The following is a 57671-nucleotide window of genomic DNA, read 5'->3' on the forward strand; positions in this document are numbered from 1 at the left end:
ACACCGCACAGCCAGTGAGTCAACAGGACCAGCACGAAAAAGTTAAGATTTTGTGAAAAAGATTATTTTTAGAACAAAAAGCAACTCAAGCGCGGCTAATCCGCTGACTTTGGTCTCTGAACCAAGGGCCTAAAGCCCATCGCAACCGGAAGAAGACCCTATCAAAACACAAAAACCGCCTCGCGGCGGTTTTACGGATAACGTGACAAATGCCTTACTTTACTTAAGCAGTCCAACCTCTTTGAAGTACTTTACCGCTCCAGGATGCAAAGGCTGCCCACCTAACACTCTGACCATGTCTTCTTTTCTCAACTGAGCAAAAGCAGGGTGAAGTTTTCGAAATGTATCGAAGCTATCAAATACAGACTTAACTAAGTTATAGACGACTTCGTCTGACGTATCCGTTGACGCAACTAACATGCTTTTAACCCCAAAGCTTTTTGTCAGTCGATCATTACCTCGGTAATAACCAGCCGGAATCTCTGCGTGTTGATAATAACTATGGTCGGCGATCAGTTTATCAATCACAGGACCACTCACATCGACCAATACGCTATCACAGGATGTGGTTGCTTCTTTAATCGCCCCACTTGGATGGCCAATGATATAGACCATCGCATCGATCTCACCCTCGCATAACGCATTTGCCTGTTCTGATGCTTTCAATTCTGCGGCTAAAGCAAAATCACTTTTACTCCAGCCCTTTGCTTTCATCAGTGTTTCCATCGTGCCTCGCTGGCCCGACCCCTGAACACCGAGATTCACTTTCTTGCCCTTGAGGTCATCAAATTTGCGTATACCATTGCCAGCACGTGCTAACACGGTAAAAGGCTCAGAGTGAATCGAAAAAACAACTCTCAGCTTATGATTAGGGCCTGCTTTAGCAAATTTACCCGTGCCATTATAGGCGTGATGAAACCAATCTGACTGAGTTATACCGAAGGCAATGTCTTTATCGGCGATTAACTCTAAGTTAGCAACAGAGCCTGCGGTGCTTTCTGTTGCACAACGAATACCGTGGTCAGCCCGTGTTTTATTAACTAAACGGCATATAGCTCCACCGGTGGGATAGTAAACGCCGGTTACTCCGCCCGTACCGACAGTAATTACTTCTTTCACAGGTTCTGCTGCAATGGCACCCATTGATGCCACACTAACCCCAAATGCGATAACCCATGAGGTTATTGTGTTGCGAAAAGCCATATTCCACTCCTTTGAATTATTATCAGAACCCGGAATTTACGCCGATTATAACAGTTTAATCGATCTATAATATTACAGTGACCATCGATTGAATAGCCCGGCCGAGCGCCTGCATACGTACTTACCTGTTAAACCGGTGTCCTGTTCTATAGGGGAATAGATCAATAATTGCCCCCTTGCTAACTTCAGTTTGTATATTGGTCCACCAAATAGGATCTAGCAAATCACCGTGTAGTTCATTAAAGACCTTGCGGATGCGTCGATCACAGGCGGTGAGCAGACTAAACTCCTCGGGGAAAACATCATTGGTAGATACGGAATACCAAGGTTCCGCCGCCATCTCTTGCTCAGGATAAAGAGCTTCAGGAATATCTCGAAAGTGGCACTCGGTCAGATACATAATTTCATCATAATCGTAAAATACTACCCGACCATGCCGTGTCACACCAAAGTTCTTGAACAGCATATCTCCAGCAAAAATATTCGCTGCAGCGAGTTCTTTTATACACTGCCCAAACTCATGGATGGCTAAATACACGGCTTGCTCGTTATTCTGACGCAACATTTCATCAAGGTAGATATTCAACGGAATCATGCGCCGCTCGGTCCATAGGTGCTTAATCACAACCTCATCGCCAACAATATCCACCGTAGAGGCGGCAACACTTAATAACTCATCGAGTAGCCTCTTTGAAAAACGCTTTCTCGGAAGCGAAAAGTTAACAAATTCTTGGGTATCGGCCATCCGTCCCGCTCGGTCGTGACGTTTGACCAGTTGATACTTCCCAATCACTCCATCTCGAGTTATCTTTTTGGAGGTCGAGAATCGATCCTTAATAATTTTAAACACCACTGGATAGGACGGTAATGTAAACACCGTCATCACCATACCTTTGGTACCCGGTGCTATCTCAAATTGGTCCGTTGAAGCAGCTAAGTGCTGCACATAATCACGATAAAACTCTGCTTTTCCCTGTTTATAAAAACCAATGGCATTATAAAGCTCAGCAATGGATTTCATCGGGATCAGTGAATGCAAGAAACGGATAAACGCGGCGGGCACCGCAACATCGACCAGAAAATAGGCCCGCGTAAAGCTGAACACGATCGACACGTCATTTTCGTCCACTAGCACGGTATCGATATAGACCCCATCACTCTCGTTATTCAATACGGGCAAGATAAAGGGTACAGAGCGAGTGGCAAAATTCACTCGCCCGACGATATAAGCACCTTTATTACGGAAGAAAACGGTTCTGATAACATCTACAACAATGCCATCATCCACCATTTCTTCAGGAAACTGCGTGCGAATATAGCGCAGCAGGTTACTGATATCTCTACGTTTATTCTCCCATGGAACCGCAAAGCGATAATCCTCCAGCAACTGATTAAGAAAGGCCACCAGCCCATCGGTCAATGTATAGCGCCGATAGATCTGATCAGCCCCATCGTCATGACATAAGCTTGGGGAATGAAGAAACATGTACTGATCACTAATCTGTCGATGTTTCAGTAGGCGACAATAGATGGAGTTATAAAATGTCTCCCCTAACTCAGCATCCTCTTGATAGTTCATGTTTTTATGATAGTGGGCTTTACTCGCGAGCCACAGCGCAGTGTCTAGACTATCCTCCACCTCAGCCACAATACGATCACTAACCTGATCGACCATCGTGCTATAAAGATCGATCCGCTGCGCCGATAAATGCTGAATAGCTTGCCAATCGGCCGCCTCAAAACAACGCTTCGCCTGACGGGTAATCGCCTGAAATTGCTGTCTGTAGTGGTTAAAGCCATCTCGAATCAGATGGGCTACCCATTCGGCTTCACGTTGGTTCATTAAGCTTCAATTGTCATTATGTTCTTTTATAGTATCTAGCAGTGATTGTTCTGAGTTGCCATGAATTGGCAAAAAGCTAGCTGAAATAGTTGTCTAATCCAACTATCTGCATAATATTAGAACTATACCCTTTGAGAGATATGCCTATGTATCACCTTCCTCAGCTGAATAAAAATACCAATATTAGTGCGATCGCGGTAATGACCAGCGGTGGGGATTCACCCGGCATGAATCCCGCGATTCGCAGTGTGACTCGAGCCGCACTGAATCAAGGTGTTCGTGTGTTTGGTATTAACAAAGGTTATAGCGGCCTCATTATCGGTGATATCACCGAACTAAAAAGCCGTGATGTCACCAATATCGTACAGCGGGGCGGTACAATTCTGAAAAGTGATCGATGCGAAGCCTTTAAAGACCCAATGGTACGTAACCAAGCCGCAGAGATTCTTAAAGAACGCGGTATTGGTGGGTTAATCATTATTGGTGGGGACGGGTCTCTCACAGGGGCACACCTATTTACCCACGAAACGGGCATCCCAGTGGTTGGTTTACCAGGCACTATTGATAATGATATCTATGGTACTGACGACACGATCGGCTTCGATACCGCCCTCAATACCGCCCTCGAAGCGATCGACAAAATTCGTGACACAGCAGTATCCCATGAACGTATCTTTTTGGTCGAAGTGATGGGACGCAACTCCGGTCATATTGCCTCTCAGGTTGGCGTCGCCTGTGGTGCGGAAATGATTATCGTACCGGAGGTTGATTTTAAACTTGCGACCCTGAGCTTCACCCTCGCGAACCAACGGGCTGAAGGTCGTGGCAGTAGCGGTATTATTGTTGTCGCAGAAGGCCCAAGACCCGGCTTGACTTATCGATTAGCGCGACAACTGGAAATTGATGGTCAAACGGCGGGGGTATGTATTCTCGGCCATATACAACGGGGCGGCCGTCCCACAGGCCATGACCGAGTACTGGCTTCTTGCCTTGGGGCCTCAGCGGTAACTTATCTGCTCGCGGGCTTCAGCGATATTATGGTGGGTATTACGAAAAGTAAGATAACAGCAATTCCCCTACTCGATATTATGGAGAAGAAGAAACCCCTCAACCCCGAACTGGTGGAACTCGCTCAACTGTTACATAAATAACCGATAAAATGTGGAAGCTTATAACAGTAGAAAACAGCTTAGGCTGGTTTCTACTCGAATGCAGCATTGATCTGCGTGGTAAATGTATGAATCAGTGAAGGAAGCAGTTGTTCGGCCGCAATACCAGACAAGCTCTGCACATCACTATTCAAATCTGCTAAGGATTCTCCCCGCAGCGGATTATCCACCACGATCGAACTCAGTAGCTGCCAATCGCAAGGGGATAGATGTAACCCGCTCACTAAAGCAACCCCTTTACGCTTTCGTATCTGAGCCAATCCCACCAACTTGCGCCCATCAAGACTGACAACTTCACCATGTGACAGCGAAGCATAACAGGCCCACTTTAAGTCCTTTTCCTGACTGACCGTTTTTGATTGTTCAATCATCGCCTGATCGACCCCTTTACATGGCACACCGCAGGCCGTCAGGGTATCGATCCAAATCGCTTCTAACCAAGAAAAGATCTCAATAATATTCTGTTTTGCCAGTGAATGTTCAGGCGGGATAAAAACCGTCACACTTAACATCCAGGGACCGGCCAGCACCGCGCCTCCACCGGAACGTCGTCGAACGAGCGGTAAGCCGGCATTTTCAGCCCGACTCAATTGACCAGTATCAGGGCGTTGAGAGCAACCCAGAATGACCGCCGCCTGATCATATTGCCACAGTAACACCTGCGGTTCTTCAACCCCCGCTTCAAGCACTTCACTGATACGCTGCTGTTCATCAGGCATCGAACCGATGACCATTGACTGAAAATTGTTGTCCATAATGTCCCCCTAGCATCAGAGGCAGGAAGATTAACCTATCTATACCCTTGGGAAAACCATTATCATGCGACTGTCAAAAACGGAACTTCAGTGATGCAAAAAGACTTTATCGATATTTATCAACAGGCCCTTTCCCGAAACGGTTATCAACAGGACCCGCAGCAACGCTTGCTGGCCGAAGCGCTTAATCAGTTCTATCAAGCGTTACAGTCCGGTGCGTCTCACAAACAACCAACACAAGGGATCTATATCTGGGGGCCCGTCGGACGAGGCAAAACTTTTCTAATGGACCTGCTGTTTGCCCATATCGCTGAAGCCACCAGCCTGCGCTACCACTTTCACCGCTTTATGGCTCAGATCCACCAGCAACTGCGCGAGCTGCAGGGTAAATCAGACCCGCTGGAATTGATCGCTAAAAAGCTGGCACGCCAATACCGGCTTATCTGTTTCGATGAGTTTTTCCTTAATGATATTGCCGATGCCATGATTCTAGGCAAACTGATTAAAGGGTTGCTCAAGCACGGCGTCATTCTGATCACCACTTCTAACAGACCGCCAGAGAACCTCTGTAAAGACCCACTGTTTGAAGACCGAGTGAAACCAATTATTGCGATGATTAATCAGCAGATGCAGATCTTTAATCTTGCAGGTGACACCGATCATCGACTGCGCTCTCTGACGCCCGCCCCCTGTATTTTCTATCCAGGCGATCAGCATCAATCTTCTGACATGGACCAGCAGTTAACTCAACTCTATACCCATATCAGCCAAGCAGCCCCCTGCTCCGATGAGGTAGCCGTTTTACAGCGCCCCATACCGGTTAGAGGGATGAGTGCAGATTGTATCTGGTTTGATTTTGAACATATCTGTATGGGCGCGCGCAGCCAGATGGATTACATCGATCTGGCCAACCGCTTTAAGCATATTTTTGTCAGTCAGATCCCGCGCTTGGGTAGCCATAGCCGAGAACAGATTAAAGCCCGCGGCACAGAAGATGGCATTGAGGCGGTTAAAGCCGGAGAGCGGCAGGTTTTACTGGGCAGTATGGATGATCCCGCGCGCCGCTTTATTAGTCTGGTTGATGAACTTTATGATCGTAACATTAATCTATTTCTCAGCCTTGAGGTCCCATTAGAGGAACTCTACGGCGAGGGTAGTTTGATCTTTGAATTTGCCCGGACATACAGCCGCCTAACAGAGATGCAGTCGCTGGAATATCAGCAATCAACCTCGATGACTTAAGCCCATTAATACGGCTTTGATAGGAACAACTTTCATGACCACACTATTACGTTTTTTCTTTCAGGGTTTACTGATTCTGCTGCCGTTTGTGCTCACGATCTATCTGGTCTTTTTAATCTTTACTGCACTGGATGAAACGCTATTTTCCGCAGCAGGCTCACTGCTTAGCTACTTTATACCAGGGCTACAAACCGGTGCCACCGAAACGCTACTGGGTATCCTGCTCACCGTTGCCATTATTATTCTCACCGGCATTGCAGGCTCACTCTACCTCACTCGCTTTTTGATGAATATCATCGGCGCACTGATGGAGCGAATCCCCGTCGTAAAGCTGCTCTACAACTCCCTAAAAGATCTGTTCCAAGCGCTGCTGGGGGATCAAAAAAGCTTTGATAAACCCGTGATGGTCTATTTAAACCAAGAAAAAACCATCAAGGTCATGGGGTTTATCACCTGTGAAGATATGAGTAGCTTTGGCTTGGATCAAGATGTTTCAGTCTACTTACCGGACTCATACAATTTTTCTGGCAACCTAATTATTGTTCCCCGGGATCTAGTCGTGCCATTGGATGTCAGCGCCGGTAAAGTTACCACCTTTATTGTCAGTGGCGGCGTATCGACCACCGACAAAACCTCTTAACCGCGATGATCACTGACAAAGGGGTTAGTTTTACGCTCATGGCCTAGGGTCGACATCGGCCCATGGCCTGGAATAAAGGCCACTGAATCGCCTAGCGGAAAAAGCTTACCTTTAATCGAGTTGATCAATGTTCCGTGATCCCCTTGAGGGAAGTCCGTGCGCCCGATCGAGCCTTGAAACAACACATCGCCCACCTGCGCTAACTGACTTTCTGGGCTATAAAACACGACATGACCAGGGGTATGACCCGGGCAATGTAATACCTCAAGCGTTTCATTACCAACCGTGACTTTATCACCATCCTCAAGCCAGCGATCCGGCGTAAAAATTTCCACCTGGGGAAAACCAAACATCTGACTTTGCTGAGGTAAGCCATCAATCCAAAACTGATCTCCTTTATGCGGTCCCTCGATAGGCACACCGGTACGCTTTACCAACTCAGCGGTACCGCCGGCATGATCAATATGAGCATGGGTCAGAAGTATTTTTTCCAACACCAAACCGAGCTCTTCTAGCTTAGCCATCACCTTATCGATATCGCCACCGGGATCGACCACCGCCGCTTTTTTACTCTCATCACACCACAACAGGGTGCAGTTCTGCTGGAATTGAGTCACCGGAATAATACTGTATTTCATAGAGATGCCGTGATGGTTGAAAAGTGTTCCCGCAGTATACCTATTTCTGAACTATCCTTCGATGTACGAGGCGGACAAACAAGATCCGCCGGCAATAGCATTCAGAACCGATGGTTGACTCTGAAGGAGGTTAGTTCGATGTCTGTATCTCCAACCCTACAAACATTTCTTAATCAAGGCGATATCCCCTACCGCCTTATTCGACACCCTTATACAGAAACATCACTCAGTTGTGCACTTGCCGCCCATGTACCCGCACGACAAATGGCGAAAGGAGTGGTGCTGAGCGATGACGAAGGTTTTATGATGGCCGTCGTCCCCTCTGACCGGCGGGTCGATCTAGATGCGATCAATCAAAAGATGGGCCGAATCTTTTCACCCGCCGCGCAACGGGATGTGAAGATTCTGTTTCGCGATTGTAATAAAGGTGCGGTTCCTGCACTGGGGCAAGCCTACAATGTGCCGGTGATCTGGGACGATCACTTAGCAAATGAACCTGATTGTTATATGGAAGCAGGGGATCATCAAGATCTGCTCTGCTTCTCACAAACGACATTCAAACGAGTCATGTCAGAAAAACCCCACGGCATGATCAGCCACTAACGAAAATAATTAAAACCATCGGGATGGCTCCATCCCGATAAAATACCCGTTATATATTTACCCTGCTCGGCCAGCTATGCGATAGTGACAACCCATTCCTATAAGTGCCGCTGGAGAGAGCAATGAAAAAGTTGAAGCATGAAGCTGAACTGGTTAAAGAAGCGATTCGTATTGGTGGTGTCTACATGGTGAAACGTGGTGCTGGGCAATTTGAAGCTACCGATAGCGCCAGCAATAAAATCACCGCCATTTACCGACTATTGGTGCTGGATAAATTGATTCAACCATTAGCTAAAGGCGATGAGAGCGAGCCGAATATGAAACACAAACTCGCCCTGTGGATAAGTCGCCAACTCCCTAAAGGCCATCCATTGCTGGAGGAGTGATATGCCGAGCATCTATCTAGCGGGACCGGATGTGTTCTGGCCCAATGCCATCGAACTGGGTGCAGCCAAAAAACAGTGTTGTCAACAATATGGCTTTGAAGGACTCTTTCCGCTGGATAACACTCTCGACCTATCTTCGTTATCCCCTTATCAAGCTGGGCTGGCAATCTATCACGCCAATATAGCGTTAATGGACCGCTGTGACCTGATCATCGCCAATATGACACCGTTCAGAGGCCCAAGTATGGATGTCGGTACAGCGTTTGAAATGGGGTATATCACCGCCCTCAACAAGCCCGTCTGGGGTTATTCACTGGATGGGCGACTGTATAGTGACAGAGTCGATGGCATAGAAACCGATGCCGATGGCTTGAGTATTGAAGCGTTCGACATGGCCGATAACCTGATGATGATTGGCGCATTGGAACAACGGGGCGGGTTCATCACCGAGCCAAACAGCCAAACCATCGATAACCACCTCGCCGTATTTGAAAAACTACTGCGACAGATACACAAAAGCCGCTAATATCAGCGGCTTTTTCTGTTCTAATCAATCACAGCGTTAAACAGGTACTTCATTACACCTTGTGATAAATCTCTGCACCGGTCTCTTTAAACTCCTGAGATTTTTCCTGCATCCCTTTATCGGCTGCGGCCTGTATCGATGCGATTTGGCTTGCATCCAGATCACGGACTTCCTGAGAGATTTTCATCGAACAGAACTTAGGCCCACACATCGAGCAAAAATGCGCCACCTTGGCGGATTCCTTTGGCAAGGTTTCATCGTGATAGGCCCGAGCCGTATCGGGGTCTAGACCAATATTAAACTGATCTTCCCAGCGGAACTCGAAGCGTGCTTTGGACATCGCATTATCACGAATCTGAGCACCCGGATGTCCCTTAGCCAGATCGGCAGCATGAGCGGCGATCTTATAGGTGATGATACCGGTTTTAACATCATCTTTATTCGGCAACCCTAGGTGCTCTTTCGGTGTGACATAGCAAAGCATGGCACAGCCATACCAACCGATCATCGCCGCACCGATGCCTGAAGTAATATGATCATAGCCAGGAGCAATATCAGTAGTCAGAGGTCCCAAGGTATAGAATGGCGCTTCATGACACTCGGTCAACTGCTTATCCATGTTCTCTTTGATCATATGCATCGGCACATGTCCCGGACCTTCAATCATCACCTGCACATCGTGCTTCCAAGCAATTTTGGTCAGCTCACCAAGGGTTTCAAGCTCTGAGAATTGAGCTTCGTCGTTGGCATCATAGACCGAACCTGGACGCAGACCATCCCCAAGAGAGAAGGAGACATCGTAGGTTTTACAGATCTGACAGATATCTTCGAAATGCGTGTAAAGGAAGTTCTCTTCGTGGTGCGCCAAACACCATTTAGCCATGATAGAGCCACCGCGGGAGACGATACCGGTCATCCGCTTCGCCGTCATCGGTACATAGCGCAGCAAGACACCAGCATGAATGGTAAAGTAATCCACCCCCTGCTCTGCCTGCTCAATCAGCGTATCGCGGAACACTTCCCAGTTAAGGTCTTCAGCCACGCCACTGACTTTCTCCAGTGCTTGATAAATCGGTACGGTACCAATAGGTACAGGGGAGTTACGCAGAATCCATTCCCGGGTTTCATGGATATTTTTACCGGTAGACAGATCCATAATGGTATCCGAGCCCCAACGGATACCCCAAGTCATCTTCTCGACCTCCTCTTCAATAGAAGAACTCAGTGCCGAATTACCGATGTTGCCATTAATTTTCACCAAGAAATTACGGCCAATAATCATCGGCTCAACTTCGGGGTGGTTAATGTTAGCAGGAATAATTGCCCGACCTTCGGCCACTTCTTGGCGAACAAACTCAGGGGTTATCTCATCAGGAAGCTTCGCCCCGAAGCTATGCCCAGGATGTTGCTGCGCGACAACATTACCTTCAGCACGGGATTTCGCCAACTTCATATTCTCACGGATGGCGATGAACTCCATCTCCGGCGTGATAATCCCTTGGCGGGCATAATGCAACTGAGTCACGTTTTCACCCGGTTTAGCTTTTAACGGCTTACGGGTCAATTCAAAACGTAAGTTATCCAAACGCAGATCTTGCTCACGGGCACGGCCGTACTCCGAGCTTAGGCCCTCCAAACGTACAGTATTATTACGTTCAGCAATCCAGTCAGCACGCAACGGCGCCAAGCCTTTACGCACATCGATGTTAGCCTCAGGGTCGGTATAAGGGCCCGAGGTATCATAGACATACAGCGGGTCGTTCTTTTCACCGCCCATATCAGTCGGTGTATCATCCAAGGCAATTTCACGCATAGGTACTCGCACATCAGGGCGAGAACCCTCAACGTACACCTTACGGGAGTTGGGAAACGGCTGAACAGAGGCTTCATCAACCTGAGCGCTGCGACTGAGAACGGTTTGATTATCTGACATCGTATTACCTGTGTTTTGATTTTCTTGTTATAAAATTCCAGCTAAAAACAGCTGGTTACCCTTATGAGTAGTAATGCTGCAGCCGATTCTGCAGACTTAAATTTATGCTGATAGCCACGCTGTACACCCTGACCGCCAACGAATAGCCGCTGCGCACTCAAAACCTCGTCTTTTAACCCGGGGGTCTGAGTCGTTCGTGGGTAGCACAATAGTTTGGCAGCTAAGCCGAGAGTTAAAGCGATCAATAGCATTGTTGAAACGAGCCACATCACCTTTTTTAATGAGCAAGGCCGACTTATTAACGAAAGTGTTAGGTTTATATAGAATCAGGCCCGTAGCGACACGGTCACCCCGGTCTGCGATGACTGGCTTGGCGATAGGATTGAACACAACAGAAAAAATCACCTGCACGGTCAGGTCTGGTTTGACGAAGTTATGCACTAAGGCAAACAAAGCGTTGAGGCTTGCTCGAATAGAGACACTTGCACCCTTGAGGGCAGTAATCGTATGTATGAGAGAAATGTTTGTTTCAGACATCTGTACAGACCTAGCTTATGAGCTAAACCGTGTACAAAAAAAGACAGCATGGCGGTTTATCTCGATTTCCTACGCCGGTATTAACCGGATCAGGTTCGCGGGTTATTGGTCTATTTAAGTCCAACTCTCAGCCCAAAGGGCACCCCGACAAGATGCTGAATAGTTTATGTGCAAGTTTTATAGATGTCCATCTTTCAACAAAAAAATGACAGGTGAGCCTTTTCAGACCACCTGAACTCAATACTTATTCCCCACTCACAACAAAAATAAGACTTTTTCCTATATCCCCATATCTATGCTTCGATCATTATATGCTTCAGGAAGTAACAATGTTCTGGATAGAACACAGGAAGGCCACGATACGCGGAACAGGAAGCATGGATTGCTGGCATGATGCCTTGGATTAACCGCACGGAAAACGGATGCCATATAAAGAGAGTGCTTAAGGGGAATTAAGCGCTCTTTTTTTATCTTCACAATTAGCGCTAAGTAAAATATCCATCACCATAGAAATAGGATTTTTTCCTATGGTGCTTAAAGCCGCTAAATAGGATACTGATTTTGACGGATCGATGGCCTTCACGGATGAAGGAAGGATGACCAAAGGATTGTCGCTTAGCAAACACTGATGAAAGGGATATAAGGATATCACGGCGGGAAGCCGGATAAGTTTCATCACAAACGGATTTAATAATAGTGATGCTAGGCATGTAAAAGAGAGCACTTAAGTGAAACTGAGTGCTCTCTTTTTTATATCTGCAATTTAACTTGCAAGCGTTAAGCTAAACAAACGATAACTAACTCAACGCTTGAGGTTCCAACTGATCGAACAAACGCTCTTGCCAAAGCGCTTGCGCTAATTCAGTGGGAGTTTGAGCGCGGCCGTCATGTATCCAACCAGCTAACGCTGCCGCCACATCCGGATAAACCACCGGTTCCGGCGATGGCTGTTGTACCCAGCGATAAAACTGCTCCGCCTGTAGTTCAGAAAATACCTCGGCGAGACCTAAATGCTGTAACACTGCGGCATTGGAGACCTGCTCAGGTTGCCCTGACAAAGGTTTCGTTAGTAGCTTTTTACCCGCCTGTAACACCTCACTGGATAAACCAAAACCACTATTGGCAATAACCCCTTCACAACAGGCTTGAGCTTGGCGAAACGCCTCACGAGATAGCGGCCGCCAAAGAATATGGCCGTCATCTTCAGGCTGATCGATATCGCAATAAACATGAAATTCAAATTCACTAAAGGGTAATAACCACTGGCGAATCTGCTGACGCTCTTCAAATGGCAAATAGACCAGAATCATGCCCGCCTGCTGACTAGTCGGGTAAGGCTGAGGTTCTATTAACGGCGGTAAAATCGGCCCATTAAAGTGATGCCAATGCAATCCTATCCCTTGCTGTACCGGGGCAAAAAATCGGATCATTGGCAGCATAATACGCCCAACGCCCGGCCCCGGGAGCGGATAACGAAAGGCGTATTGATGAGCGATACCAATACAGGGTTTCTTTTGTAGCTTCGCTGCCCAAGCGGTAATAGGCTCAAAATCACTGATAATCAGATCATACCCCTGCAGATCCAGCGCCCGAATATCACGAACCAACTGTATAAAGTTATTCTGTCTAAGGCTGCGCCAACGATCAATCCGCCCATCTTTAACGCTAAAGGTTAAACCACGACGCACCTGATAATCACCGAAAGGTTCCATATTAAAGAGTTTCTCAGGAGGCCGACCGCTAAACAGGAAATCAACCTCGATCCCCTCTTTTAACAAAGCCGGCGCCATCACTCTAGCCCGGGTAATATGACCATTCCCCGTCGCCTGAACACCATAAAGAATTTTCATAACGGGTTTCCCCTGCAAAGACGAGATTCTAGAAGAGGTCTATCAGATTTAGACCAAGCGCAGCAGAAATCAGCCCGAGTGCCGCACCGGCGAGAATATCGGTCGGGTAATGCACGCCGAGAAAGACCCGTGCCAACGCAATAAGCCCAGCTAAGGTATAGGCCAGCACCATAAAGGCGGGATAATAAACCGCCAATAGCGTAGCAAATACGAACGCTGCCGCGGCATGGCCTGAAGGCAAGCTGAACTTATCTGAAGGGATTATTTGAGGAGTAACATCCGCAAAACGATCACAGGGTCGGTCACGTTTGATGAGTTGTTTTAAGCAGAGATAAATCGGCAGTTCAATCGCAAAGACAAACAAGCCCGCTAGTAGAAACTCACTGCCATGCAATGGCTCTAACCATGCGAGCAGTAAGCCAATAATGAGATAGAGGCTACCATCCCCTAACTTGGAGATGAGTCGACTCAAGGTGGGCATCACCGGTAATCGGCAGGTACCAAAGCAGAGGTAATAGAGGGAAACATCGAAAGCGGCTAAACGTTGTTGAAATGCACTCATGGTTCTGAACCCAATGTTTGCTGTTTGACAACATTTTCGCTCAGAGACTGTTACAAAGTGGTGAACAAGGATTTACGCTTCGGTGACAGGCTCTTTCTCTACGGCACTAATCGCTGTCACCGATGCTGAAATTTTCCGCAATAACGCCGGTGTAATTAAATCGGGCTTTAACGGACGGCTAAATAGATAGCCCTGTGCATGCTGACATCTCAACCCGAACAAGATTTGATATTCTTCATCGGTTTCCACGCCTTCCACGATAACATCCATATTTAAAGCGTTCCCCATCTGCAACGAAGCCTTAACAATTTGCAGGCTGGAGTAATCATGGGTGATGCCGCGAATAAATCCTTGGTCGAGCTTAAGCTTGGTTACCGGTAATTCTTTTAAATAGAGTAACGATGAAAAGCCCGTACCAAAATCATCGATCGAAAAACACACGCCCCGCTGGGTCAGTTTGCTCATCGTCTCTTTCGCCTGCACACGATCCCCAAGAAACACAGATTCGGTGATCTCTAACTCAAGTTTCTCAGCGGGGAAGCCACTTTGTTCCAGCGCATTTAACACTTTGCTCGCAAAATCCGATTCAACAAACTGCTTCACGGATACATTCACCGCCAAGCGATCGAAGCTCAATCCCTGTTTAAGCCATTCACAGCCCTGCTTACAGGCTAACTGCAGTACCCGGTCGCCTAGGGTTACAATTAACCCTTCCTGTTCGGCGAGGGCAATAAACTTATCCGGTGGAATATTGCCAAACACCGGGTGACTCCAACGGGCAAGCGCTTCAAAACCCATCACTTCACCGCTACGCAGAGCGATCTGCGGCTGATACTCAAGATAAAATAGATCTGAAGACAAGGCGCCCGCCAAGGACACCACTAACTGCTGATTTTCGTGCAGTTGATCACTCATGTCGGAAGTGTAAAAAAAGTAGCTGCCGGCATTCTTCTTTTTCGCTTCATGTAGTGCAAGATCTGCCTGTTCAAGCAGTCGCAGGGGGTCATGAAGTTCCCCTTCTTGTATCGAAATACCCGCCGTTGCGGTCAAAGAAAAGCTCTGATCACCAGAAACAATAGGCAAGCTAATCTCGGCGATTAAACGATCGGCAAACTGGCTCAAAGAGGTCCGGTTAGCAGAGTGTCGAAGCAATACGGTAAACTCATCGCCGCCATTACGAGATAGCACCGAACCGCCACTTAAGCGCGCCTGGAGCCGCTCACTCATGTGCCTGAGAACATAGTCTCCCATTTTCTGGCCGTGAAACTCATTGATCAGGCTAAAGTTATCTAAGCCGATTAAAATAACACAGGTGGTTTGCTCTTCTGAGCAAGGTAAACGGATATATTCTGCCAGCGTTTCCGCCATAAATTGCCGGTTGTAAGCGCCGGTTAACTCATCATGGTAGGCAAGAAAACTCACCTCTTTCTGAATCTCTTTACGATAGGAAACTTCTCGTTTCAGAGAACGGTTCCATAGAATAACAATCAACAGCAGCACACTGGTTAAACCAAAACCAACCACGACCAACCATTGCGTCAGTGTTTTAATATCGACCCGCTGAGTATCTTCTGGGGTTAACCAACGGTTGGCGATCTCCTGTCGTTGCTCTGGGGTAATAGAGGCCATCGCTTTATCGACTAAGATGCCCATCATCGGCTTATCGTTACGTGTACCAAAGGTCAGGTGATAATCAAACCCCACATTACCTACGATACTAATATTATCGATGCCATCTTTTACCGAATAGAAATAACCTGCAGCAGCAGAGCCGCCCACAGCCTCAACTTGACCGGCCCCCAATAGGTTGAAAGCAGCCCGCAGGGTTGGTGTTGCAACAAGATCAATCTCAGGATAGTTACTGCGGATATAATTTGCTAACGCTGTTCCTTCAGGCACGGCAAAGCGCTTGCCGGCAAAGTCAGACATTTCTGCCTGACTAAAGCGGCCTTTCTGGATGTATATTTTATTCGATAGATGTGAATAGACGCGGGTGAAATTTAGGTAATGATGACGATCTTCTGTCTCACTGACAGCCACCGCAATATCAACCGTGCGGGCTTTCGCCGCCACCATTAAGGCACCGTAACTTTCAAACACCTGATGTTGAAAACCGGCCCCTAAAGCATCTTCAATCAAGTTAAGATAGTCCATCGACAGGCCTTGAAGCCTACCATCCTCACCACGTTTAGATAGATAGGGAGGCATCACCACCACTCCGACCTTCATCGAGGCGCGGTGCATCTCAAGCCATTGAGATTCTTGCTCTGTTAGATCAATTTGAGCGGTCGCCGTAAGCGACACTATCATTAGAAAAACTGACACCAGTAAAGGTGCCAGTTTAGCACGTAGAGTAGCCGTCATATTAATTCTTGTAATTACTCTTATCCTAAAGAATATTAACGACTAGGGTTGCAACCAGTCTGCAATAATATCGGCTAATTTAAGCGGCGCAGTCAGCGGCATCATATGACCCTCGCCCGGCACACTCACTAGCTCTATGGGCTGCTCGGCTTCAAAGATAACCCGGCGCGCATAGCCAATAGACAATACTTCATCTTGGTCGCCTTGCACAATCGCTATCTCAAACGGATAACGTTTTTTCATAATGCCGGCTTTACGACTAAACACACTGGCCAACGTTTTAAAGGGATAATCGAGCACTAGCATCGGATCTTGGTTAATTAACCGACCAGCGGGATGCCCTGCTAATAGCTCATGATAATCCACCAGCCAAGAGAGGGGCAAACGAACCGAAGGAAACAGCATAGCGCTGCCCCAAGTCCACTGCCAACCGATAAAATGAAACAGATCCGGAGGAACTTCCGTGGTTAATAAAGTGCCACAAACCACCTTCGTGATACGCTCATCATGCTCTGCCGCAGCCACGGCTAACAGCGCACCCACAGAGTAACCATACATGTAGAATGGACCAGCATAACGCTGCTCCAAAGCATCAATGACTTCAGAGACACTCGTTTGCACACTTTCAACGGTGTAAGCCCCACGCTCCCCCCCGGAATAACCATGCCCGGGTGGGTCAATCGCAACGACATTAAAGCCTCGATCAGAAAGGTGACTCAGCATCGCCGCATAAAGCTCACCATAGGTGCCGATACCCGGTAGAAACAGTAGCACCGGAGAATCCGCATGATGTTCATAGACTTCACAATGAATCGGCAATTCACCGACATGGAAGGTTTTACGTTTGACGAGAAAGGGTTCACTCCCCAAAGCCTTCTGCAAATCTTCCCGCGTTGAGTTAATTTCACCACCTTTAGGGGTAGGTTTCAAAAGAGGTTCTATCGTTTCCATCAATGTTGACACTCCGGACAGTAAACAGTGGATCGCTGACCGAGACGTATCTCTTTCAACGTTGACTTGCAGTGATGGCATAACTCACCACCACGACCGTACACGTTCAGTTGTTGCTTAAAATATCCGGGCTTGCCATCACCACCGACAAAATCTTTCAATGTTGTACCTCCCTGTTCTATTGCTCGGGCCAACACCGACTTAATCTCATCAACGAATCGACTCAGTCTGGCGGCAGAAATATTCCCTGCGGCCCGTTTAGGATGAATGCCTGCACTAAAGAGTGCTTCGTTAGCGTAAATATTACCCACGCCTACGACAACCTGACTATTCATAATGAACTGTTTGATCGCCTGCTTTCGCCCAGCGCAACGCTGTTGCAGATAACTGGCTGAAAAATCACTACTCAGAGGCTCTGGCCCCAACTTTTCCAGCAGCGAATGTGATTCACCTAACGGTTGCCACAATACTGAGCCAAATCGACGCGGATCTGTCAGTCGCAATGCCATACCACTATCGAGAACCAGATCGACATGATCATGATAAGCCGCTGGCTGCTCGGCACTGACCATATAGAGACTACCAGACATCCCCAGATGAATCATTACTGCACCCCGGGGAAGATGAATTAAAAGGTATTTCCCCCGCCGAGTCACCGAACTCACCTGACCGTTAACGACCCACTCTGCCAGCTGTTCCGGTATTGGCCAGCGCAACTTCGGCTGGCGTATGGTAACAGCGGTAATCGTGCGTCCCTCTATGTGAGGTTCAATACCGCGACGGGTGGTTTCAACTTCAGGTAATTCAGGCATATTCTCTAAACTTTAGGTTAATCAGCGCTATGCTAAGGATCGCAGGCACAAAAAAACCCGGACTAGGCCGGGTTTTTTGTCTAGCCAAGATTATTATTACTTAATCTTCGCTTCTTTGTACATAACATGCTGACGTACAACAGGATCGAATTTCTTCATTTCCAGCTTGTCAGGGGTAGTACGTTTGTTCTTAGTAGTGGTGTAGAAGTGACCAGTACCAGCAGATGAAACCATCTTAATTTTATCGCGCATAATCGTGCTCCTTAAACTTTAATGCCGTTCTTACGAACATCAGCCAGCACAACATCGATACCTTTCTTATCGATGATACGCATACCTTTAGAAGAAACGCGCAGACGTACAAATTTCTGCTCGCTTTCTACCCAGAAACGGTGCCAGTGCAGGTTCGGCAAAAAGCGACGACGTGTGCGGTTCAATGCGTGGGAAACGTTGTTTCCTGCTACAGGGCGTTTACCTGTAACCATGCAAACTCGAGACATGACAAATACCTTACTTATAGTTTATGTAACTTCTATCAGATACTTATTGGATCAGAAGCGATACGTCCCAGATAAATAGGGCCGCTTCATTATCCTCAGGCGGAGCGTCCAAACCAAAGACTCAAATCCCGTACCGGTGGATAGAAGAGCGCGCATTGTACAGAAAACAAACGCCACTGGCTATACAGGCTGAGTATTTTTTATTCTGCCTCAAATCATCCCTCTTTCAGCGAGGGAAACCGTCACGCCTGCGCCCACCACCATATGATCCAACAGGCGAATATCAACCAAATTTAACGCCTCTTTAATGCGTAAGGTGATGTTCTGATCCGCCAGACTCGGCTCGGCCACACCGGAAGGGTGGTTGTGCGCCAAAATAATAGCCGCCGCATTATGCTGTAGCGCCAGCTTCACCACTTCCCGGGGATGCACCGTCGCGCTATCGATCGTCCCCTGAAACAACTCCTCATAGCAGATCACTCGATGTTGGCTGTCTAGCAATAAGCAGGCAAACACCTCTCGGCTTCGATCACTTAACTGCAGTTGTAGATAATCCCGAACTAAGTCCGGTGATGTCAACGCAGAATCTCGCTGCAACTGTTCGGCATGGCAGCGTCGGCTAATCTCCAGCACGGCCTGCAGCTGAACATACTTTGCAGGCCCCAACCCAAGTTCGGCGCAAAAGGTCGCTTGATCCGCATTTATTAACGCCCGTAAACCACCAAAACGGCTCAACAGCCGGCGAGCAAGATCCACCGCACTACAGCCTTTGACGCCGGTGCGCAAAAAAATAGCCAGTAGCTCGCCATCCGATAAACTTGCCGCGCCCTGATGTAATAGCTTCTCCCGGGGACGCTCCGCTTCGGGCCAGTCAGTAATCGCCATATTCACATCCTTGTGTCATTTAATCTCATTTTGATCTAACTCATCTGAGTGTAGACCAGCCCTCCGTGTGCCGCCGTGGGAATGTAACTCAACCGGAGATAGTGGTATCTTATGCTCCCTCAATGACCCTATATATGCAGATATAAAGTTATCCGGTATGCAAAGACTCACGAACAGACAGATTGTTTTAGGTATCACGGGTGGTATTGCCGCTTATAAAAGCGCAGAACTGACTCGCCTATTAAAAGGCGCAGGGGCTGATGTTCAAGTGGTCATGACCCCTGCCGCGATCGAATTTATTACGCCACTGACATTACAGGCACTCTCTGGCAACCCGGTACACTTGCATCTACTTGATCCCGAAGCCGAAGCCGGCATGGGTCATATTGAACTGGCTAAATGGGCCGATATGATCCTTATCGCTCCCGCCAGTGCTGATTTTATGGCACGACTCAATAGCGGCCATGGCAATGACCTCCTGAGCACTCTCTGCTTAGCAACCGAAGCCCCTGTCGTACTTGCACCCGCAATGAATCAAGCGATGTGGCGTGACCCACAGACCCAAGCAAACGCCACCAGCTTAGCAGCAAAAGGGGTTCGTCTGCTTGGCCCCGGCGTCGGTGAACAAGCTTGTGGTGATACCGGTCCCGGCCGCATGTTGGAACCACTTGATATCGCCAGCCAAGCGGCCGCACTGTTTGATCGCGGCTTACTGACAGGCAAGCGGGTTGTTATCACCGCCGGTCCCACCCGTGAAGCATTAGATCCGGTGCGCTATATCAGTAATCACAGCTCTGGCAAGATGGGTTACGCCCTCGCTGAAGCCGCCATTGATGCCGGCGCACAGGTGACGCTCATTAGCGGCCCCGTCAACCTGCCAGCACCACCCCGGTGCCAACGGGTTATGGTTGAAAGTGCGGAACAGATGCTGGCCGCCTCACTGGAAAACATCGATCAATGTGATATTTTTATCGCCTCAGCTGCCGTCGCCGATTACCGTCCCTCTGCTGTTGCCGAGCATAAGCTGAAAAAAGGCAAAGAGGAGATCATGGAACTCCACCTGATCAAAAATCCCGATATCGTCGCCACCGTAGCCGCGTTGGCAAACAAACCATTCACCGTCGGCTTTGCCGCCGAAACCCGGGATGTGGTTCATTACGCCCAGGATAAATTAACCCGGAAGAAGCTCGATCTTATTATTGCTAATGACGTCTCCCGCAGCGATATCGGTTTTAACAGCGATGATAATGCCGTCACAGTGGTCAGCCATGATCAGGTGCAGCAAGTGCCGCTATGCAGTAAACGCCAGCTAGCCGGTAAGTTAATCGATATTATTGCCGCCCAACAGCCACGCTGAATCAGGAAACCGTTAACCGTTGAAGTCACAGCAACTCAATCCGGCAATCTTTCGCGCCTATGATATTCGCGGTGTCTACCCCGACAGTCTTAATGCCGCTAGCGCACTGCTGATCGGCCAGGCGATCGGCAGTGAGGCCCTTGAACGAAAGCAGAAAGCGATCTGTGTGGGCTATGATGGTCGATTATCCAGCCCCGACCTCAGTCAGGCGTTAATCCGAGGCTTATTACGCAGCGGCATTGATGTTATCGAGCTAGGTATGATACCGACCCCTGCGCTATATTTTGCGACTCACGCACTGCATACGGGCTCAGGCGTTATGGTCACCGGCAGTCACAACCCTGCCGACTATAACGGTTTCAAAATCATGCTCGGTGGTCATACGCTCTCGGGGGACGAGATCCGCGGGCTTTACCAGCGTTGTATGGCCGATGAGTTAGCTCAAGGTAGCGGCTCCTTAAAACAGCAGACAATCGATACACGCTACCTTACACGGCTGTTAGAGGGCCGCCAGCGACATAGACCGCTGAATGTCGTCGTCGATTGCGGCAATGGTGTACCAGGCCCCTTTATTGTTGCACTCCTGCAACAGTTTGATTGCCAAGTTACACCCCTTTACTGCGATGTTGATGGTCACTTTCCTAACCATCACCCCGATCCAGAAAAACCTGAAAACCTGATCGACCTAATCACTAAAGTCCGTGAACTCAAAGCAGATATTGGTTTAGCCTTAGATGGCGATGGTGATCGCCTCGCCGTCATCAGCAATCAGGGGGAGATCATCACCCCGGATCAGCTTATCTGTTTGTTTATTCAAGACCTGCTGCAGCGTCGCCCCGGCGTTGAAATCGTCTATGACGTAAAGTGCTCGCTCAATTTAGGTTTATTGATCGATAAACTCGGCGGTATCGGCGATATGTGGCGTTGTGGCCATTCGATGATCAAGAACCGAATGCGCCAGACCGGCGCACTCTTTGGCGGCGAATTCAGCGGCCACCTGTTTTTCGCCGAGCAATGGTATGGCTTTGACGACGGCCTTTATGCTGCTATCCGTCTGCTGGAACTGCTCAGCAACAACGAACGCTCGGCAGCTCAACTGTTTAGTCAGTTTGCGCCACTGCCTTGCACCCCGATGATTAACATTGCTGTCAGTGATGAAGACAAATTTCAGTTGATCGATGAGATAAAAAAATCAGACTTTTCACCCGCCACCGTTCATGACATCGATGGCCTACGGGTGGAATACAACGATGGTTGGTTTGGTATTCGCCCCTCGAATACCACCCCTATGTTAACCTTAAGAATCGAAGCATTAACCGCCGCGGCACTCCAGCGAATCAGTCTTCAGGTGGAACAAACACTGAAACAGGTGATGCCAGACTTGCAAATACCTGAGTTAGCGGTTACAAACTACACAAACCCTACAAATAGAGACGATATAGATGCCACTGTCACGTAAAGAAGCGATCAATACCGCTAACGTGCTAAGCGAAGCACTCCCTTATATTCAGCAATTTTCGGGCAAGACCGTGGTGATCAAATACGGCGGCAACGCTATGATTGATGAAAAGCTGAAAGACAGCTTCGCCCGCGATATCGTGATGATGAAACTGATCGGCATTCACCCCATAGTGGTACATGGCGGCGGCCCTCAGATTGGTGAGTTACTGGACAAACTGTCGATTGAATCCCACTTTGTAAACGGCATGCGCGTCACCGATGCGAAAACCATGGATGTGGTGGAAATGGTGCTAGGTGGTATGGTCAACAAAGATATCGTCGGCCTCATTAATCGCAACGGCGGCAAAGCCATCGGCTTAACCGGTAAAGACGGCATGCTATTAGGGGCACGTAAATTGAAGGTGAAACACAAATCACCGGAGATGTCGGCACCTGAAATTATCGATATAGGCCATGTTGGCGAAGTCGATCATGTGAATACCAAAGTGCTCGACATGCTCAGCAACTCAGACTTTATCCCCGTCATTGCCCCGATTGGGGTTGGCAGCGACGGCGCGTCTTATAATATCAACGCCGACCTCGTGGCTGGTAAAGTCGCCGAAGTCTTGCAAGCAGAAAAACTCATCCTACTCACCAACATCAACGGTCTCTTAGATAAAGAAGGCAATGTTTTGACCGGCCTGACGACTCAAGAAGTCGATGAGCTGATTGAAGATGGCACGATCTACGGCGGCATGTTGCCAAAGATCGATTGCGCCCTCAGTGCGGTAAAATGCGGCGTCAACAGCGCTCATATTATCGATGGTCGTGTTGAGCACGCCTGCATTCTCGAGCTCTTTACCGATGAAGGTGTCGGTACACTGATCACCAACCAGACCCGCAAGGTACAAGAATAATGGCGGCAGAGGCAAAAGAGAAACCATCCCGGCGAGAGCAAATTTTGCAATCGCTGGCGATGATGTTGGAAAGCGATCCAGGAGCCCGGATTACCACCGCGGCACTGGCCAAGCATGTAGGCGTATCGGAAGCGGCACTGTACCGCCACTTCCCCAGTAAGGCGCGAATGTTTGAAGGGCTCATCACCTTTATTGAAGACACTATGTTCAGCCGAATCACGATTATTACCGGTTCGGATGCCAACGCACTCAAACAGTGTGAGCAGATCTTAACTCTGCTACTCGCCTTCGTTGAAAAAAATCCCGGTATGGCCCGTATTTTAACAGGGGATGCACTGTCCGGCGAAACCGATCGTTTACGCCAGCGTATCAATCAGTTTTTTGAGCGTATGGAAACCCAGCTAAAGCAGATAATGCGGACTGCTGAGCAGACTGAAGGATTGCGAACCGAGCTGCCAACCGGGGCAACCGCTAACCTTATGTTAGCCTGCGCCGAAGGACGTATTCGTCAATTTGTCCGCACTGAATTTAAAGCGAGACCCACACTCAACTGGGCCGATCAGTGGGGCATTTTAGCCGCGGCGGCGAGTCGATAAGCTGACTAAGGCTCCTATTCAATCGCTCTACCACTAAAAGGTGCTATTCAGTAGGCCTTTGAGATTGACGCAACATGCTTATCGAACAACTCAGCTTGGTCTTTATCTCCCTGCTAGCCAATGGTCTTTCGGCCATGGCTGGCGGTGGTGCGGGTTTACTGCAACTCCCAGTATTACTGTTTCTCGGGCTAAGCTTCAGCAGCGCCTTAGCAACCCATAAAATCGCCAGTGTCGCATTAGGTATCGGTGCCACCTTACGCCACCTACGCGAGAAATCCCTCGATCGCAGCTTCTGCCTGTTTATACTGGCTTGCGGTCTCCCCGGCGTCATACTCGGTGGCATTCTCGTCTTACAACTGCCGGAATCCTTAACGATCCTTAGTCTCGGCTTACTCACTTCAGGCTTGGGCCTGTATTCTATCTTTAAAGCCCAGTTGGGCATGACCCTTGAACCCCGCAACCGTGACTTTTATGGCATGCTGATTGGTGGTCTAGTCTTGGGATTAATCGGTATTCTTAATGGTTCACTCACCTCAGGCACCGGTTTATTCGTAACTCTCTGGCTAGTGCGCTGGTTTGGGTTGGACTACAAATCTGCGGTTGCCTACGTATTGGTGCTCGTGGGTTTATTTTGGAACGGCTCCGGCGCGATCACGGTCGCCTTACAACAACCCCCTCACTGGGAATGGTTACCGGCATTAATTACCGGGGCGGTTATCGGCGCCTATACCGGTACTCATCTAGCCCTGAGCCGTGGCAATGGCTGGGTTAAGCGTGCCTTTGAAACACTGACCATCGTAGTGGGTATTAAACTGATCTATGATGGCCTGATGATGCTCTAACTCCCGATTAAAACCGAATACAGAAACCTCTGCACAAGGCGATAGCTTGTTTGCTAAGACCACGGGCCATCGCAGCCAGGGACAACTCCGACAACAGCACTAATAAACCACGCCTGTAGGAGACCCTTCTCGGGGCAATAATGAATGGGGAAAAACAGATCGGATATTAAGAAGAATATCGTGCGATTGGCTTTTTAAACCTCACATTCACCCTAAGGCCGCGTTAAGACGGGCGTCTCTTTCGCGGAAGTTTGATCACGCAACGCTAGATGAGGCAGACAATGATCTTGCTGGTCACACGCAGGCGTTAATGTCTCGGCGAGTCGCTGAGCATCCACCAACCGTCGCGCCTCAGCTTGTTGTAATAAAAAACCACTCGGTGCGACCAACTGAACGCCCTGCTCACCCATTGCCGGTAACGCCTGCTGTAGATAACGAATGGTTACCGGGTAGGGATGGCAGATCAACACAGCAAAGCCTTGTTCCTGCGCTAGCTTGATACCATAGCGAAACTGCTTATCGACAAATGCAGTGGTCTGCTCATGATCGAGAAACACATCCCGCATCAGCCAAGGAATGCCACGGGAATAGGCCGACTTCCAAGCAACGGTTTGACTCGTGGTACGACTATCGAGAAAAAACAGCCCCTGCTCTGCCAGCACGCCCATCACCCAATCCATTTTCTGGCGACGCTGGGTTAACAAGCTACCCATATGGTTATTCACACCGGTCACATGAGGCACTGCGGCAATATCACTGCGCAGCACTTGTTCTAATTGCGTTTGATTGAGGCTGTCGGTCAGCGCGCCAGGCCCCAGTCGTAAATGAGCAGCATTGGCCATCGGAGCATGCAGCATCACCTCTTTTCCTTGACGGAAAGCCATCTCGGCGAGTGTGACACTATGGGGAGTATGGGGTAAAACAGAGTAAGCAATGGGACCGGGCAAGTTAATCGCTGCGATCCCTTTTTCCAAACTATTACCGATATCATCGATAATGATGATTAAGCGCGCCGATGCTGTGTCAGCCAAAACCGGCTGAGACAACATCGGTAGACTAAGCAGACTGGCGGCAAAGAAGAGGTTAAACCACCGCGGCCGCCAAAAAGCATTCACTGGATTGTAGATGCCGGCTGAACCTTGGTAGATTTAGCACCCGACCGCACCACCGCGAGCCCTTTCAATAGATTAAGCGCCTCATACAATTGGAAGTCATTCTCCACAATGGAAACCAAGGGTTCAGACGGATCATCGGCCTCGGCTTTAGCATTTTCAAGGTGGCCACTTAGATCCCGTTCTTTAATAAAATTACCGGACTCTTTAAGGTTCACATCTGCTTCAGCCACGTAGATATCTGGCACAATCCCCTGCGCCTGAATTGAACGTCCGAGTGGAGTGAAATAACGGGCCGTTGTGAGTTTTAGGGCACGGTCTTTAGTCAGCGGCAAAACGGTTTGCACCGACCCCTTGCCAAAGCTATCAACCCCCATAATAACGGCGCGGGACTGATCTTGTAGTGCACCGGCCACGATTTCAGAGGCAGAAGCAGAGCCCTGGTTAATGAGGACAACAATCGGCACACCATTATCGACAAGCGTCTTCTGTGTTGCGTTATAACGCAGTTCAGAATTAGCCACCCGGCCTTCGGTATAGACAATCAGCCCTTGATCCATAAATGCATCACAGACTTCCACCGCGGCCCGCAGAACACCCCCGGGATTGTTTCTCAAATCGAGAACTACACCACTTAATTCACTTTGGCTTTGCAGCTTCTCTATCGCCAACTGTAAATCTTTACCGGTGTTAACTTGGAACTGTGTAATGCGCAGATAACCGATACCACCATCCAGCAAGCGCTGTTTCACACTGGCCACTCGGATAATATCTCTTACGACCACAATCTCGAGAGGCTTATCTTCGCCCTCACGCACTACGGTCAGAACCAGTTCAGAACCGGGTTTGCCACGCATCAGCTTTACTGCATCCGCCAGCCCCATACCCTGTACCGGCTGGTCACCCAGCTTGATAATCAGATCACCGGCTTTAACACCTGCTCGCTGAGCTGGGGTATCATCAATCGGCGCAATGACACGGATAAACCCATCTTCTACGCCGACTTCGATGCCTAAACCGCCAAACTCACCGCTGGTATGACTCTGCAGATCGGTAAAAGCATCAGCGCCAAGATAGGCCGAATGGGGATCGAGCCCCGCCAACATACCACGCACCGCATCTTCTAATAACTTAGCGTCATCAACCGGCTCGACATAAGAGTTTTTAATGCGTTCGAAAACTTCGGTAAATAACCGAATCTCTTCCAGCGGGATACTCTTAGCCGCCTCACTTTGAGGCGTAACATCCGCGGCAAACAGAGGTGTCGCGACCCCGCTCAGCAGGCAGGTCAGCAGCAGAGGTTTAGTCAGGCTGGATAGCTGTTGCTTCAGCGTCATGGTTCATCCTTTTTTAGACATCTGTAAAATATAAAAGCAGCATAACCGCTACCACTACCTTCTCGCCAGCCATTTAAGCGGATCCGTTGAATTTCCCTTATAGCGAACCGCAAAATAGAGTCCGGATTCATCACTACCACCACTACTACCGACAGTAGCCAGCTGGTCTCCGGCGGAAACCCACTCGCCCACATCGCTTAACAGCGATTCATTGTGGCCATAAAGGCTCAAATAACCGGCACCGTGATCGACAATAATTAACAACCCATAGCCCCGTAACCAGTCAGAAAAGACCACCCGACCATGATGCACTGCCGTCACCGGCTGGCCCGTTTTCTGTGCCATCAACACGCCTTCATAGCGAATCCCGTCACGGGTGCTACCAAAACGACGACTGATCTTTCCCTTTGTCGGCCAAGGTAAGCGACCTTTTAGGTCACGAAACGCTTTTTCATCACTACCAATGGCGATTTTTTCAATCGACTGACGAATCTGTGTCAGCAGCTTTTCAAGCCGCTGCTGATCTGCCTGCATCGATTTTAGCTTTTGGCTATCGGTATTCAGTTGTTTTTGTAGTTGGCTCAAGGCCACTTGACGCTCTTTACGCACCGACGCTAGATCATCGGAACGCGCTTTCAGCAGATCGCGTCGGTCAAAAATACTTTGCTGCGCGGAACGAATCGCCTGCTCCGCCTGCTCTAATCGAACTAAACCCGCCCGAAACGCTTCGAGACGCTGACTCAGGGTTTTATTGATCCGATCATAATAACGCAACATACGTGAGACCTGTTCAGGATCCCGCTGGGTCAACAGCAACTGCAAACGCGGCTGATGGCCAGTTTTATATTGCTGACGCAGCTGTTTTTCCAGCCCCACGGCTTGCTTTCGCAAGGATATCAGCAGTGGCTTTTTCTCCTGCTCCAACTGTCGCAACTGCGCTTCGGCATCTTTCAATTGCTGATTTAGGCGTCGCAGCTCCCGCGTTAGCTCACCGATACTCTGATCCGTACGACGCAGTTCTCGCTGCACAGAAGCGTGCTCCCCCTTCAGTGAGCCGAGATTTTTACTCAGTTTAGCGATCGTCTTTTTCAACGACACTATTTCGGCTTCAGTGGCTTTTTCCTGGGCAGCAAAAAGCGGCGACGTTAGCAAGAGCAACACCGCGGTTAAGGCTAGAATCAATCGTTTTTTCAGCATATACGAAAAGGCCGTTCAAAGAACGGCCCGCATCCTTAGCCAATATCAGCTAGGGAATGGCCGGTCATCTCTGACGGCTGCTCTAACCCCATCAGCGCCAACAAGGTGGGTGCTAAATCACACAGCGCACCATCTTTGAGGCGCAACTCTGCTTTACGGGGACCATCATAAACCAACGCTACAGGCCACAAAGTATGCGCCGTATGTGCCTGACCGGTTGTTGGATTGACCATCAACTCAACATTGCCGTGATCCGCCGTAATCAGCGTTTCACCGGCGACTTTCTGCATCGCCTCAAGCACTCGGCTGATACACTGATCAATAACCTCAACCGCTTTAACCGCGGCCGCAAAATTACCGGTGTGCCCTACCATATCCGGATTCGCAAAATTACACACGATCAGATCAAACTTGCCACTCTCGATCGCAGCCACCAATTTGTCGGTCACTTCCGGTGCGCTCATCTCTGGCTTCAAATCGTAGGTTGCCACATCCGGTGATGGCACCAAAATACGCTCTTCCCCCTCATAAGGCTGCTCTTCACCGCCATTAAAGAAGAAGGTGACATGGGCATATTTTTCCGTTTCAGCAATGCGCAACTGCGTTTTATGCTGTTTAGCCAGAAAATCACCCAAGCTATTAAATAGCTTAACCGGTGGATAGGCGCAATTTGCCTGAATATCAGCCGCATATTCCGTCATCATCACATAATCCGATAATGCCGGTGTCGCTGCCCGGGCAAAACCATCAAACGCGGTGTCTACAAAGGCCCGGGTAATCTCACGTGAACGGTCTGGACGGAAGTTAGCACAGATCACCGCATCATTATCTCTGATCAACCCTACTGGTTGGCCATCCGTACCAATAATCGTGGTCGCCTGTACAAACTCATCATTCTCGTCACGCTCATAAGCGTGCTGTAACGCATCCATTGCCGACGTTTCATAACAAGGGGCCAAACCGGTGGTCATCGCATCATAGGCTAACTGTACCCGCTCCCAACGATTATCCCGATCCATTGCAAAGTAACGGCCAACCACGGTCGCTATTGCCCCCGTGCCCAAAGCCGCAAATTTCGCTTCTGCCGCCTTAATAGAGTCACTCGCACTGCGAGGCGGCATATCCCGACCATCCAAAATTGCATGCAGATAAACCTTTTGCGCGCCCCGCTTAACCGCCATTTCTAGCAGCGCAAATATTTGTGCTTCGTGACTGTGTACACCACCGGGGGATAACAGCCCCGTCACATGCACTGCACCGTTTGCCGTTACCGCTTTATCAATGGCAGCGGTGAGCACTTCGTTGTGATAAAAGGTGCCCTCTTCGATCGCCTTATTGATACGGGTGAAGTTTTGATAAACAACTCGTCCAGCACCGATATTCATATGCCCAACTTCAGAGTTGCCCATCTGGCCATCCGGCAGACCCACGGCGAGACCCGAGGTGGCGATACGGCTATGGGGCGCTTCTGCCATCAAGCGATCCCAAGTCGGGGTACGGGCCGCCGTAATCGCACTGGATTCGGTTGCTTCTACGCCGAAGCCATCAAGAATAATTAACGCTTTTGGGGATCGAAAATCAGTCATAGAGGTTCTTTTCACTCAGAGTTGTTTTAGAGTTTTAAGCTGTTATTCACAGCTGAGCCAGTGGCCGGCTATTTTACTGACAAAACACGCCAATGGCGAATTCTCCCGGAAAACCGACAGAAGATTAAAAAAATTGCCGGTCATATCCCATATCCTCCTCATTGATCATTTTTCATCGCTATTTCCCCCTCATAGCTGTTACCTGTTGCGCTTTGGCAAGGTATACTTACCCGCTTTAAAAACTATCATGACGATCGACTTAGATTTCACCCTCTGCATTAAGAGACCGAATTTAAGTATCTTCAAACTGGCCGGATACAGAGAATGGAACAACTGCTCGAATTCATCACCAATAATTTTATGCTGGTAGCAGCGTGGGCACTGACCCTCGCCATGCTGCTGTGGACTGAACAGAACAAAGCGGGCAAATCTGTAGGCACCCATGAAGCAACCCGGCTGATCAATAAAGATAACGCCGTGATTCTGGATATCAGACCGAAGAAAGAATTTACCACCGGCCACATCACCGATGCCGTCCACATTCCGGTGACGGAACTCGACAAACGCATCACCGAGCTGAACAAGCATAAAGAAAAACCGATTATCGTTGTTTGCAATATCGGCCAAACAGCCGGAGCGGTTAGCAAAAAACTAAAAACAGCGGGCTTTGAAAATGTTGTACGTCTATCGGGCGGGATGACAGAATGGAAAGCACAAAGTCTACCGGTGATTAAATAGTCATGTCGCAAATAACGCTATATAGCAACAGCTGGTGCCCTTTTTGCCGCAGAGCAAAAATGCTGCTGGATCAAAAAAACGCCCACTACAACGAAATTAATGTTGAAGCGGTTGCGGGTGCTCGTCAAGAGATGATTCAACGCAGTGGCCGGACATCGGTACCGCAAATTTTTATTAACGATCAACATGTCGGCGGATGTGACGACCTGTTTGCACTGGAACAGCAGGGCAAACTGGATACGTTACTGGCTGACTAACTCAATTATCAGGATATAAGACCATGGCAGAGAACGATCAGAGCGCACAAGAACAACAAAACCCTCAGTTTGCTATTCAGCGGGTTTACCTGAAAGATGCGTCTTTTGAAGCACCAAACTCACCAAAAGTATTCACTCAACAGTGGCAGCCAGAAATTAACCTGGATATGAATTCAGCGACTGCAACCTTGGATGAAGGTGTTTTTGAAGTTGTTCTGACCCTGACAGTTACCGCTAAAAATGACAATGACACAGCCTTCCTCGTTGAAGTACAGCAAGCTGGCATTTTCACTATCACCGGTCTGGCCGAAGCTGAACTGCACCACACGCTAGGCGCTTTTTGCCCAAGCATTCTGTTCCCTTATGCCCGCGAAGCCATTGACAACATGGTCAACAAAGGTAGCTTCCCGGCACTGATGCTGTCACCCGTTAACTTTGATGCGCTGTATGCGCAACAGATGCAACAGCAAGCGCAAGCAGCTGCCGCCACTGAAGAAGCGCCACAGCACTAAGCAAAACAACGCTCAACACGAGCCGAGCGCTAAAAAAACCGGATGCTTATCCGGTTTTTTTTCGACTGAAATGTAGCCTTCAGTGGTCAGGCACCACCATCGAAACCCAACTGACGCCAAGCCTCGTAAACCACCACAGCCACGGTATTAGACAGATTCAAACTGCGGCTATCAGCCTTCATTGGCAAACGCAGTCGCTGCTCGCTAGGTAAACTATCTAATACATCCGCTGGTAGACCACGGGTTTCCGGACCAAAGAGCAAGATATCACCGGCACTAAAACTGGCCCCGGTATAGTGATCACTTCCCTTCGTTGTCAGCGCCCAAATAGTGCCACCCGACAGTTCATCCAGACAACTCTGCAAATCAGGATAGCGTCCAACCTGAGCGAATTCATGATAATCCAGCCCCGCACGGCGTAACTTCTTATCATCAAAATCAAATCCCAGTGGTTCAATCAGGTGTAACTTAAACCCGGTATTCGCACACAGACGGATAATATTACCGGTATTGGGTGGTATTTCCGGCTGGTAAAGCACAACGTGAAGCATAAAAAATCCCTGACACTCAATGAGGCAGGGATTATAGCTGAAACTGACTAAAGATTACTCCTCTAGCGTTTCCGGCACATCATCCATACCCAGCTCTTTGATCTTGCGGGTTAGCGTGTTACGCCCCCAGCCCAACAATAACGAGGCATCCCGGCGGCGACCCGCAGTTTGCTTCAGCGCGGCCTCAATCATAATTTTCTCAAACGCAGGCACCGCTGTATCCAGAATCGATGTCGATCCCTGCTGCAACTGTTTTTCAGCCCAGTTACGTAACGCTTTCTCCCAGTTTGAAGTGACGACCTGCTCATCACCGGTCTGTTCCAACAGCTCTGGCGGCAAATCACCGACCAACACTTCTCGGCCCGAAGCCATCACCGTCAGCCAGCGACAGGTATTTTCGAGCTGGCGCACATTACCCGGCCAAGGAAGGTTACTTAAAAACACCTCGGTATCCGGATGCAACAACTTCGATTCAACACTTAGCTCTTCGGCTGAACTTTGCAAGAAGTGACGTGTAAGGCGAGGAATATCTTCGCGCCGCTCCGCCAGCTTAGGGATATGAATACGGATAACATTAAGGCGGTGAAATAAATCTTCACGGAAACGTCCTTCCTGCACCAACCGCTCAAGGTCTTGGTGGGTCGCCGCAATAATACGCACATCGACCTTCACCGAAGTATGTCCACCTACCCGATAGAACTCACCTTCTGCCAGCACTCGCAATAAGCGCGTTTGAGTGTCCGCCGGCATATCACCAATCTCATCAAGAAACAGCGTGCCACCATCGGCTTGCTCAAACCGCCCCGGTCGAGCCGCAGCCGCACCGGTAAAGGCGCCTTTCTCATGGCCAAACAGTTCGGATTCGATTAGATCTTTGGGGATAGCCGCCATATTCAACGGAATAAATGGTTTTGGCGAGCGCGGACTATGCTGATGCAACGCATTAGCAACTAACTCTTTACCGGTACCGGATTCACCATTGATCAATACGGTGATATTCGATTGAGACAAGCGCCCTATCGCCCGAAAAACCTCCTGCATCGCCGGTGCTTCACCAATGATTTCAGTCTGCGCTTCGGGCTCTTCACCTCGCTGTTGCTGCTGTTCACGGGCGTGCTCCACGGCGCGCATCACCAATGCTGAGGCTTCATCGATATCGAACGGCTTAGGTAGATACTCGAACGCACCCCCTTTATAAGAAGCCACCGCACTATCCAGATCCGAATGGGCCGTCATAATAATAATCGGCAGTTCAGGATGCTCCGCATTGACCCGCTCAAGCAGATCCAAGCCGTTGATGCCTGGCATACGGATGTCACTGACAACAACATCAGGCGACTCACGGGAAAGCTGTTGCAACATGCTGTCGCCACTTTCGAACAGCGTCACCCTAACTCCTTCGCTGGAGAGAGCCTTATCCATCACCCAACGAATTGAACGATCATCATCTACAATCCATACAGATGCAGCCTTAGTCATGATTGTTGCTCCAATGGTATTAATAGTTGAAAACAGGTTTCACCCGGGACGCTACGGCATTCAATCAGCCCCCGGTGTTGCGCTAATACTGATTGCGCTATGGATAACCCAAGCCCGGTGCCGGCCGCTCGACCACTCACCATGGGGTAGAAAATCTTTTGTAATAACTCTTCAGGAATACCCGGCCCGTTATCCGTTATTTCAACGCAACACACCAAGCGGTGCATTTCAGCACCCAGTGTTAAATTACGGATAACCCGAGTACGCAACACGATACGAGGCTGATCAATATTGGCTTCCTGCAGTGCCTGCATACTGTTTCTAACAATATTCAGCACCGCTTGTATCAGTTGCTCCCGATCCCCCATAAACTCAGGCAAACTGGGATCATAATCTCGCTGAACATAGATCTGACCAGCAGCTTCGGCGGTCACTAAACTACTGACATGCTCCAGTATGGAATGAATATTAACCTCCTCCATACGAGGCATTTTATGTGGTCCAAGCATCCGGTCGACGAGATTACGTAAGCGGTCAGCCTCATCAATGATGACCCGGGTATAATCGTGCAAGGCCTCATCAGGTAGCTCACGCTCAAGCAGCTGCGCCGCCCCCCGCAAACCGCCTAATGGGTTTTTAATCTCATGGGCTAAGCCTCTCACCAGAGAGATCACCGTTTCATGATTACTGAGTAACTCTTCTTCTCGAGAGATACGGATCAACCGATCTCGCGGGGTCAGTTCGATCAACACCAACTGACCATATTTTTGCGGCATGGGATTAACACTGTAGTCGATGGTAATCTCACGTCCGCCCAGCGTGACGAGCTTCGCCTCACGCTTAGTAAATGGATGGCCCTTTTCAAGTGCCGCAAGTAGCGCATTCTGATCATCATCGACCAGAAACCAGTCATGAAAAGGTAATTGAGCCAAACGACGAGCACTGGACTCGAGCAGCATTTCTGCCGCGGGGTTCATATACACCAACTGCAACTGCCCATCGACCAACACCGTCGCCGTCGATAAACTATCTAATATGTGTTTATGCAAATCAGGTGTTTTCATCTTTGATGCGATACCTCAAGAACTTGCCTATATGCCATTCTCTATTCATAAGTACGGCGGTTATAAAGATAACTGCAAAAAGCAAACCAACTTAGTGCAGATAAAAAAATAAGCCCGGTAGCGGGCATCTCCGGTCATATCGAGATGCTTTAGAGCGCCGCCTGACGCTTTAGCATAACACTCTGCGCACTCTTTTGGGGCAACGTCATTTTGGATAAAAAAAAGCCTCCACGCGGGAGGCTCTTTTCAGTTAATCGCTAGCGATTAAACAGAGTAGTACAGGTCAAACTCAACAGGGTGAGTTGTCTGGCTTATTTTTTCACACTCTTCAGTTTTCAGTGTGATATAAGCATCGATCATGTCGTCAGTGAACACGCCACCAGCTGTCAAGAACTCACGATCATTATCCAACGCTGCCAAGGCTTCTTCAAAAGAAGTCGCAACGGTTGGAATCGCCAACGCTTCTTCAGCAGGCAGGTCATATAGATCTTTATCGGCTGGATCGCCAGGGTGGATCTTGTTCTTAATACCGTCTAGGCCAGCCATCATCAGTGCTGCAAAGCACAAGTAAGGGTTGGCAGATGGGTCTGGGAAACGTGTTTCGATACGGTAAGCTTTAGGGTTAGTCACGTATGGGATACGGATAGAAGCAGAACGGTTACGGGCAGAATACGCCAACATAACAGGGGCTTCAAAGCCTGGTACCAAACGCTTGTAGGCGTTAGTTGATGCGTTAGTCAGGGCATTCAACGCTTTCGCGTGCTTAATAATGCCACCGATGTAGAACAACGCTGTTTCACTCAGGCCCGCATAAGCATCGCCATGGAAGATGTTAACGCCATCTTTAGACAGAGACTGGTGAACATGCATACCAGAACCGTTATCACCAACCAAAGGCTTAGGCATAAAGGTCGCTGTTTTGCCGTAGGCATGTGCAACATTATGTACGCAGTATTTCAGGATCTGCACTTCATCGGCTTTAGCCGTCAGCGTGTTTGGACCTACACCGATCTCGCACTGGCCAGCGGTTGCTACTTCGTGGTGATGTACTTCGATTGTCAGGCCCATCGCAGTCATCGCATCGCACATAGCGGCACGCAGGTCATGCAGTGAATCAACTGGCGGTACTGGGAAGTAACCTCCTTTAACCCGTGGACGGTGACCGGTGTTACCACCTTCGAAGCTGCTGTTAGTCGACCAAGAAGCTTCTTCAGAACCGATAGAGTAGCCGCAACCACTGATATCAGCGTGCCATTTAACTTCATCAAACACGAAGAATTCTGGTTCAGGACCAAAGATAGCCGTATCCGCGATACCGGTTGATTTCAGGTAAGCTTCAGCGCGCTTAGCAACAGAACGTGGGTCACGCTCGTAACCTTGACCGGTGGTCGGCTCAACGATGTCACAACGCACGATAATAGTCGTGTCTTCAGCAAAGGGATCCATCACAGAAGCAGAATCGTCTGGCTGCAGAATCATGTCTGATTCATTAATGCCTTTCCAGCCGCCGATGGAAGAACCATCGAACATTTTGCCTTCTTCGAAGAAGTCTTCGTTAATTTCGGTGACCGGGATTGTAACGTGCTGCTCTTTACCATGAGTATCGGTAAAACGCATATCAACCCACTTAACATCATGCTCTTTGATCAGATTCAGAGTCTCTGACATGTGACTTTCTCCACTAGATTATATTGCCAGACCCCCAACCGATTGCGTAAGACATATTAATAGTCCAACCAGTCAGGCTTGTTTCGCTTTTAAACAGCAAGAGGTATGCCAGTAAACACAAGCACCGAAAACACGCGACATCTAGCAGCTTTGATCGAATTTGAAACAATGACAGCCCTCAATAACGAACCAAAATAGAGCATGCAAAACAAATAACGAACCAAAATAGTGCGAGCGACGTTTTCCCGATTTACCCTTAACCTCGCTGCCTCAAAAAGGTGCCATCATAATACGCTAACCCATAGGACTTATCCTCTAAAAGAGATCGGCAAACCAGAAAAAAAACTATTTTTACTATTCATCTCATAAGAAAGACGCAGCCGACTGATAACTCATGTATAATGCGCGCTTCTAAAATTTGTCTGCACAGGTTCCCAGACGTGATCGAAAAATTAAGAAACATCGCAATTATTGCCCACGTTGACCATGGTAAAACCACTCTGGTTGATAAACTGCTTTCTCAGTCCGGTACGCTGGGACGTCGCGACGAAGGCACTGAACGGATCATGGACTCCAATGATCAGGAGAAAGAACGCGGTATCACCATTCTGGCAAAAAACACTGCCATTGAGTGGAATGATTACCATATCAACATCGTGGACACCCCCGGACACGCCGACTTTGGCGGCGAAGTAGAACGGGTTCTGTCAATGGTTGATTGCGTATGTCTTCTGGTTGACGCTGTTGATGGCCCAATGCCGCAAACGCGCTTTGTAACACAGAAAGCGTTTGAGCAAGGCCTGCGCCCTATCGTTGTTGTTAACAAGGTTGACCGTCCGGGTTCACGTCCTGACTATGTTATCGATCAGGTTTTTGACCTGTTTGACAGCCTCGGCGCAACCGACGAACAGCTAGACTTCCCAATCATCTACGCCTCTGCTCTTAACGGTGTTGCGGGTAAAGAGCCAGATGCATTGGCAGATGATATGACGCCACTATTTGAAGCGATCATTGAGCACGTTAACCCACCACAGGTTGATACTCAGGGTCCTTTCCAGATGCAGATCTCCGCACTGGACTACAACAGCTATGTGGGTGTTATCGGTGTAGGTCGAGTCAGCCGTGGTTCGGTTAAACTGAACCATGTAGTTAAAATCATCGACCGCGACGGCAATGTCCGTAACGGTAAAGTACAGAAGATCATGGGTTACCTTGGTCTGGATCGTGTTGATGTTGAAACAGCTCAAGCGGGCGACATTATCTGTATCACCGGTATTGATGCCCTAAACATCTCCGATACCCTGTGTGATCCGTCAGCTGTCGAAGCGCTGCCTCCGCTGTCTGTCGATGAGCCAACAGTATCCATGACCTTCCAGGTCAACGATTCTCCTTTTGCCGGTAAAGATGGTAAATACGTCACCAGCCGTAATATTAAAGACCGGCTGGATCGCGAACTGATTCACAACGTTGCACTGCGCGTTGAACAGGGCGACTCTCCTGAGAAGTTCAAAGTATCGGGTCGTGGTGAACTACACCTATCCGTACTGATCGAATCTATGCGTCGTGAAGGCTTCGAGCTGGGTGTGTCCCGTCCTGAAGTAATCCAGAAAGAAGTCGACGGCAAAACCCACGAGCCTTTCGAAACCGTGATGATTGATGTTGAAGAACAGCATCAAGGTAACATCATCGAAGAACTAGGCAAGCGTCGCGGCGATATGAACAATATGGAAGTCGACGGCAAAGGCCGTGTACGCCTGACGTTCCTTATCCCATCTCGCGGACTGATCGGTTTCCGTTCACAGTTCCTGACCATGACTTCCGGTACCGGTATCATGACGTCCGTCTTTGACCACTACGGTGAAGTTAAAGAAGGCGAAGTGATCAGCCGTAACAACGGTGTTCTGGTATCAATGGTAACCGGTAAAGCACTGGGTTATTCACTCTGGAACTTGCAAGAACGTGGCCGTCTGTGCGTAGAACCGAATATCGAAGTCTACGAAGGTATGATTCTGGGTATTCATAGCCGCAATAACGATCTCGCGGTTAACCCAATCAAAGGTAAGCAGCTGACCAACGTACGTGCCTCCGGTACTGACGAGAACATTCAGTTGACGCCTCCGGTTCGCTTTACCCTAGAACAGGCTCTGGATTTCATTGAAGATGACGAGCTGGTCGAAGTAACGCCGATCTCTATCCGTATTCGTAAGAAGTTATTGACTGAAAACGAACGTAAACGTCACTCACGCTCAGGTAAGTAAACTCTTTTAGTTTTACTCTCCTGCACGTAAATAGCCCGGACAGCGACTGCTGTTCCGGGCTATACTCCCGGTGTCTGTCAGCTCACAAGGACACCCAGATATGAACATCCTCTTTCCCGATATCAATCCTTATAAACAGCACCAACTGGCTGTTGATGATCTGCACACCCTCTATATAGAAGAGAGTGGCAACGCCCAAGGCATCCCGGTTCTATTTATTCATGGCGGCCCCGGTGGCGGTACCAGCGGCACTCACCGCAAATTCTTCGATCCCGAAAAGTATCGTATTATTCTGTTTGACCAGCGCGGCTGTGGACAATCAACACCCCACGCAGAGCTCACTGACAACACAACACAAAACCTAATCAGTGATATCGAACAGATTCGCGAACATCTTAATATCGATCAATGGCTGCTCTTTGGCGGCTCTTGGGGGTCAACCCTCAGCTTACTCTACGCCGAGAGTCATCCAGAACGTGTCTCAGGGATGATCCTTCGAGGCATTTTTCTGTGCCGTGAACGGGATATACACTGGTTCTATCAAGAAGGCGCCAGTGCTATTTTTCCTGACTACTGGCAAGAGTACCAAAAGGTTATCCCACCACAGGAACGTGGTGACATGCTGCAGGCTTACCATAAACGACTAACCTCAGAAAACGATATTGCCCGAATGTCTGCCGCTAAAGCCTGGTCTATTTGGGAAGGCCGCTGCTCGACACTTAACCCTAACAATGATGTTGTCGACCATTTCGGAGCCCCACATATCGCTCTAGCGATGGCTCGGATAGAAGCCCACTACTTTATCAACAATGCTTTTATCGACACCAATCAGATCATTCGCGATGCCCATAAGATTCAGCATATCCCAACCGTTATCGTACATGGCCGTTATGATATGGTGTGCCCAATTGAGCAGGCTTTCGCCTTGCAACAGGTACTACCTCAGGCAGAACTCCATATCGTTAGAGATGCAGGGCACAGCGCATTTGAACCCGGTATTACCGATAACCTGATCAAAGCGACCAAGCAGTTCTCGCTATCGAAAGCCTGAGCCTGACAGAGCAACACACCAGCAAGGAACACAGTTGAAAGCACTTATTCAGCGGGTCAATGCCGCATCAGTTGATATTGCCGACGAACGTCACGCCCAGATAGGCCCTGGCATACTGGTATTACTCGGGGTTGAGAAAACCGATGACGAAGCCTGCGCCGACAAGCTGCTGCAGAAAATACTGCATTATCGTATCTTCAGCGATACCGAGGGCAAGATGAACCTCAACTTGCAACAGCACAACGGCGGGTTGCTAATCGTCTCCCAGTTCACGCTCGTCGCCGACACCGCCAAAGGGTTACGACCCGGCTTTTCCAAAGGCGCTAGCCCACAACAGGGCGAAGCCCTCTATGACTACTTTGTTCAGCAAGCCCAAGCCCTCCATCCGGAGGTTGCCAGCGGCCAGTTTGGTGCCAACATGCAAGTCAACCTCATTAATGATGGCCCCGTAACCTTTCTACTGGAAGTATAACCCGATGGACACCACCGCCTTCGCCTTGGCTGAACGTATCTTCCTTACGGTATTCCCCCTCTTCGCCATCGTGCTGAGCGGCTACCTTTATGGACGCTATAAGAAACCCGATATGACACTGGCAAACCAGCTCAATATGGATATCTTTGTGCCCGCGCTGGTGTTTTTCGTGCTGTCGGACAAATCCTTCGATCTGGTTAAATATCAAGGGCTGGCCATGGCCGCGGCACTCGTCATTCTCGGATCGGGTTTGTTACTCTGGCCATTATGCAAAGTACTTAAGGTGCAGGCCAAAACATTCCTCCCGCCGATGATGTTTAGCAACAGTGGCAACCTCGGCCTACCGTTAATCATTCTCGCCTTTGGTGAACAAGCACTACCCGCTGCGATTATGCTGTTTATTGTAGAAATGACGCTACATTTCACTGTGGGCATCTATATGATGGATCACCGCACTAACCCTTGGCGACTGCTGCGAATGCCTATCATCATTGCCACCATCGCCGGCCTAACATGGAGCAGCTTGAGTTTGCCGATGCCAGCGTCGATCGCCACGAGCCTCGATATGCTCGGTCAGATATCGATTCCACTCTTGCTATTCACGCTAGGGGTTCGACTGATCACCGTCGACTTTAGTGCTTGGAGGATCGGCGTAACTGGTGCCGTGCTGAGCCCACTTGCAGGCATCCTGATCGCCTATGCGGTACAACAACTGCTTCACCTCGATGCGGAGCAGTTTGTCTACCTAATCATTTTTGGCGCCTTGCCACCGGCAGTACTCAACTACATTGTCGCCGAACAATACAATCAAGAACCCAAGCAGGTCGCTTCAATTGTATTATTAGGAAACATGGGCGCTCTCCTCTTCATTCCGGCCACCTTGGTCTTTGTGCTATAAAAAAAGGCTGCCATCGGGCAGCCTTTAACATACAAACTAAGCTTTGGGTTTCGACGCTGAGTTCCAGCACTTCAGTCTCAAACCTAAAGCACTCACTATGCACACTTAAACCTTACTGCGGATCCTCAACGGCGATACTCTGGAGGTTTTTCGCCACGGTGGCACCACCAATACCTTTCACGTTTGCCAATTCATCAATCGTTTTGAACGGCCCATTGGTTTCACGATATTCAACAATCGCCTTAGCCTTAGCAGGCCCAACCCCTTGCAATACTTCGGCAAGTTGGTCAGCGGACGCGGTGTTGATATTCACCATCGGTTCGGCAAAGACTCCCAAGGGCAAACTCAGACACAGCAGCAGTAACAACGACTTTAAGCATGAAGTCCGTTTCATAGTTATTTCCTTCTGTTTATTAAACCAAAAAACCAGCATAAGCTGGTTTTTACAGTAATAGCACAAAATAAAAAGGTGACAACTATCGTGCTGCAAGAATCTCCTGCTCAATACGCGCCAACGCCGCGACAGGTGCATCTGACTGGGTAATCGGGCGACCAATAACCAGATGAGTGCTGCCCGCGCTAATCGCTTCTCCCGGCGTCATAATTCGCTTCTGATCACCTGTCGCAGCATCAGCAGGACGAATCCCCGGCGTCACCAGTTGAAAATCAGGTGTTATAATCTGCCGTAATGGTTTCACTTCCTGAGCCGAACAGACAACACCATCTAAACCGCTGTTTTGAGTCAGCAGGGCCAATCGTTTAACCTGTTCCAATGGCTCAATATCTAAGCCGATGTCCGCCAAATCCTGACGTTCCATGCTGGTCAGCACGGTAACCGCAATCAGTAGTGTTTTTGCACCATTGACCTGATCCAGTTCATTCCGTGCCGCCTCCATCATCCGCCGGCCACCAGAAGCATGAACATTGACCATCCAGACCCCCATCTCAGCCGCCGCACGAACAGCCTTAGCAGTGGTATTCGGGATATCATGAAATTTCAGATCTAGAAAAACATCAAAGCCTTTCCCATGAAGCGCTTCGACCACCGCAGGTCCCGCTCGGGTAAACAGCTCTTTACCCACTTTTACGCGACATTTTTCAGGATCCAGCTGCTCTGCCATTGCCAGGGCGGCAAGTTGATCCGGATAATCCAACGCAACGATAACCCGTTTAGTATCATTCATTTACTTACATCTCATACAAATTATGATCCTGGCTATTCACCCTCAAGCCCATGGATCGGTTTAGTCGTCCCCCAGTTCTGACAGGAGGGACATTGCCAATGCAGCGACTTACCCGAAAAACCGCACCGCTGACAGTGATAGACCGGCTTGCTCAACTCTAACTGCCCTGTTAGCCCTCGCAACACCATCAGGCTTTCATTCGCGCCTTTTGATGCATGAGTAATATACAGGTCGATTAGCTGGTTAAAGCCTTTTATCGAAGGACGCTGCTTTAATTGATCGGTAATAAAGGCACCCGCAGGATAAGCCCCTTGCTGTTGCAAAATAATATCGCCAAGGGCGAGCATAATACTGGTTGAGGGATATTTATTCAGCCACTGTTTCATCAATCGTTCAAACTCAGAAGTCTGATTTAATTCATGGTAGCAATGCTTCAAGCGCTCAATGGTTTCAGACAGGAAGGTGCTATCTTGCTGCGCAACCTGCTTTAACGTCGCGATGGCCTTTTTCCACTCTTGCTGCTTGATGGCGATATCGGCCAATAATAGATTGGCGCGTACGGCATTTTTGTCAAACGTTAACGCTAAATTCAACTTAGCACTCGCGTGGCGATAACGTTGCTGCGCAATATTGCCTTCAGCCAGCTCACAGCAATAATGACTCAACTCAACGTCTAGTCCCGGCCGCTCAGTAACGCTCAGCTGTTTAGCCACATCAAGAGCTTGCTGCCATTCCTGTTCTTTAGCATAGAGCTTGATCAGCAGCGCTGAGGCTTTTTGTAACACATCAGCACTCGAACGCTGGGATCTGATTTCTAATAACAGATTTTCGGCACGATCAAGTAAACCGACCGCATAGTAATCCCGTGCCAACGCCATTTGGATGCGCATGAAATCATCATGGGAAAGATCTGAACGAGCCAGTAAGCTCTGATGAATCTGAATGGCACGTTGAACGTCACCTTTCTTACGAAAGAGTTTAGCCAGCGCGATATGGGCAGGAATGGTATCAGAATTAATTTCCAGGGCACGAATAAAGCTATCGATAGCTTCATCGGTTTTTTCACTCAACAAAAAGTCGAGACCGCGAAAATACTCCTGCTGCAGGGTATTTTGTGGCTGTTTATTATTCTGCTGACGCCCTAGTAACCAACCAATAGCAACCGCAACGAACAGCGGAATAATAAACAGTAAATCATTCATATCAGGTAGCGCGTTTTAACGCCGCAGTACGCAGCTGATCAAGCTCCTTATCGGCTGAGCTAATTTTACGTTTTGCCGCCTGAAGCTTAAGCTTCAAGACCATGACAAAAATACTGCTGACCACAACCCCAGCAATACCACCGACAACAAAACTCGCCATCAACCACAATGATAAGCTAGCTTCGGGAAGCGTAAAGAAAAATAAGTTAATCGAAACCAGCTCAGTATTCAGCGTGGCAAAGGTCCAGCCACAGAACAGAAATACCAGACACAGCGCCAGTACCAGCAATATTTTTAACCAACGCATTATTTACCCCTACTGTTAATTAATCCTAAGATCGTTCACTTTTCAAACTATCGTTGACCTGCTCACGCAACTCTTTACCCGGCTTGAAATGCGGTACATATTTAGCATCCAGCGAAACAGAATCGCCCGTTTTTGGATTACGGCCCACCCGGGGTTCACGATAGTGCAGGCTAAAACTGCCAAAACCTCTTATCTCAATACGATCTCCTTGAGATAAAGACTCTGTCATGTGGTCCAGCATAGTTTTAACGGCCAACTCTACATCTTTGATAGAAAGCTGTTCATTCTGGTCAATCAAACGCTCGATCAGTTCAGACTTCGTCATGCTCACCCCCTGACATTAACAGATCTGACCTACTGCCAGTCCGCTTATCAGACATTATATTTATTCGTTACTATTTCTTTTCCAACTGAGCCCTGATGAGGTCACCGATGGTTGTCGGCCCTTCAGAGTCAATCTGTTGATGCTTAATTGCATCCAGAGCTTGGTTTTCCTGTTGTTTTTCCAACTGCTTTATCGATAACGCCATTGTTCGCGCACGCCGATCTATATTGACGATCAACACATCGATAGTTATTCCAATCCTAAAGAGCTGACTGAGATCCTCTACCCGCTCAATCGAGGCTTCCTGTACCTTAACACTGCCTTCTACGCCTTCAGCCAAGCGAAGCTGTAACTGTTTCGGCTCAACCTGAATAATATCCCCTTGGACAATCGAGCCTTTCGGATGACTTGCGGTATAGCTTGTAAATGGATCTGCAGATAGCTGCTTAACGCCTAGGGAGACACGTTGCCGCTCACTATCAACCGACAACACCACCGCAGTAACCGTATCGCCTTTATGGTAGGCCTTAACCGCCGTTTCTGCCGGTTGATCCCAAGACAGATCTGACAGATGCACAAGGCCGTCAATGCCACCTTCCAAGCCAACAAACAGACCAAAATCTGTAATCGACTTAATAACGCCCGAAACCTCTGTATCTTGAGCATAGGTTTCGGCAAAGAGATCCCAAGGGTTCTCCTGGCACTGTTTGATACCCAAAGAGATCCGTCGACGCTGATCATTGATATCAAGAATCATGACCTCAATCGAATCACCCACTTGCACCACTTTGGATGGGTGGATATTCTTATTGGTCCAGTCCATCTCAGAAACATGCACTAAACCTTCAATGCCCGGTTTAATCTCGGCAAAGCAACCATAATCAGCGATATTGGTGACCTTAGCACTCACGCGACTACCGACCGGATGGGCCGTTTTAAACTCATCCCAAGGGTCTGGTGTTAACTGCTTCATCCCCAGCGAAACACGCCCTTTATCCCGATCATAGCGTAAGACCTTAACATCGATCTCATCGCCAATACTCAGTAACTCACTAGGATGCTTAACTCGCTTCCAAGCAATATCGGTAATATGGAGTAAACCATCAACCCCGCCTAGGTCGATAAAAGCACCGTAATCGGTCAGATTTTTAACCATCCCTTTAACGGTCATGCCTTCATTGAGGGTCGCCAGTAACTTATCACGCTCTTCATTATAAGCGGTCTCCAGCACTGCCCGGCGTGACACCACGATATTATTCTGTTTAGCGTCTAATTTGACCAGTTTGAATTCGAGTTCTTGATTTTCAAGATGAGAGGTATCACGAAGAGGACGAATATCGACTAAAGAACCCGGTAGGAAGGCACTAATGGTATTCAGATCAACGGTTAACCCACCGCGTACCTTACCGGTAATTCGGCCGGTCACAATAGTATCGTTTTCAAAGGCCTGCTCAAGCACCAACCAAGCTTCAGCGCGTTTCGCTTTTTCTCGCGATAGTAATGTTTCGCCAGAACCATCTTCGAGAGAGACCAGCACCACATTCACCTGATCACCGGCGCTAACGCTCAATTTGCCATCGTCATCTAGAAACTCATGTCGGGGAATATTACCCTCCGACTTGAGCCCCGCATTAACCACGACAAAATCACCGTCAACCGCGACAACCGTCGCGCTAACAACCGAGCCCGGCTGCATATCCAGCTCGGTTAAACTCTCCTCAAACAGCTCAGCAAAACTCTCACTCATACCGGCCAAACCTCATATGTTTACCGTTAACGCAATCCTTTATGTCGTGCCTGATCTAGTACCGAAGCCAATACCGCTTCGATACTCAACTCAGTGGTATCAAGGCATATTGCATCTTCAGCGGGTTTGAGAGGCGCTACAGCGCGGTTCATATCACGCGCATCTCTCGCCTGAATATCCGCCAATATTGTCTGAAGACTAGCACCCAGCCCCTTATTTATCAACTGGTTATACCGACGGTTAGCGCGCTCTTCAGCGCTAGCCGTTAAATACACTTTTAGCGGCGCTTGCGGGAATACTACCGTGCCCATATCACGCCCATCAGCAATCAAACCCGGCGCTGCAACAAACGCCCGCTGGCGTTCGAGTAAGGCATCTCTGACAGAACCAATCGCCGCAATCACCGAGGCATCAGCACCACACTCTTCGGTGCGGATCGTATGGGTAACCTCTTCACCTTCCAAGATGATAGTGACTTCATTCTGATTAGCGGAGGTTTCAAACTGCACATCGAGGTGTGCCGCCAATACAACTAAGGCGTTTTCATCATCCAGTGCGACACCGTGATGCCGCGCAGCCAACCCAACCAAACGATACAGGGCACCACTATCAAGCAAGTTCCAACCCAATTCTCGGGCTAGCAGGCTACAGATGGTTCCCTTACCTGATCCACTCGGACCATCAACTGTAATAACTGGGAAATCTCCCATGTTACTTCTCCTCTTTGCGAACCTTGATACCTACCTGCTGAGCCAGCTCAACAAAGTTAGGAAACGATGTGGCAACATTGGCACATTCATGAATCTCAATAACACCCTTAGCCCGCAAGGATGCGATAGCAAAAGACATGGCGATGCGATGATCATCATGACTTTCAATGACGCCACCGCCCATCTCGCTACCACGAATAATGGCACCGTCCGGGGTCCCTTCGATATCCGCACCGAGGGTTTTCAAGCCATCGACCATCGCTTGAATACGATCACTCTCTTTGACTCGCAGCTCTTCGGCGCCCGTCAATACCGTTTCGCCTTCGGCGCAGACCGCAGCAATAAACAGTGCTGGGAATTCATCAATCGCTAACGGCACCTGATCTTGCGGTATATGGATACCTTTAAGAGGCGCATAGCGGATACGAATATCGGCCACCGGCTCACCACCCACTTCTCGCTCGTTAAGCAGTTCGAGATGGCTGCCCATCGCCCGAAGAATATTGATCACACCGATACGCGTTGGGTTAATGCCTACATGCTCAAGGGTGATATCAGAATCCGGACAGATCGCTGCAGCCACCATAAAGAAGGTTGCCGAAGAGATATCCGCGGGCACATCGATTTTAGTCGCCTTAAGCGAGCCACCACCGGTGAGGGACACCTGATTACCCGCCACATCAACCTGATAACCAAAGCCTCGTAACATCCGTTCGGTATGATCGCGAGTGGGTGCGGGTTCAGTCACGGTTGTCTCGCCTTCGGCATAGAGCCCCGCCAACATGACACAGGATTTAACCTGCGCACTGGCCATCGGCATCTCATAACGGATCGCTTTGAGTGACTGACCCCCTTTAATTCTCACCGGTGGGCAACCATTCTCGTCGGTTTCGACTTGCGCACCCATCAACCGTAGTGGTTTCGCTACGCGCTCCATGGGACGCTTACTCAGGGACGCATCGCCACTGAGTTCAGAATCAAATGCCTGACCGGCTAACAAGCCCGACATCAGGCGAATCGTGGTGCCGGAGTTACCCACATAGATAGGCCCTGGCGGTTGGCGTAGACCATTGATGCCCACACCATAAATTTTAACGGCGCCCTGATGCGGTCCCTCAATCACCACTCCCATATCGCGGAACGCTTGCAAGGTTGCAAGGCTATCCTCGCCTTCTAAAAAGCCGGTGACCTCGGTGGTGCCATCGGCTAAGGAGCCCAACATAATTGAGCGGTGAGAAATCGACTTATCACCCGGTACGCGGATAGTGCCCTGCACCTGTCCACCGGGTTGAGCGTAAAATGTTGCGTCTTTTATTTTCATATTTTGAGTGTAGGCCGAACCTGATAAAATTTTTGAAAAATGTTCTCGTGCAGCTTTCGCGCGGGTAAAAATACCCAGCATCGCCTGACTTTCTTCTGCTTCAATCGCGTCTCTCAACCGCTGTACGCCGGCTGAAAATTCATCAATCTTCTGTAAAATGGCAGACTTATTGGCAATACCAATGTCGTGCCACATGGTTGGATCACTGGCGGCAACCCGGGTGAAATCACGGAAACCACCGGCGGCATAACGAAAGATTTCAGTGCAATCTTGCTCGCGGGCAAGAGTATCGACCAATGAGAAGGCCAATAGATGTGGCAAGTGGCTAGTTGCAGCCAGTACTTCATCATGCCGTGCCACATCCATCTGCAACACTTCAGCTCCCACAGCCTGCCACATTCGAGCAATCAGTGTCACCGCTTCGCGATCACTCTGCGGTAACGGCGTCAGAATAACCTTATGATGCTCAAACAATGTTGCATCCGCTGCGGCTATACCGCTTTTTTCTGAGCCCGCAATCGGATGCCCAGGGATAAACCGAGCAGGTAGTTCACCAAACAGCCTTTCAGCAGCTTTGACCACATTACCTTTAACGCTGCCGACATCCGTCAGAATGGTCTCAGGCCGTAAAACAGGTTTTAGCTCAGCCAACACCGATTCAATCGCCTTAACTGGCACCGCCAACACAATGACATCGGCACGAGCCGCTTCAGCCAACAAATCCTCTGCCGCTTCATCAATTACACCGAGTCGCAAACCGGTCGCTAATTCATCGCTATCACGGTCGTAGCCGATCACCGTGCGGCAAATACGGTGGCTACGCAGCGCACTTGCCAGCGACCCACCAATTAACCCTAAACCAATGACTAAAACTCTTTCAGTCAAACATCTCACGATCTATTTACCCTTTCTCACGGCTATTCAGCACTTTCGTAAATGCAGCCAAAAAGCGGCTATTTTCTTCCGGCAGGCCAACGGTCACCCGTAAGTGGTTGGGCATTCGATAGTTCGCCACCGGCCGGACAATAACCCCTTGCTGTAACAATGAAGCATATATTGGCGCTGCATCAGTGCCGCAATCAACCGTAATAAAGTTACCTACTGAGGGTATCCAATTAACACCTAATTCGCTAAAACCCTGTTCTAATTGCGCTATACCACTACGATTAACCTCAATACTGCGCTGCAGATAGTCTGTATCATTCAATACAGCGGCGGCCGCTTCCAATGCTGGGATATTGACGTTAAAGGGCTGCCGCACCCGGTTTAATAGATCGGTAATCGTACTATTGGCGACGCTATAGCCAATGCGCAATGCGGCCAAACCAAAGGCCTTTGAGAAGGTCCGTGTGATAATCAAATTTGCAAAATCATTTTGCAGTGCTAATCCCGATAAATAACTCGGTTCGGTAACATATTCAGCATAAGCCTCATCCAAAACCACCACGACATGCTCAGGCACCTTAGCCATAAAGCCGCGCAACGCCTCACCGGAAAACCATGTACCGGTCGGGTTGTTTGGATTCGCGAGGAAAATAACCCGGGTTTTATCGGTGACCGCTGCCGCCATCGCATCCAGATCATGACCCCAATCTTTGGCGGCAGTCACGACCGCTTTAGCCCCCGTTGCCTGTGCTACCAGCATATAGACAATAAATGAATGCTCTGAGTAAATAACCTCATCTCCGGGCAACACAAAAGCACGGCCAATCATCTCGAGTACATCATTCGAGCCATTACCTAGGGTTAGGTGATCGGTTCGATAGCCATAGTGTGCAGACAATGCCTCTTTCAACTTAAAACCACTTGCATCAGGATAGCGACAGCTGTCGGACAGCGCGGCTTGCACCGCCGCTATCGCAACCTCACTGGGGCCCAGCGGGTTCTCATTACTGGCCAGCTTAATACTGTTACTAATACCCAGCTCACGCTCCAACTCTTCCACCGGTTTACCCGGTTGATAAGGTTGAAGCCCCTGAACACCAGACGTCGCCAGTTGATAGAAATCACATGCCATTAATTTTCTCCAGATCAGAGGACCGCAACCGGATATGAACCCAACAATTTAAGCTCAACTGTTTCAGACTGCAGTTCACGTAGAACGTTCTGAATATGCTTATTAGCCGCATGCCCCTCAAAATCAATATAAAAAACTGAGTGTGAGTTTTCCGTGCTTGCTGGCCGGGTTTCAATGCCCGTCAGGCTGATTTTATGTTTGTGGAAATGTTCTAGTAACTCATACAATGCGCCCGCTTTATCGCGCACAGTCACCAGAATAGAGGTTTTATCTTGACCACTTTCGCCAACTTCTTGATCACCTACGATCAGGTAACGCGTACTGTTATCTGACTGGTCATCGACATTACGGGCGACAATATTGAGCTGATATAGATCGGCCACCAAATCACTGGCAATCGCCGCGGCACCTGAACCGAACTTAATCGCCATCCGCGCCGCTTCCGCATTGCTGCTAACGAGGATACGTTCGGCGGATAAAAAGTGAGCATCCAGCCAGCTACGACACTGCGACAGTGTTTGCTGAGGCAAATAGATGCGGGTGATACCGTCGAGATTATCACCATCAGCACGCAAAACATGGTGATGGATGCGTAGCTCGACCTCACCGCAGATCATAAGATTAAAGCGTTTAAAGAGATCAAGTGTATGACTCACCATGCCTTCGGATGAGTTCTCGATGGGCACAACACCATAATGAGCGCCACCGGACTCCACTTCACGGAAAACTTCATCGCCGCTATTAAATGGAATACAGTGGGCTGAGTGACCAAAATGCTTGCTCGCGGCCTGCTGAGTAAAGTTACCTTCAGGTCCCAGAAACGCTACATGCATCGGTTTTTCCAGCGCCAGGCACACCGACATCACTTCACGAAACAGCCGTGCTACCTCATGGTCGGCAAGCGGCCCTTCGTTACGCTCCATCACCCGGCGCAACACCTGAGCTTCACGTTCAGGACGGTAAAATACCGCATCCTTCGGGCCCTGATATTTCTCTTTAACCTCAGCCACCTGCTGAGCACAGCGTGCACGATCATTCAGCAGCGTATGAATCTGCCGGTCGATTAAATCGATCTGATCGCGCAGAAGCTTAAGTTCTTTTTCCTGATCACTCATTATTACCGCCCTCTACTGCCTGACTTATCCGTGACGCTGTGAAAAGTCCTGCATAAAGTCGATCAACGCGTCCACACCCGCTTCTGGTACTGCGTTATAGATACTCGCACGCATACCGCCGACCGAACGATGACCCGGAAGGTTCAGCAGACCACTTTTTTCAGCCTCGGCCAAAAACAGTTTATCCAGTTCTGCGTTCGCCAGAATAAAGGGAACATTCATCCAAGAACGGGCATTAACCGCCACAGGGTTTGAATAAAATGGATTGCTATCGATCACGCTGTAGAGTTTCTCAGCCTTGCGACGATTAACCTCAGCCACGGCTTCAACACCGCCCTGCGCTTTGAGCCACTTAAACACCAGCCCTGCCAGATACCAACCAAATGTAGGCGGCGTATTGAGCATAGAATCAGCGTCTGCGGTGACTTTATAGTCATAGAGAGCAGGCGTAGAAGGAAGGATATCACCCAGCAAGTCTTCGCGAATAATGACAACCGTCAGCCCTGCTGGGCCGATATTTTTCTGCGCACCGGCGTAGATCATACCAAAACGACTAACATCGACCGGACGGGAAAGGATATTAGATGACATATCCGCTACCAACGGCACATTCCCGGTGTCAGGGATATAATCAAACTCAACCCCGCGAATGGTTTCATTCGGCGTGTAGTGCACATAAGCAGCTTCAGGATTAAGCTTTAGCTCATCCTGAGAGGGTGCACGGGTAAAATTATTGTCTTCCATACTCGCTACAACGTTTACATCACAGTAACGTGCGGCTTCTTTGATAGCTTTCTTGGACCAGTCACCGGTATTGATATAGTCAGCGGTCGTTTTGCCCCGCAACAGGTTCATCGGAATCATGCTGAATTGGCTACTAGCGCCACCCTGCATAAAAAGAACCTTATAATTATCGGGAATCTGCATCAAATCACGCAGATCTTGTTCAGCTTCAGCCGCCACCCCCACAAACTCAGGGCTACGGTGACTCATTTCCATAATGGAAAGGCCAAGACCATGCCAATTCAATAGCTCTTGCTGAGCCAGTTTCAGGACATCTTCAGGCAGTGCAGAAGGACCCGCACTGAAATTATAATTACGTGTCATTTTGATAGATCTGCTACAAAGTTCGTAAAAGTGGTTCTGTATAAACTTGTGTAAAACCGATTATCCAAAACCGATTGTGTAAAAACCGGTTATACCATCAACCGGCAAAGCCAAACCGCGACAATTCAACGGGTAATCTAGCGCGATAAAGCGCCTTTAATAACGGTTCACTAAGACAAAAATGTGCGGCCAGTGCCGCACATTTTTTCGCCTCAATGATTACGCTTGATCATCATCAAGCGGTGCCTCAGGACTCTCTGGTGTTGCAGGGTTATCCGGTGCGTCATCCACAACCTCGACATCACCCTCAACGACCTCAGTGTCAATTAGCTCATCGTCCGTTTCTTCCGGCTCTTCTATACGAGCCACACCGACAAGGTTTTCATCCTCAGCCACCCGGATCACTCGGACCCCCTGAGTGTTACGACCTAAGACAGAAATCTCATCGCTGCGAGTACGTACCAATGTGCCCTGATCACTGATCAGCATCACATCATCGCCTTCAAACATCTGCACTGCACCGATCAACTCACCGTTACGGTCGGTGCACTGCATGGCGATAACACCCTGCCCACCACGACCATAGGTCGGAAAGTCTTCAACCGCGGTCTGCTTACCATAACCATTAATACTGGTAGTCAGAATGCGGCCATGTTCCTGAGGAATGATCAGCGAGATAACCTTCGCATCTTGCGCTAGTTTAATACCACGGACACCACGAGCGGTACGCCCCATAGGTCGTACATCATCTTCGGCAAAACGAATCGATTTACCCTGGCTAGAGACCAGCATCACTTCGGCAGTACCATCGGTAATCGCTGCACCGATCAGGGTATCCCCTTCATCCAGCGCCAACGCAATCAACCCGGTAGAACGAGGGCGGGAGAAGTTAACCAGCGGTGTTTTCTTCACCGTACCATCAGCGGTTGCCATAAATACATAATGCTCATCGGCATATTCGTTTACCGGCAGAATGGTGGTGATACGTTCACCTTCCTGCAACGGTAGAATATTGATGATCGGACGACCCCGCGCTGCACGACTGGCTTGTGGAATTTCATACACTTTGAGCCAATACACTTTACCTAAGTTGGTAAAGCACAAGATAGTATCGTGGGTGCTGGCAATCAGCAGTTTTTCGATAAAGTCTTCACCTTTAACCGCCGTTGCCGACTTACCTTTACCACCACGACGCTGAGACTGATACATCGTCAGTGGCTGGGTTTTGGCATAGCCACCGTGAGATATAGTCACCACCATATCTTCTTCGGCTATCAGGTCAGCCACGGTAAAGTCTTGCTGCGACGCGATGATATCGGTGCGACGTTCATCACCAAACTCTTCGACGATCAGCTCTAACTCTTCACGGATCACTTCCATCAAGCGCTCAGAGCTATTCAGAATCGCCAACAATTCGGCGATACGATCGAGCAATTCCCGGTATTCGGCGATCAGTTTTTCATGTTCCAGACCGGTTAAGCGGTGCAGGCGCAACTCAAGAATCGCTTGCGCCTGTACAGGAGACAGGTGATAGACACCGTCGTGCATGCCGTATTGCGCTTCAAGATCTTCCGGACGGCAGGCATTTTCGCCAGCACGTTCCAGCATCACTGTCACATCGCCGGGCTGCCATTCAGTCTCAATCAAACGTTCTTTGGCTTCAGCTGGGCTCGGAGAGCTCTTAATCATCTCGATAACAGCATCGATATTCGCCAGAGCAATCGCCAAACCTTCCAGAATATGGCCACGCTCACGCGCCTTACGCAGCAAGTAAACGGTACGGCGGGTAACGACTTCGCGACGGTGACGGATAAAGCATTCAAGAATGGACTTAAGATCGAGGGTACGAGGCTGCCCGTCGACCAGTGCCACCATGTTGATACCAAACACGTTTTGCAGTTGAGTCTGAATAAAGAGGTTATTCACCACTACTTCAGACACTTCACCTTTACGCAGTTCGATAACAATGCGCATGCCATCCTTATCGGATTCATCACGCAGCTCGGTGATACCTTCGAGTTTTTTCTCTTTAACCAGCTCGGCGATCTTTTCGATCAAGCGAGCTTTGTTCACCTGATAAGGGATCTCAGTAAAGATAATCGACTCTTTACCGTTCTTATCATTGGTTTCAATATGATGTTTGGCGCGCAGATAGATGCGTCCACGACCGGTTTGGTAAGCCTGCAGAATACCGGCCCGGCCATTGATAATAGCGCCGGTTGGGAAGTCAGGTGCCGGAATATATTCCATCAGCCCATCGATACCCAGCTCAGGATTATCGATCAGTGCAATACAGCCACGGACAATCTCCCCGAGGTTGTGAGGCGGAATATTAGTCGCCATACCGACAGCAATACCGGCAGAACCATTCACCAGCAGCGTTGGCACTTTAGTCGGCAACACTTCTGGGATCTGTTCGGTGCCATCGTAGTTTGGCACGAAATCAACGGTTTCTTTATCGAGATCAGCCAGCAGCTCATGCGAGATTTTCGCCATGCGAATCTCGGTATAACGCATCGCTGCGGCCGAATCGCCATCGACGGAACCGAAGTTCCCCTGACCATCGACCAGCATATAGCGCATCGAAAATGGCTGCGCCATCCGTACGATGGTGTCATAAACAGCACTATCACCATGGGGGTGATATTTACCGATTACGTCACCTACCACACGGGCAGATTTTTTGTACGCCTTGTTCCAGTCGTTGTTAAGTTCGCTCATAGCGAACAGCACCCGACGGTGTACAGGCTTAAGTCCATCCCGTACGTCTGGCAACGCACGCCCCACGATTACGCTCATAGCGTAATCCAGATATGACTGCTTCAGTTCATCTTCGATGTTGACTGGCAGAATCTCTCTGGCTAAATCACCCATAATAGCTCTGGCTATCCTTGAATCTGACTGCTGAGAATTAAGTGGTTAAACCCACCCTGAAAGCGGTAAACCTTAAGCGCCCGAGTATACCATAAAGAAACACCAATACTCTCGCAAAATTAAGGTCTTGGAGAGCAGAATCAGTGTTCTGAGCAGTTCCCTAGCAGACTTCCTGTATTCGCCCCTGCAGCGGTGCTAGAATGTCGCAGAATTATGACCTGACACGAGCTTTTGGCGCAGAATATGACACACACCCAGAACAACACGGGCGCAAATATTGACCCCCAGGAAATCGCAAAATTCGAAGAACTGGCCAGCCGGTGGTGGGACCGTGACAGTGAATTCAAACCACTCCACGATATCAATCCACTGCGGGTCGACTTTATCGACCGAATAGCATCCCTGAGCGGCAAAAAAGTACTCGATGTTGGCTGTGGGGGCGGCATCTTATCCGAAGCGATGGCTCACCGCGGCGCGACCGTTACCGGTATCGATATGGGCGAAGCACCGTTAAAAGTCGCCAAGCTACACGGCCTTGAGAGCGGTGTCGGCGTAGACTATCGTCAGGTCACCGTCGAAGAGCTAGCCGTTGAACAGCCTCAACAGTATGACATTGTCACCTGCATGGAGATGATGGAACATGTGCCAGATCCGTCTTCTATTGTTGACGCCTGCAGCCAACTGGTAAAACCCGGCGGCCATGTTTTTTTCTCGACGCTAAATCGCAATCCCAAAAGCTATATGATGGCCATCGTCGGCGCCGAATATCTATTAAAGCTCGTCCCTAAAGGCACCCACGACTTCAATAAGTTCATCCGCCCATCTGAACTCGCCAACTGGATTCGACAGAGTGGTTTGCAGAGCGAAAAGATCACCGGCCTCACCTACAACCCTTTGAGCAAAATCTATAAGCTCAACGACCGTGATGTCGATGTCAATTATATGGTTGCCACCCGGAAGCCCGACTAAACAATGAAGAGATCACGACCTGAGGCTGTACTGTTCGACTTAGATGGCACGCTGATCGATACTGCGCCTGATTTTCACGCGGTAATCAATCAACTTCTAGCCGAACATCAACGCCCTCCCGTCAGCGCGGCCTTTCTGCGGCGCTATGTCTCTAATGGCGCACGCTCGATGATCGGCGCCGCCTTTGAACTCCCAGAACAAGACCCCGCGTTTGATACTCTCCATCCGAGAATGCTTGAACTCTACCTACAACATCTTGATGTCGACACCCAACCGTTCCCTGGCATCCCTGCACTGCTACACTGGCTCGGTGAACAACAAATACCTTGGGGTATCGTCACCAACAAGCCCGAATGCTACACCACCCCCGTCATGCGGGGGCTCAATCTACAGCCCGCCCCCGGGACAGTTATCTGCCCAGATCATGTGCAGCAAAAAAAGCCCCACCCAGAAGCACTATTCCTCGCCTGCAAGGCACTCAATTGCACCCCCGAGCACAGCGTTTATATTGGCGATCACCGTCGCGATATTGAAGCCGGTCTAAGAGCCGGCATGCAGACCATCGCCGTCAGCTATGGTTACCTTGATGAGGGTGAAGATATAAATAGCTGGAATAGCCACTTCCGGGTCGATCACGCCAGTGACATCCGCCCTATTTTAGAAACCCTTTATTGCGATCGCTAGCGATCAGACACAGGAACAGCCATGTACGACTATCAGGCACCGGAAAACCTACTCCAAGAAAAAATCATTCTCGTGACCGGCGCAGGCGACGGTATTGGACGCGCAGCCGCCCTTAGCTATGCCGCTCACGGTGCAACGGTTATATTACTGGGCCGCACAGAAGAAAAGCTCAATACCGTCTACGACGAAATTGAGGCTGCCGGTTATCCACAGGCCGCAATCATTCCACTGAATCTAGAAACCGCTGGCGAAACGGATTTTGACCGCCTAGCGGCCATGTTAGAAGAAGAGTTTGGCCGAATCGATGGCATTTTGCATAATGCCAGCCTGCTTGGCATACGGACGCCAATAGAAAGCTATGATCCAATCGTATGGCAACAGGTGATGCAAGTGAACGTCAATAGCACTTTCATGCTAACTCAAGCACTGCTGTCCCTGACAAACGATTCAGAAGACGCCTCTATTATCTTTACATCGTCAGGTGTCGGCCGAAAAGGGAAGGCATTCTGGGGTGCTTATGCCGTGTCTAAATTTGCCACTGAAGGCCTAATGCAAGTATTGGCCGATGAATTAGAGCATAACCCCAATATCCGCGTTAATGCGATCAACCCTGGGGCGACACGCACCAATATGAGAGCGAACGCTTATCCGGCAGAAAATCCAGAAAGCAACCCTAGCCCGGAAGAGATCATGCCGCTTTATCTCTACCTCATGGGCCGGGATAGCCGCGCAGTCAACGGCCAATCCATCAACGCCCAGTAACACTCAATTTTTAAGCAAAAAAAAACGCAGCTTCAAAAGCTGCGTTGACGATTAACGATCAGATCGTTTCGGCCCTACCGAGCGGCGTGTTTTCTGACGCTTAACACGCCGCTCAGCCACCTCCTGCTCTTTCACCGATAACGGCTTATTTCGCTTCTGCTTCATATCCATCATACTGGACAGCATATTGATCTCTTTCTGAGTCAACTCTTTCCAATGCCCCGCCTTCACCTCACTCGGCAAGAAGAACGGTCCATAGCGCACCCGTTTCAAGCGGCTCACTTGCACCTCTTGAGACTCCCACAGACGCCGCACCTCGCGGTTACGACCTTCCATGATGCAGACGTGGTACCACTTGTTAGCCCCTTCACCGTTAAAGAACTGAACATCAGTGAAGCGCGCCATACCATCATCGAGCAGCACACCTTTTTTGAGTCGACCAATCATCGCTTCGTCAACATCGCCCAAAATACGTACCGCATATTCACGGTCGATATTAGCCGAAGGGTGCATCAAGTTATTAGCCAGATCTCCATCGGTGGTAAATAGCAGCAAGCCCGAGGTATTAATGTCCAAACGACCAACTGCAATCCAACGCCCCTGTTTCAACGGCGGC

The 57671-nt window shown here is 49.2% G+C and carries 56 protein-coding genes and 1 riboswitch (1 of these 57 running past the window's edge); of the genes, 21 read left to right on the top strand and 35 right to left on the bottom strand.

The genetic code is table 11. The features are described from left to right. Positions 1-219 precede the first annotated feature (219 nt). Complete coding sequence (locus ACN0T0_RS17710; RefSeq protein ID WP_417228062.1) at positions 220-1203, bottom strand: TAXI family TRAP transporter solute-binding subunit; 984 nt, start codon at positions 1201-1203, stop codon at positions 220-222. A 121-nt stretch (positions 1204-1324) separates the two neighbouring features. Next, positions 1325-3046 carry a bifunctional isocitrate dehydrogenase kinase/phosphatase gene (gene aceK, locus ACN0T0_RS17715; protein WP_417228063.1) on the bottom strand — a complete coding sequence of 574 codons (1722 nt, stop codon included), beginning with the start codon at positions 3044-3046 and terminating at the stop codon, positions 1325-1327. A gap of 146 nt (positions 3047-3192) precedes the next feature. Here aceK and pfkA point away from each other — a divergent pair, with 146 nt between their 5' ends. After that, positions 3193-4197 carry a 6-phosphofructokinase gene (gene pfkA, locus ACN0T0_RS17720; RefSeq protein WP_417228064.1) on the top strand — a complete coding sequence of 335 codons (1005 nt, stop codon included), beginning with the start codon at positions 3193-3195 and terminating at the stop codon, positions 4195-4197. Between the two features lie 50 nt (positions 4198-4247). On the opposite strand, the gene ACN0T0_RS17725 is transcribed toward pfkA, so the two are convergent. After that, the gene (locus ACN0T0_RS17725; RefSeq protein WP_417228065.1) at positions 4248-4970 is read right to left on the bottom strand and encodes a lipoyl protein ligase domain-containing protein; all 723 of its coding nucleotides are present in this window, start codon (positions 4968-4970) and stop codon (positions 4248-4250) included. Between the two features lie 93 nt (positions 4971-5063). Here ACN0T0_RS17725 and zapE point away from each other — a divergent pair, with 93 nt between their 5' ends. Together zapE and ACN0T0_RS17735 are read left to right on the top strand one after the other, a co-directional pair. Further along, positions 5064-6212, top strand: a complete 1149-nt coding sequence (gene zapE / locus ACN0T0_RS17730; RefSeq protein WP_417228066.1) for a cell division protein ZapE — start codon at positions 5064-5066, stop codon at positions 6210-6212. Between the two features lie 34 nt (positions 6213-6246). Further along, entirely contained in the window at positions 6247-6852 is a 606-nt protein-coding gene (locus ACN0T0_RS17735) for a DUF502 domain-containing protein (protein ID WP_417228067.1), read from the top strand. Here the strand turns inward: ACN0T0_RS17735 and ACN0T0_RS17740 are convergent. Next, the gene (locus ACN0T0_RS17740; protein WP_417228068.1) at positions 6849-7490 is read right to left on the bottom strand and encodes an MBL fold metallo-hydrolase; all 642 of its coding nucleotides are present in this window, start codon (positions 7488-7490) and stop codon (positions 6849-6851) included. The two genes, ACN0T0_RS17735 and ACN0T0_RS17740, sit on opposite strands and share 4 nt — an antisense overlap. Positions 7491-7628: 138 nt before the next feature. Here ACN0T0_RS17740 and ACN0T0_RS17745 point away from each other — a divergent pair, with 138 nt between their 5' ends. From ACN0T0_RS17745 to ACN0T0_RS17755, 3 genes are all read left to right on the top strand, one after another. Continuing rightward, entirely contained in the window at positions 7629-8093 is a 465-nt protein-coding gene (locus tag ACN0T0_RS17745; RefSeq protein WP_417228069.1) for an aminoacyl-tRNA deacylase, read from the top strand. A 122-nt stretch (positions 8094-8215) separates the two neighbouring features. After that, positions 8216-8479 carry a DUF5062 family protein gene (locus tag ACN0T0_RS17750; RefSeq protein ID WP_417228070.1) on the top strand — a complete coding sequence of 88 codons (264 nt, stop codon included), beginning with the start codon at positions 8216-8218 and terminating at the stop codon, positions 8477-8479. A 1-nt stretch (position 8480) separates the two neighbouring features. Next, complete coding sequence (locus ACN0T0_RS17755; protein ID WP_417228071.1) at positions 8481-9005, top strand: nucleoside 2-deoxyribosyltransferase; 525 nt, start codon at positions 8481-8483, stop codon at positions 9003-9005. 52 nt (positions 9006-9057) lie between these two features. On the opposite strand, the gene thiC is transcribed toward ACN0T0_RS17755, so the two are convergent. The 10 genes from thiC to radC form a co-directional block, all read right to left on the bottom strand. Continuing rightward, positions 9058-10938 (bottom strand): phosphomethylpyrimidine synthase ThiC, encoded by a 1881-nt coding sequence (thiC, locus tag ACN0T0_RS17760; protein ID WP_417228072.1) that lies wholly within the window; start codon positions 10936-10938, stop codon positions 9058-9060. A 102-nt stretch (positions 10939-11040) separates the two neighbouring features. Further along, the gene (locus ACN0T0_RS17765; RefSeq protein ID WP_417228073.1) at positions 11041-11475 is read right to left on the bottom strand and encodes a hypothetical protein; all 435 of its coding nucleotides are present in this window, start codon (positions 11473-11475) and stop codon (positions 11041-11043) included. Between the two features lie 48 nt (positions 11476-11523). Further along, a riboswitch (TPP riboswitch) is annotated at positions 11524-11632 on the bottom strand. 640 nt (positions 11633-12272) lie between these two features. Next, complete coding sequence (locus tag ACN0T0_RS17770; RefSeq protein ID WP_417228074.1) at positions 12273-13325, bottom strand: MJ1255/VC2487 family glycosyltransferase; 1053 nt, start codon at positions 13323-13325, stop codon at positions 12273-12275. Between the two features lie 28 nt (positions 13326-13353). Further along, a complete protein-coding gene (locus ACN0T0_RS17775; protein ID WP_417228075.1) occupies positions 13354-13887 on the bottom strand; it encodes a phosphatase PAP2 family protein in 534 nt (177 codons plus the stop codon). A gap of 72 nt (positions 13888-13959) precedes the next feature. Beyond that, positions 13960-16251 (bottom strand): putative bifunctional diguanylate cyclase/phosphodiesterase, encoded by a 2292-nt coding sequence (locus tag ACN0T0_RS17780; RefSeq protein ID WP_417228076.1) that lies wholly within the window; start codon positions 16249-16251, stop codon positions 13960-13962. A gap of 42 nt (positions 16252-16293) precedes the next feature. Beyond that, a complete protein-coding gene (locus tag ACN0T0_RS17785) occupies positions 16294-17202 on the bottom strand; it encodes an alpha/beta hydrolase (protein WP_417228077.1) in 909 nt (302 codons plus the stop codon). Next, positions 17202-18014 (bottom strand): bifunctional DNA-formamidopyrimidine glycosylase/DNA-(apurinic or apyrimidinic site) lyase, encoded by an 813-nt coding sequence (gene mutM / locus ACN0T0_RS17790; RefSeq protein ID WP_417228078.1) that lies wholly within the window; start codon positions 18012-18014, stop codon positions 17202-17204. The genes ACN0T0_RS17785 and mutM overlap by 1 nt, the downstream gene beginning before the upstream one ends. A gap of 96 nt (positions 18015-18110) precedes the next feature. Then, positions 18111-18266, bottom strand: coding sequence for a 50S ribosomal protein L33 (rpmG, locus tag ACN0T0_RS17795; protein ID WP_019622531.1), 156 nt, complete (start codon positions 18264-18266; stop codon positions 18111-18113). Positions 18267-18277: 11 nt separating this feature from the next. Beyond that, positions 18278-18514: a 50S ribosomal protein L28 gene (gene rpmB / locus ACN0T0_RS17800; protein ID WP_126160021.1), complete on the bottom strand. Its 237-nt coding sequence runs from the start codon at positions 18512-18514 to the stop codon at positions 18278-18280. Between the two features lie 210 nt (positions 18515-18724). After that, positions 18725-19399, bottom strand: coding sequence for a RadC family protein (gene radC / locus ACN0T0_RS17805; protein WP_417228079.1), 675 nt, complete (start codon positions 19397-19399; stop codon positions 18725-18727). 157 nt (positions 19400-19556) lie between these two features. On the opposite strand from radC, the gene coaBC reads away from it, so the two are divergent. From coaBC to ACN0T0_RS17830, 5 genes are all read left to right on the top strand, one after another. After that, on the top strand, positions 19557-20756 hold the full coding sequence (gene coaBC, locus ACN0T0_RS17810) for a bifunctional phosphopantothenoylcysteine decarboxylase/phosphopantothenate--cysteine ligase CoaBC (RefSeq protein WP_417228080.1): 1200 nt from the start codon (positions 19557-19559) through the stop codon (positions 20754-20756). Between the two features lie 19 nt (positions 20757-20775). After that, positions 20776-22215, top strand: a complete 1440-nt coding sequence (locus ACN0T0_RS17815) for a phosphomannomutase/phosphoglucomutase (RefSeq protein ID WP_417228081.1) — start codon at positions 20776-20778, stop codon at positions 22213-22215. Further along, positions 22199-23113 carry an acetylglutamate kinase gene (gene argB / locus ACN0T0_RS17820; protein ID WP_417228082.1) on the top strand — a complete coding sequence of 305 codons (915 nt, stop codon included), beginning with the start codon at positions 22199-22201 and terminating at the stop codon, positions 23111-23113. Before ACN0T0_RS17815 ends, argB begins: the two co-directional genes overlap by 17 nt. Next, positions 23113-23709: a nucleoid occlusion factor SlmA gene (slmA, locus tag ACN0T0_RS17825; protein WP_417228083.1), complete on the top strand. Its 597-nt coding sequence runs from the start codon at positions 23113-23115 to the stop codon at positions 23707-23709. Before argB ends, slmA begins: the two co-directional genes overlap by 1 nt. Before the next feature lie 74 nt (positions 23710-23783). Next, a complete protein-coding gene (locus ACN0T0_RS17830) occupies positions 23784-24551 on the top strand; it encodes a sulfite exporter TauE/SafE family protein (protein ID WP_417228084.1) in 768 nt (255 codons plus the stop codon). Between the two features lie 212 nt (positions 24552-24763). Here ACN0T0_RS17830 and ACN0T0_RS17835 read toward each other — a convergent pair whose 3' ends face one another. Genes ACN0T0_RS17835 through gpmI form a run of 4 tightly spaced genes read right to left on the bottom strand, consistent with a single transcriptional unit; the run spans position 24764 to position 29783 of the window. Beyond that, a complete protein-coding gene (locus ACN0T0_RS17835) occupies positions 24764-25666 on the bottom strand; it encodes a divergent polysaccharide deacetylase family protein (protein ID WP_417228085.1) in 903 nt (300 codons plus the stop codon). Further along, positions 25663-27000 (bottom strand): S41 family peptidase, encoded by a 1338-nt coding sequence (locus ACN0T0_RS17840; RefSeq protein ID WP_417228086.1) that lies wholly within the window; start codon positions 26998-27000, stop codon positions 25663-25665. Before ACN0T0_RS17840 ends, ACN0T0_RS17835 begins: the two co-directional genes overlap by 4 nt. A 54-nt stretch (positions 27001-27054) precedes the next feature. Then, on the bottom strand, positions 27055-28197 hold the full coding sequence (locus ACN0T0_RS17845) for a murein hydrolase activator EnvC family protein (RefSeq protein WP_417228087.1): 1143 nt from the start codon (positions 28195-28197) through the stop codon (positions 27055-27057). Positions 28198-28232: 35 nt separating this feature from the next. Then, on the bottom strand, positions 28233-29783 hold the full coding sequence (gene gpmI / locus ACN0T0_RS17850) for a 2,3-bisphosphoglycerate-independent phosphoglycerate mutase (protein WP_417228088.1): 1551 nt from the start codon (positions 29781-29783) through the stop codon (positions 28233-28235). Between the two features lie 324 nt (positions 29784-30107). On the opposite strand from gpmI, the gene ACN0T0_RS17855 reads away from it, so the two are divergent. The 3 genes from ACN0T0_RS17855 to secB are packed head-to-tail and all read left to right on the top strand — an operon-like array spanning position 30108 to position 31290. Beyond that, positions 30108-30521: a rhodanese-like domain-containing protein gene (locus ACN0T0_RS17855; RefSeq protein WP_417228089.1), complete on the top strand. Its 414-nt coding sequence runs from the start codon at positions 30108-30110 to the stop codon at positions 30519-30521. Positions 30522-30523: 2 nt separating this feature from the next. Then, entirely contained in the window at positions 30524-30778 is a 255-nt protein-coding gene (gene grxC / locus ACN0T0_RS17860; RefSeq protein WP_417228090.1) for a glutaredoxin 3, read from the top strand. 23 nt (positions 30779-30801) lie between these two features. Continuing rightward, the gene (secB, locus tag ACN0T0_RS17865; protein ID WP_417228091.1) at positions 30802-31290 is read left to right on the top strand and encodes a protein-export chaperone SecB; all 489 of its coding nucleotides are present in this window, start codon (positions 30802-30804) and stop codon (positions 31288-31290) included. A gap of 86 nt (positions 31291-31376) precedes the next feature. Here secB and trmL read toward each other — a convergent pair whose 3' ends face one another. The 4 genes from trmL to glnA form a co-directional block, all read right to left on the bottom strand. Then, positions 31377-31841 (bottom strand): tRNA (uridine(34)/cytosine(34)/5-carboxymethylaminomethyluridine(34)-2'-O)-methyltransferase TrmL, encoded by a 465-nt coding sequence (trmL, locus tag ACN0T0_RS17870; RefSeq protein WP_417228092.1) that lies wholly within the window; start codon positions 31839-31841, stop codon positions 31377-31379. A 54-nt stretch (positions 31842-31895) separates the two neighbouring features. Continuing rightward, positions 31896-33320, bottom strand: a complete 1425-nt coding sequence (gene glnG / locus ACN0T0_RS17875; RefSeq protein ID WP_417228093.1) for a nitrogen regulation protein NR(I) — start codon at positions 33318-33320, stop codon at positions 31896-31898. Further along, entirely contained in the window at positions 33317-34384 is a 1068-nt protein-coding gene (glnL, locus tag ACN0T0_RS17880) for a nitrogen regulation protein NR(II) (protein ID WP_417228094.1), read from the bottom strand. The genes glnG and glnL overlap by 4 nt, the downstream gene beginning before the upstream one ends. A gap of 264 nt (positions 34385-34648) precedes the next feature. Then, positions 34649-36052: a glutamate--ammonia ligase gene (glnA, locus tag ACN0T0_RS17885; protein WP_417228095.1), complete on the bottom strand. Its 1404-nt coding sequence runs from the start codon at positions 36050-36052 to the stop codon at positions 34649-34651. Between the two features lie 440 nt (positions 36053-36492). Between glnA and typA the strand changes: the two genes are divergently transcribed. The 4 genes from typA to ACN0T0_RS17905 all read left to right on the top strand — a co-directional run bounded on the left by typA (position 36493) and on the right by ACN0T0_RS17905 (position 40731). After that, positions 36493-38310, top strand: a complete 1818-nt coding sequence (gene typA / locus ACN0T0_RS17890; RefSeq protein WP_417228096.1) for a translational GTPase TypA — start codon at positions 36493-36495, stop codon at positions 38308-38310. A 100-nt stretch (positions 38311-38410) separates the two neighbouring features. Next, positions 38411-39361: a prolyl aminopeptidase gene (gene pip, locus ACN0T0_RS17895; protein ID WP_417228097.1), complete on the top strand. Its 951-nt coding sequence runs from the start codon at positions 38411-38413 to the stop codon at positions 39359-39361. A 34-nt stretch (positions 39362-39395) separates the two neighbouring features. Continuing rightward, entirely contained in the window at positions 39396-39833 is a 438-nt protein-coding gene (dtd, locus tag ACN0T0_RS17900; protein ID WP_417228098.1) for a D-aminoacyl-tRNA deacylase, read from the top strand. A gap of 4 nt (positions 39834-39837) precedes the next feature. Next, the gene (locus ACN0T0_RS17905; RefSeq protein WP_417228099.1) at positions 39838-40731 is read left to right on the top strand and encodes an AEC family transporter; all 894 of its coding nucleotides are present in this window, start codon (positions 39838-39840) and stop codon (positions 40729-40731) included. 112 nt (positions 40732-40843) lie between these two features. On the opposite strand, the gene ACN0T0_RS17910 is transcribed toward ACN0T0_RS17905, so the two are convergent. From ACN0T0_RS17910 to gyrA, 12 genes are all read right to left on the bottom strand, one after another. Beyond that, a complete protein-coding gene (locus ACN0T0_RS17910; RefSeq protein ID WP_417228100.1) occupies positions 40844-41125 on the bottom strand; it encodes a ComEA family DNA-binding protein in 282 nt (93 codons plus the stop codon). A gap of 82 nt (positions 41126-41207) precedes the next feature. Continuing rightward, the gene (gene pyrF / locus ACN0T0_RS17915; RefSeq protein ID WP_417228101.1) at positions 41208-41915 is read right to left on the bottom strand and encodes an orotidine-5'-phosphate decarboxylase; all 708 of its coding nucleotides are present in this window, start codon (positions 41913-41915) and stop codon (positions 41208-41210) included. A gap of 32 nt (positions 41916-41947) precedes the next feature. Then, positions 41948-43117 carry a lipopolysaccharide assembly protein LapB gene (gene lapB / locus ACN0T0_RS17920; protein ID WP_417228102.1) on the bottom strand — a complete coding sequence of 390 codons (1170 nt, stop codon included), beginning with the start codon at positions 43115-43117 and terminating at the stop codon, positions 41948-41950. Between the two features lies 1 nt (position 43118). Continuing rightward, on the bottom strand, positions 43119-43424 hold the full coding sequence (locus tag ACN0T0_RS17925) for a lipopolysaccharide assembly protein LapA domain-containing protein (protein WP_417228103.1): 306 nt from the start codon (positions 43422-43424) through the stop codon (positions 43119-43121). A 25-nt stretch (positions 43425-43449) separates the two neighbouring features. Continuing rightward, complete coding sequence (gene ihfB, locus ACN0T0_RS17930) at positions 43450-43749, bottom strand: integration host factor subunit beta (protein ID WP_417228104.1); 300 nt, start codon at positions 43747-43749, stop codon at positions 43450-43452. 70 nt (positions 43750-43819) lie between these two features. Further along, a complete protein-coding gene (gene rpsA / locus ACN0T0_RS17935) occupies positions 43820-45496 on the bottom strand; it encodes a 30S ribosomal protein S1 (RefSeq protein WP_417228105.1) in 1677 nt (558 codons plus the stop codon). Positions 45497-45522: 26 nt separating this feature from the next. Next, positions 45523-46206 carry a (d)CMP kinase gene (gene cmk, locus ACN0T0_RS17940; protein ID WP_417228106.1) on the bottom strand — a complete coding sequence of 228 codons (684 nt, stop codon included), beginning with the start codon at positions 46204-46206 and terminating at the stop codon, positions 45523-45525. Between the two features lies 1 nt (position 46207). Next, entirely contained in the window at positions 46208-48421 is a 2214-nt protein-coding gene (locus ACN0T0_RS17945; protein ID WP_417228107.1) for a bifunctional prephenate dehydrogenase/3-phosphoshikimate 1-carboxyvinyltransferase, read from the bottom strand. 7 nt (positions 48422-48428) lie between these two features. Next, complete coding sequence (gene hisC / locus ACN0T0_RS17950; protein ID WP_417228108.1) at positions 48429-49544, bottom strand: histidinol-phosphate transaminase; 1116 nt, start codon at positions 49542-49544, stop codon at positions 48429-48431. A gap of 14 nt (positions 49545-49558) precedes the next feature. Next, entirely contained in the window at positions 49559-50659 is a 1101-nt protein-coding gene (gene pheA, locus ACN0T0_RS17955) for a prephenate dehydratase (RefSeq protein ID WP_417228109.1), read from the bottom strand. A gap of 24 nt (positions 50660-50683) precedes the next feature. Next, the gene (gene serC, locus ACN0T0_RS17960; protein WP_417228110.1) at positions 50684-51766 is read right to left on the bottom strand and encodes a 3-phosphoserine/phosphohydroxythreonine transaminase; all 1083 of its coding nucleotides are present in this window, start codon (positions 51764-51766) and stop codon (positions 50684-50686) included. A gap of 219 nt (positions 51767-51985) precedes the next feature. Further along, positions 51986-54640, bottom strand: coding sequence for a DNA gyrase subunit A (gene gyrA / locus ACN0T0_RS17965; RefSeq protein WP_417228111.1), 2655 nt, complete (start codon positions 54638-54640; stop codon positions 51986-51988). Positions 54641-54883: 243 nt separating this feature from the next. Between gyrA and ubiG the strand changes: the two genes are divergently transcribed. The 3 genes from ubiG to ACN0T0_RS17980 are packed head-to-tail and all read left to right on the top strand — an operon-like array spanning position 54884 to position 57055. Further along, entirely contained in the window at positions 54884-55609 is a 726-nt protein-coding gene (gene ubiG / locus ACN0T0_RS17970; RefSeq protein ID WP_417228112.1) for a bifunctional 2-polyprenyl-6-hydroxyphenol methylase/3-demethylubiquinol 3-O-methyltransferase UbiG, read from the top strand. A gap of 3 nt (positions 55610-55612) precedes the next feature. After that, positions 55613-56293, top strand: coding sequence for an HAD family hydrolase (locus ACN0T0_RS17975; protein ID WP_417228113.1), 681 nt, complete (start codon positions 55613-55615; stop codon positions 56291-56293). 21 nt (positions 56294-56314) lie between these two features. Further along, positions 56315-57055 carry a YciK family oxidoreductase gene (locus tag ACN0T0_RS17980; RefSeq protein WP_417228114.1) on the top strand — a complete coding sequence of 247 codons (741 nt, stop codon included), beginning with the start codon at positions 56315-56317 and terminating at the stop codon, positions 57053-57055. Between the two features lie 51 nt (positions 57056-57106). Here ACN0T0_RS17980 and rluB read toward each other — a convergent pair whose 3' ends face one another. Then, a protein-coding gene (gene rluB / locus ACN0T0_RS17985) for a 23S rRNA pseudouridine(2605) synthase RluB (protein ID WP_417228115.1) crosses the window boundary here: on the bottom strand, positions 57107-57671 show its 3' portion. 281 nt of this gene lie beyond the right edge of the window; only the last 565 of its 846 coding nucleotides appear in the window; the start codon falls outside the window, past its right edge — the gene reads right to left on this strand; it ends in the stop codon at positions 57107-57109.

Source organism: Amphritea sp., assembly GCF_048266285.1.
GTDB lineage: Bacteria > Pseudomonadota > Gammaproteobacteria > Pseudomonadales > Balneatricaceae > Amphritea.

Bases quoted from the DNA above. Each gene is read 5' to 3' on its own strand.
- ACN0T0_RS17710 (WP_417228062.1), bottom strand. From the start codon at position 1,203: ATGGCTTTTCGCAACACAATAACCTCATGGGTTATCGCATTTGGGGTT.
- aceK (WP_417228063.1), bottom strand. From the start codon at position 3,046: ATGAACCAACGTGAAGCCGAATGGGTAGCCCATCTGATTCGAGATGGC.
- pfkA (WP_417228064.1), top strand. From the start codon at position 3,193: ATGTATCACCTTCCTCAGCTGAATAAAAATACCAATATTAGTGCGATC.
- ACN0T0_RS17725 (WP_417228065.1), bottom strand. From the start codon at position 4,970: ATGGACAACAATTTTCAGTCAATGGTCATCGGTTCGATGCCTGATGAA.
- zapE (WP_417228066.1), top strand. From the start codon at position 5,064: ATGCAAAAAGACTTTATCGATATTTATCAACAGGCCCTTTCCCGAAAC.
- ACN0T0_RS17735 (WP_417228067.1), top strand. From the start codon at position 6,247: ATGACCACACTATTACGTTTTTTCTTTCAGGGTTTACTGATTCTGCTG.
- ACN0T0_RS17740 (WP_417228068.1), bottom strand. From the start codon at position 7,490: ATGAAATACAGTATTATTCCGGTGACTCAATTCCAGCAGAACTGCACC.
- ACN0T0_RS17745 (WP_417228069.1), top strand. From the start codon at position 7,629: ATGTCTGTATCTCCAACCCTACAAACATTTCTTAATCAAGGCGATATC.
- ACN0T0_RS17750 (WP_417228070.1), top strand. From the start codon at position 8,216: ATGAAAAAGTTGAAGCATGAAGCTGAACTGGTTAAAGAAGCGATTCGT.
- ACN0T0_RS17755 (WP_417228071.1), top strand. From the start codon at position 8,481: ATGCCGAGCATCTATCTAGCGGGACCGGATGTGTTCTGGCCCAATGCC.
- thiC (WP_417228072.1), bottom strand. From the start codon at position 10,938: ATGTCAGATAATCAAACCGTTCTCAGTCGCAGCGCTCAGGTTGATGAA.
- ACN0T0_RS17765 (WP_417228073.1), bottom strand. From the start codon at position 11,475: ATGTCTGAAACAAACATTTCTCTCATACATACGATTACTGCCCTCAAG.
- ACN0T0_RS17770 (WP_417228074.1), bottom strand. From the start codon at position 13,325: ATGAAAATTCTTTATGGTGTTCAGGCGACGGGGAATGGTCATATTACC.
- ACN0T0_RS17775 (WP_417228075.1), bottom strand. From the start codon at position 13,887: ATGAGTGCATTTCAACAACGTTTAGCCGCTTTCGATGTTTCCCTCTAT.
- ACN0T0_RS17780 (WP_417228076.1), bottom strand. From the start codon at position 16,251: ATGACGGCTACTCTACGTGCTAAACTGGCACCTTTACTGGTGTCAGTT.
- ACN0T0_RS17785 (WP_417228077.1), bottom strand. From the start codon at position 17,202: ATGGAAACGATAGAACCTCTTTTGAAACCTACCCCTAAAGGTGGTGAA.
- mutM (WP_417228078.1), bottom strand. From the start codon at position 18,014: ATGCCTGAATTACCTGAAGTTGAAACCACCCGTCGCGGTATTGAACCT.
- rpmG (WP_019622531.1), bottom strand. From the start codon at position 18,266: ATGCGCGATAAAATTAAGATGGTTTCATCTGCTGGTACTGGTCACTTC.
- rpmB (WP_126160021.1), bottom strand. From the start codon at position 18,514: ATGTCTCGAGTTTGCATGGTTACAGGTAAACGCCCTGTAGCAGGAAAC.
- radC (WP_417228079.1), bottom strand. From the start codon at position 19,399: ATGGCGATTACTGACTGGCCCGAAGCGGAGCGTCCCCGGGAGAAGCTA.
- coaBC (WP_417228080.1), top strand. From the start codon at position 19,557: ATGCAAAGACTCACGAACAGACAGATTGTTTTAGGTATCACGGGTGGT.
- argB (WP_417228082.1), top strand. From the start codon at position 22,199: ATGCCACTGTCACGTAAAGAAGCGATCAATACCGCTAACGTGCTAAGC.
- slmA (WP_417228083.1), top strand. From the start codon at position 23,113: ATGGCGGCAGAGGCAAAAGAGAAACCATCCCGGCGAGAGCAAATTTTG.
- ACN0T0_RS17830 (WP_417228084.1), top strand. From the start codon at position 23,784: ATGCTTATCGAACAACTCAGCTTGGTCTTTATCTCCCTGCTAGCCAAT.
- ACN0T0_RS17840 (WP_417228086.1), bottom strand. From the start codon at position 27,000: ATGACGCTGAAGCAACAGCTATCCAGCCTGACTAAACCTCTGCTGCTG.
- ACN0T0_RS17845 (WP_417228087.1), bottom strand. From the start codon at position 28,197: ATGCTGAAAAAACGATTGATTCTAGCCTTAACCGCGGTGTTGCTCTTG.
- gpmI (WP_417228088.1), bottom strand. From the start codon at position 29,783: ATGACTGATTTTCGATCCCCAAAAGCGTTAATTATTCTTGATGGCTTC.
- ACN0T0_RS17855 (WP_417228089.1), top strand. From the start codon at position 30,108: ATGGAACAACTGCTCGAATTCATCACCAATAATTTTATGCTGGTAGCA.
- grxC (WP_417228090.1), top strand. From the start codon at position 30,524: ATGTCGCAAATAACGCTATATAGCAACAGCTGGTGCCCTTTTTGCCGC.
- secB (WP_417228091.1), top strand. From the start codon at position 30,802: ATGGCAGAGAACGATCAGAGCGCACAAGAACAACAAAACCCTCAGTTT.
- trmL (WP_417228092.1), bottom strand. From the start codon at position 31,841: ATGCTTCACGTTGTGCTTTACCAGCCGGAAATACCACCCAATACCGGT.
- glnG (WP_417228093.1), bottom strand. From the start codon at position 33,320: ATGACTAAGGCTGCATCTGTATGGATTGTAGATGATGATCGTTCAATT.
- glnL (WP_417228094.1), bottom strand. From the start codon at position 34,384: ATGAAAACACCTGATTTGCATAAACACATATTAGATAGTTTATCGACG.
- glnA (WP_417228095.1), bottom strand. From the start codon at position 36,052: ATGTCAGAGACTCTGAATCTGATCAAAGAGCATGATGTTAAGTGGGTT.
- pip (WP_417228097.1), top strand. From the start codon at position 38,411: ATGAACATCCTCTTTCCCGATATCAATCCTTATAAACAGCACCAACTG.
- ACN0T0_RS17905 (WP_417228099.1), top strand. From the start codon at position 39,838: ATGGACACCACCGCCTTCGCCTTGGCTGAACGTATCTTCCTTACGGTA.
- ACN0T0_RS17910 (WP_417228100.1), bottom strand. From the start codon at position 41,125: ATGAAACGGACTTCATGCTTAAAGTCGTTGTTACTGCTGCTGTGTCTG.
- pyrF (WP_417228101.1), bottom strand. From the start codon at position 41,915: ATGAATGATACTAAACGGGTTATCGTTGCGTTGGATTATCCGGATCAA.
- lapB (WP_417228102.1), bottom strand. From the start codon at position 43,117: ATGAATGATTTACTGTTTATTATTCCGCTGTTCGTTGCGGTTGCTATT.
- ACN0T0_RS17925 (WP_417228103.1), bottom strand. From the start codon at position 43,424: ATGCGTTGGTTAAAAATATTGCTGGTACTGGCGCTGTGTCTGGTATTT.
- ihfB (WP_417228104.1), bottom strand. From the start codon at position 43,749: ATGACGAAGTCTGAACTGATCGAGCGTTTGATTGACCAGAATGAACAG.
- rpsA (WP_417228105.1), bottom strand. From the start codon at position 45,496: ATGAGTGAGAGTTTTGCTGAGCTGTTTGAGGAGAGTTTAACCGAGCTG.
- cmk (WP_417228106.1), bottom strand. From the start codon at position 46,206: ATGGGAGATTTCCCAGTTATTACAGTTGATGGTCCGAGTGGATCAGGT.
- hisC (WP_417228108.1), bottom strand. From the start codon at position 49,544: ATGGCATGTGATTTCTATCAACTGGCGACGTCTGGTGTTCAGGGGCTT.
- pheA (WP_417228109.1), bottom strand. From the start codon at position 50,659: ATGAGTGATCAGGAAAAAGAACTTAAGCTTCTGCGCGATCAGATCGAT.
- serC (WP_417228110.1), bottom strand. From the start codon at position 51,766: ATGACACGTAATTATAATTTCAGTGCGGGTCCTTCTGCACTGCCTGAA.
- gyrA (WP_417228111.1), bottom strand. From the start codon at position 54,640: ATGGGTGATTTAGCCAGAGAGATTCTGCCAGTCAACATCGAAGATGAA.
- ubiG (WP_417228112.1), top strand. From the start codon at position 54,884: ATGACACACACCCAGAACAACACGGGCGCAAATATTGACCCCCAGGAA.
- ACN0T0_RS17975 (WP_417228113.1), top strand. From the start codon at position 55,613: ATGAAGAGATCACGACCTGAGGCTGTACTGTTCGACTTAGATGGCACG.
- ACN0T0_RS17980 (WP_417228114.1), top strand. From the start codon at position 56,315: ATGTACGACTATCAGGCACCGGAAAACCTACTCCAAGAAAAAATCATT.